Source organism: Streptomyces sp. NPDC047982 (assembly GCF_043204165.1).
Lineage (GTDB): Bacteria > Actinomycetota > Actinomycetes > Streptomycetales > Streptomycetaceae > Streptomyces.
This window is the reverse complement of the sequence record NZ_JBIDBS010000021.1, coordinates 56,428-113,224: the sequence shown is the minus strand read 5'-3', so window position 1 is coordinate 113,224 and position 56,797 is coordinate 56,428. Positions and strand designations below refer to the sequence as shown.

General features: G+C 71.7%; 46 protein-coding genes and 5 pseudogenes (1 of these 51 cut by a window edge). 28 read left to right on the top strand and 23 right to left on the bottom strand.

Annotation, left to right across the window (positions count from 1 at the left end; translation table 11 throughout):
- From ACGF2V_RS24595 to ACGF2V_RS24580, 4 genes and pseudogenes are all read left to right on the top strand, one after another.
- Positions 1–3,495 carry the 3' portion of a hypothetical protein gene (locus ACGF2V_RS24595; protein ID WP_362624659.1) on the top strand. 2,523 nt of this gene lie to the left of the window's left edge, so the window shows 3,495 of its 6,018 coding nt (coding positions 2,524–6,018); its start codon lies off the left edge, out of view; the stop codon is at positions 3,493–3,495.
- Positions 3,496–4,034: 539 nt separating this feature from the next.
- Entirely contained in the window at positions 4,035–4,466 is a 432-nt protein-coding gene (gene panD / locus ACGF2V_RS24590; RefSeq protein ID WP_362624673.1) for an aspartate 1-decarboxylase, read from the top strand.
- Between the two features lie 27 nt (positions 4,467–4,493).
- Positions 4,494–4,858, top strand: a pseudogene (locus ACGF2V_RS24585) (GNAT family N-acetyltransferase).
- A gap of 72 nt (positions 4,859–4,930) precedes the next feature.
- Positions 4,931–5,563: pseudogene (locus tag ACGF2V_RS24580) on the top strand (aspartate/glutamate racemase family protein); the annotation flags it as partial.
- A gap of 520 nt (positions 5,564–6,083) precedes the next feature.
- On the opposite strand, the gene ACGF2V_RS24575 reads toward ACGF2V_RS24580, so the two are convergent.
- Complete coding sequence (locus ACGF2V_RS24575; RefSeq protein WP_392913087.1) at positions 6,084–6,320, bottom strand: encapsulin; 237 nt, start codon at positions 6,318–6,320, stop codon at positions 6,084–6,086.
- Between the two features lie 137 nt (positions 6,321–6,457).
- Positions 6,458–7,900, bottom strand: coding sequence for an NADP-dependent phosphogluconate dehydrogenase (gene gndA, locus ACGF2V_RS24570; RefSeq protein WP_362709054.1), 1,443 nt, complete (start codon positions 7,898–7,900; stop codon positions 6,458–6,460).
- Between the two features lie 1,006 nt (positions 7,901–8,906).
- On the opposite strand from gndA, the gene ACGF2V_RS24565 reads away from it, so the two are divergent.
- Positions 8,907–10,442: a peptidoglycan DD-metalloendopeptidase family protein gene (locus ACGF2V_RS24565; RefSeq protein WP_362624653.1), complete on the top strand. Its 1,536-nt coding sequence runs from the start codon at positions 8,907–8,909 to the stop codon at positions 10,440–10,442.
- On the opposite strand, the gene ACGF2V_RS24560 is transcribed toward ACGF2V_RS24565, so the two are convergent.
- The gene (locus ACGF2V_RS24560) at positions 10,412–11,338 is read right to left on the bottom strand and encodes a DMT family transporter (protein WP_362709057.1); all 927 of its coding nucleotides are present in this window, start codon (positions 11,336–11,338) and stop codon (positions 10,412–10,414) included. The two genes, ACGF2V_RS24565 and ACGF2V_RS24560, sit on opposite strands and share 31 nt — an antisense overlap.
- A gap of 248 nt (positions 11,339–11,586) precedes the next feature.
- Here ACGF2V_RS24560 and ACGF2V_RS24555 point away from each other — a divergent pair, with 248 nt between their 5' ends.
- Positions 11,587–12,270, top strand: coding sequence for a (2Fe-2S)-binding protein (locus ACGF2V_RS24555; RefSeq protein ID WP_392913084.1), 684 nt, complete (start codon positions 11,587–11,589; stop codon positions 12,268–12,270).
- A 157-nt stretch (positions 12,271–12,427) separates the two neighbouring features.
- Here the strand turns inward: ACGF2V_RS24555 and ACGF2V_RS24550 are convergent, their stop codons facing one another.
- Positions 12,428–12,898: an ATP-binding protein gene (locus tag ACGF2V_RS24550; RefSeq protein ID WP_362624647.1), complete on the bottom strand. Its 471-nt coding sequence runs from the start codon at positions 12,896–12,898 to the stop codon at positions 12,428–12,430.
- 510 nt (positions 12,899–13,408) lie between these two features.
- Between ACGF2V_RS24550 and ACGF2V_RS24545 the strand changes: the two genes are divergently transcribed.
- Both ACGF2V_RS24545 and ACGF2V_RS24540 read left to right on the top strand, forming a co-directional pair.
- Positions 13,409–14,893, top strand: coding sequence for an SDR family NAD(P)-dependent oxidoreductase (locus ACGF2V_RS24545; RefSeq protein ID WP_362624645.1), 1,485 nt, complete (start codon positions 13,409–13,411; stop codon positions 14,891–14,893).
- 369 nt (positions 14,894–15,262) lie between these two features.
- Positions 15,263–15,439: a hypothetical protein gene (locus ACGF2V_RS24540; protein WP_362624643.1), complete on the top strand. Its 177-nt coding sequence runs from the start codon at positions 15,263–15,265 to the stop codon at positions 15,437–15,439.
- 92 nt (positions 15,440–15,531) lie between these two features.
- Here ACGF2V_RS24540 and ACGF2V_RS24535 read toward each other — a convergent pair whose 3' ends face one another.
- Positions 15,532–16,986 (bottom strand): lipase maturation factor family protein, encoded by a 1,455-nt coding sequence (locus tag ACGF2V_RS24535; protein WP_362709063.1) that lies wholly within the window; start codon positions 16,984–16,986, stop codon positions 15,532–15,534.
- A 60-nt stretch (positions 16,987–17,046) separates the two neighbouring features.
- The gene (locus tag ACGF2V_RS24530; protein ID WP_362624639.1) at positions 17,047–17,571 is read right to left on the bottom strand and encodes a DUF1990 domain-containing protein; all 525 of its coding nucleotides are present in this window, start codon (positions 17,569–17,571) and stop codon (positions 17,047–17,049) included.
- 150 nt (positions 17,572–17,721) lie between these two features.
- On the opposite strand from ACGF2V_RS24530, the pseudogene ACGF2V_RS24525 reads away from it, so the two are divergent.
- The 7 genes and pseudogenes from ACGF2V_RS24525 to ACGF2V_RS24495 all read left to right on the top strand — a co-directional run.
- Positions 17,722–17,973: pseudogene (locus tag ACGF2V_RS24525) on the top strand (ATP-binding protein); the annotation flags it as partial.
- 213 nt (positions 17,974–18,186) lie between these two features.
- Positions 18,187–19,578, top strand: a complete 1,392-nt coding sequence (locus ACGF2V_RS24520) for a wax ester/triacylglycerol synthase family O-acyltransferase (protein WP_362624637.1) — start codon at positions 18,187–18,189, stop codon at positions 19,576–19,578.
- A gap of 113 nt (positions 19,579–19,691) precedes the next feature.
- The gene (locus ACGF2V_RS24515; RefSeq protein WP_362624636.1) at positions 19,692–20,444 is read left to right on the top strand and encodes a LytTR family DNA-binding domain-containing protein; all 753 of its coding nucleotides are present in this window, start codon (positions 19,692–19,694) and stop codon (positions 20,442–20,444) included.
- 64 nt (positions 20,445–20,508) lie between these two features.
- Complete coding sequence (locus ACGF2V_RS24510) at positions 20,509–20,871, top strand: hypothetical protein (protein ID WP_362624634.1); 363 nt, start codon at positions 20,509–20,511, stop codon at positions 20,869–20,871.
- Positions 20,868–22,349 (top strand): cation acetate symporter, encoded by a 1,482-nt coding sequence (locus tag ACGF2V_RS24505; RefSeq protein ID WP_362624633.1) that lies wholly within the window; start codon positions 20,868–20,870, stop codon positions 22,347–22,349. Before ACGF2V_RS24510 ends, ACGF2V_RS24505 begins: the two co-directional genes overlap by 4 nt.
- Positions 22,346–23,554: a histidine kinase gene (locus ACGF2V_RS24500; RefSeq protein ID WP_362624631.1), complete on the top strand. Its 1,209-nt coding sequence runs from the start codon at positions 22,346–22,348 to the stop codon at positions 23,552–23,554. The genes ACGF2V_RS24505 and ACGF2V_RS24500 overlap by 4 nt, the downstream gene beginning before the upstream one ends.
- 111 nt (positions 23,555–23,665) lie before the next feature.
- On the top strand, positions 23,666–23,833 hold the full coding sequence (locus tag ACGF2V_RS24495) for a zf-HC2 domain-containing protein (RefSeq protein ID WP_362624630.1): 168 nt from the start codon (positions 23,666–23,668) through the stop codon (positions 23,831–23,833).
- Here ACGF2V_RS24495 and ACGF2V_RS24490 read toward each other — a convergent pair.
- Positions 23,782–24,336 (bottom strand): sigma-70 family RNA polymerase sigma factor, encoded by a 555-nt coding sequence (locus tag ACGF2V_RS24490; protein ID WP_362624629.1) that lies wholly within the window; start codon positions 24,334–24,336, stop codon positions 23,782–23,784. The genes ACGF2V_RS24495 and ACGF2V_RS24490 overlap by 52 nt on opposite strands.
- A 275-nt stretch (positions 24,337–24,611) precedes the next feature.
- Complete coding sequence (locus tag ACGF2V_RS24485; RefSeq protein WP_362624628.1) at positions 24,612–26,057, bottom strand: amino acid permease; 1,446 nt, start codon at positions 26,055–26,057, stop codon at positions 24,612–24,614.
- Between the two features lie 471 nt (positions 26,058–26,528).
- On the opposite strand from ACGF2V_RS24485, the gene ACGF2V_RS24480 reads away from it, so the two are divergent.
- Positions 26,529–27,350, top strand: coding sequence for a polysaccharide deacetylase family protein (locus ACGF2V_RS24480; RefSeq protein ID WP_362624626.1), 822 nt, complete (start codon positions 26,529–26,531; stop codon positions 27,348–27,350).
- Positions 27,351–27,466: 116 nt separating this feature from the next.
- On the opposite strand, the gene ACGF2V_RS24475 is transcribed toward ACGF2V_RS24480, so the two are convergent.
- Together ACGF2V_RS24475 and ACGF2V_RS24470 are read right to left on the bottom strand one after the other, a co-directional pair.
- Positions 27,467–28,234 carry a hypothetical protein gene (locus ACGF2V_RS24475; RefSeq protein ID WP_362624625.1) on the bottom strand — a complete coding sequence of 256 codons (768 nt, stop codon included), beginning with the start codon at positions 28,232–28,234 and terminating at the stop codon, positions 27,467–27,469.
- A gap of 17 nt (positions 28,235–28,251) precedes the next feature.
- Complete coding sequence (locus ACGF2V_RS24470) at positions 28,252–28,443, bottom strand: hypothetical protein (protein ID WP_362624624.1); 192 nt, start codon at positions 28,441–28,443, stop codon at positions 28,252–28,254.
- Positions 28,444–29,753: 1,310 nt separating this feature from the next.
- On the opposite strand from ACGF2V_RS24470, the gene ACGF2V_RS24465 reads away from it, so the two are divergent.
- The gene (locus ACGF2V_RS24465; RefSeq protein WP_362624622.1) at positions 29,754–30,572 is read left to right on the top strand and encodes an SAM-dependent methyltransferase; all 819 of its coding nucleotides are present in this window, start codon (positions 29,754–29,756) and stop codon (positions 30,570–30,572) included.
- Entirely contained in the window at positions 30,569–32,743 is a 2,175-nt protein-coding gene (locus ACGF2V_RS24460) for an EAL domain-containing protein (RefSeq protein ID WP_362624621.1), read from the top strand. The genes ACGF2V_RS24465 and ACGF2V_RS24460 overlap by 4 nt, the downstream gene beginning before the upstream one ends.
- Before the next feature lie 71 nt (positions 32,744–32,814).
- On the opposite strand, the gene ACGF2V_RS24455 is transcribed toward ACGF2V_RS24460, so the two are convergent.
- A complete protein-coding gene (locus tag ACGF2V_RS24455) occupies positions 32,815–33,726 on the bottom strand; it encodes a LysR substrate-binding domain-containing protein (protein ID WP_362709068.1) in 912 nt (303 codons plus the stop codon).
- A 109-nt stretch (positions 33,727–33,835) separates the two neighbouring features.
- Between ACGF2V_RS24455 and ACGF2V_RS24450 the strand changes: the two genes are divergently transcribed.
- Genes ACGF2V_RS24450 through ACGF2V_RS24440 form a run of 3 tightly spaced genes read left to right on the top strand, consistent with a single transcriptional unit; the run spans position 33,836 to position 37,237 of the window.
- Complete coding sequence (locus tag ACGF2V_RS24450; RefSeq protein ID WP_362624617.1) at positions 33,836–34,543, top strand: succinate dehydrogenase; 708 nt, start codon at positions 33,836–33,838, stop codon at positions 34,541–34,543.
- A 1-nt stretch (position 34,544) separates the two neighbouring features.
- Entirely contained in the window at positions 34,545–36,494 is a 1,950-nt protein-coding gene (locus ACGF2V_RS24445; protein WP_362624616.1) for a fumarate reductase/succinate dehydrogenase flavoprotein subunit, read from the top strand.
- Positions 36,491–37,237 (top strand): succinate dehydrogenase/fumarate reductase iron-sulfur subunit, encoded by a 747-nt coding sequence (locus tag ACGF2V_RS24440; RefSeq protein ID WP_362624614.1) that lies wholly within the window; start codon positions 36,491–36,493, stop codon positions 37,235–37,237. Before ACGF2V_RS24445 ends, ACGF2V_RS24440 begins: the two co-directional genes overlap by 4 nt.
- Before the next feature lie 104 nt (positions 37,238–37,341).
- On the opposite strand, the pseudogene ACGF2V_RS24435 reads toward ACGF2V_RS24440, so the two are convergent.
- The 3 genes and pseudogenes from ACGF2V_RS24435 to ACGF2V_RS24425 all read right to left on the bottom strand — a co-directional run.
- A pseudogene (locus ACGF2V_RS24435) lies at positions 37,342–37,820 on the bottom strand (ABC transporter); the annotation flags it as partial.
- 208 nt (positions 37,821–38,028) lie between these two features.
- Complete coding sequence (locus ACGF2V_RS24430) at positions 38,029–39,399, bottom strand: polysaccharide pyruvyl transferase family protein (RefSeq protein WP_362624612.1); 1,371 nt, start codon at positions 39,397–39,399, stop codon at positions 38,029–38,031.
- A gap of 356 nt (positions 39,400–39,755) precedes the next feature.
- Positions 39,756–39,971: a dodecin gene (locus ACGF2V_RS24425; RefSeq protein ID WP_362624611.1), complete on the bottom strand. Its 216-nt coding sequence runs from the start codon at positions 39,969–39,971 to the stop codon at positions 39,756–39,758.
- A 289-nt stretch (positions 39,972–40,260) separates the two neighbouring features.
- Here ACGF2V_RS24425 and ACGF2V_RS24420 point away from each other — a divergent pair, with 289 nt between their 5' ends.
- Positions 40,261–40,818 (top strand): lysophospholipid acyltransferase family protein, encoded by a 558-nt coding sequence (locus tag ACGF2V_RS24420; RefSeq protein ID WP_362624609.1) that lies wholly within the window; start codon positions 40,261–40,263, stop codon positions 40,816–40,818.
- Here the strand turns inward: ACGF2V_RS24420 and egtD are convergent.
- The 4 genes from egtD to egtA are packed head-to-tail and all read right to left on the bottom strand — an operon-like array spanning position 40,761 to position 45,161.
- Positions 40,761–41,723: an L-histidine N(alpha)-methyltransferase gene (gene egtD, locus ACGF2V_RS24415; RefSeq protein ID WP_362624607.1), complete on the bottom strand. Its 963-nt coding sequence runs from the start codon at positions 41,721–41,723 to the stop codon at positions 40,761–40,763. The genes ACGF2V_RS24420 and egtD overlap by 58 nt on opposite strands.
- Complete coding sequence (gene egtC / locus ACGF2V_RS24410; RefSeq protein WP_362709071.1) at positions 41,720–42,475, bottom strand: ergothioneine biosynthesis protein EgtC; 756 nt, start codon at positions 42,473–42,475, stop codon at positions 41,720–41,722. Before egtC ends, egtD begins: the two co-directional genes overlap by 4 nt.
- On the bottom strand, positions 42,475–43,845 hold the full coding sequence (gene egtB / locus ACGF2V_RS24405; protein WP_392913073.1) for an ergothioneine biosynthesis protein EgtB: 1,371 nt from the start codon (positions 43,843–43,845) through the stop codon (positions 42,475–42,477). The genes egtC and egtB overlap by 1 nt, the downstream gene beginning before the upstream one ends.
- Positions 43,842–45,161 carry an ergothioneine biosynthesis glutamate--cysteine ligase EgtA gene (gene egtA, locus ACGF2V_RS24400; RefSeq protein WP_362624604.1) on the bottom strand — a complete coding sequence of 440 codons (1,320 nt, stop codon included), beginning with the start codon at positions 45,159–45,161 and terminating at the stop codon, positions 43,842–43,844. Before egtA ends, egtB begins: the two co-directional genes overlap by 4 nt.
- A gap of 150 nt (positions 45,162–45,311) precedes the next feature.
- On the opposite strand from egtA, the gene ACGF2V_RS24395 reads away from it, so the two are divergent.
- Positions 45,312–46,148, top strand: coding sequence for a TIGR02452 family protein (locus tag ACGF2V_RS24395; RefSeq protein ID WP_362709074.1), 837 nt, complete (start codon positions 45,312–45,314; stop codon positions 46,146–46,148).
- Here ACGF2V_RS24395 and ACGF2V_RS24390 read toward each other — a convergent pair.
- Positions 46,139–46,285: pseudogene (locus ACGF2V_RS24390) on the bottom strand (type II toxin-antitoxin system PemK/MazF family toxin); the annotation flags it as partial. The gene ACGF2V_RS24395 and the pseudogene ACGF2V_RS24390 sit on opposite strands and share 10 nt — an antisense overlap.
- 124 nt (positions 46,286–46,409) lie before the next feature.
- Between ACGF2V_RS24390 and ACGF2V_RS24385 the strand changes: the two are divergent.
- Positions 46,410–47,432: a LacI family DNA-binding transcriptional regulator gene (locus tag ACGF2V_RS24385; protein WP_362624600.1), complete on the top strand. Its 1,023-nt coding sequence runs from the start codon at positions 46,410–46,412 to the stop codon at positions 47,430–47,432.
- 110 nt (positions 47,433–47,542) lie between these two features.
- The gene (locus ACGF2V_RS24380; RefSeq protein ID WP_362624599.1) at positions 47,543–47,911 is read left to right on the top strand and encodes a hypothetical protein; all 369 of its coding nucleotides are present in this window, start codon (positions 47,543–47,545) and stop codon (positions 47,909–47,911) included.
- Positions 47,912–48,028: 117 nt separating this feature from the next.
- Here ACGF2V_RS24380 and trxA read toward each other — a convergent pair whose 3' ends face one another.
- Positions 48,029–48,412, bottom strand: coding sequence for a thioredoxin (trxA, locus tag ACGF2V_RS24375; protein WP_362624597.1), 384 nt, complete (start codon positions 48,410–48,412; stop codon positions 48,029–48,031).
- Positions 48,413–48,527: 115 nt separating this feature from the next.
- Here trxA and ACGF2V_RS24370 point away from each other — a divergent pair, with 115 nt between their 5' ends.
- Positions 48,528–50,081, top strand: a complete 1,554-nt coding sequence (locus tag ACGF2V_RS24370; protein ID WP_362709077.1) for an NAD(P)/FAD-dependent oxidoreductase — start codon at positions 48,528–48,530, stop codon at positions 50,079–50,081.
- A 167-nt stretch (positions 50,082–50,248) separates the two neighbouring features.
- Here the strand turns inward: ACGF2V_RS24370 and ACGF2V_RS24365 are convergent, their stop codons facing one another.
- Positions 50,249–50,614 carry a tetratricopeptide repeat protein gene (locus ACGF2V_RS24365; RefSeq protein WP_362624593.1) on the bottom strand — a complete coding sequence of 122 codons (366 nt, stop codon included), beginning with the start codon at positions 50,612–50,614 and terminating at the stop codon, positions 50,249–50,251.
- Between the two features lie 177 nt (positions 50,615–50,791).
- On the opposite strand from ACGF2V_RS24365, the gene ACGF2V_RS24360 reads away from it, so the two are divergent.
- Positions 50,792–51,757: a pirin family protein gene (locus ACGF2V_RS24360; RefSeq protein WP_362709080.1), complete on the top strand. Its 966-nt coding sequence runs from the start codon at positions 50,792–50,794 to the stop codon at positions 51,755–51,757.
- 448 nt (positions 51,758–52,205) lie between these two features.
- Positions 52,206–53,729 (top strand): cytochrome bc complex cytochrome b subunit, encoded by a 1,524-nt coding sequence (locus tag ACGF2V_RS24355; RefSeq protein ID WP_389047655.1) that lies wholly within the window; start codon positions 52,206–52,208, stop codon positions 53,727–53,729.
- Positions 53,730–53,811: 82 nt separating this feature from the next.
- Here the strand turns inward: ACGF2V_RS24355 and ACGF2V_RS24350 are convergent, their stop codons facing one another.
- A complete protein-coding gene (locus ACGF2V_RS24350) occupies positions 53,812–54,201 on the bottom strand; it encodes a cytochrome c oxidase subunit 4 (protein WP_362624589.1) in 390 nt (129 codons plus the stop codon).
- Complete coding sequence (ctaD, locus tag ACGF2V_RS24345) at positions 54,198–55,919, bottom strand: cytochrome c oxidase subunit I (RefSeq protein WP_362624588.1); 1,722 nt, start codon at positions 55,917–55,919, stop codon at positions 54,198–54,200. Before ctaD ends, ACGF2V_RS24350 begins: the two co-directional genes overlap by 4 nt.
- Positions 55,920–56,797 lie beyond the last annotated feature (878 nt).

Below are 56,797 nucleotides of genomic sequence, written 5' to 3'. Positions count from 1 at the left end.
AAAGCCACCGCTTACGTGGCCCGGGACCTGTTCGCAGAGGTCTTCGCCGGACTGGACGCCGACGGCCGACCGGTCGAGACGGGATCCGAGCCGGACGTTCAGCAGGTCATGGACGCCGAGCTGCACAAGGCGCGGCCGGGCGCACCCGGTGAGAAGCCGACCGTGGAACGACTGCTGGAGGCCGTGGACCGTACCTGGGACGATGCCATCGCGTACCAGCTCGCTCGTGACGAGTTCGGTCTGGTCCGAACGATCACCGATCTCGCCGACCTCGGCGTGCTCCCGGTGGCCCACACCCTGACCCTCTCCGAAGAACGCCGAGCAGAGCTCACCGGGACCGAGAGGGAGCGCCGCGCGGCGCTCGCCGAAAAGCAGGGGGAACTGGCCGCCCGGCTCCGCCGATCCCAGGCGGACGAGGCACTCACGGTCGAACAGGACGTGAGCCTGCAGGAGTTGCTGGCAGACGCCGGCAAGTACCTGGAGCATGAAGGGCCGGATGAGCTTGCCGCTGTGCGTCGCAACCTCGATCGGGTCGAGGAGCTCCTTCCTCGCTATCGCAAGGAGGCCGCCGACCGGCTGCGTGCCCGGCTGGACGCGCTGACGGACGTGAGCGCGGATGACCGCGAACGAGTCCAGCGCAATCTGGACACCGACAGCCTGGCCACTGCGGCCGAGCTCGTCTACTTCCTGGAACTGGGCGAGCCGGTACCGGAGATCAGGTCCGAGGACTCGCATTTGGAGGCATTCTTCCCCGCGGTGCCGGACGCCCTGCCCGGCGGTGTCGACGCCGAGCTGATCGCTGCCGTGCGGACCCGTGGCCGGTGCCGCGACCACGCGGTTCTGGACTACGCGGGGCTGTCGGAAGAGGCGGCCGAACGCGCTGCTGCGGCAATGGAGTTGTGGAGCACGCTCGCCACGACCAAGGACCGCATCAAGATCAACCCGCGCGAGAGCCTCACGCCGGCCCTGTCCCTGCTCGGATACGAGGCGCGGCGGGCCCGGCCCCTGGACGATCTGCCGCGCGGCAAGGACTACCGGTTCTTCGAACTGGCTGACGTGCACGTCACCGGCCGTGCCTGGGCGCCGGCCTTCGGATCCCAGATCAAGGACCGGGGTGGCAAACTGCGTGCACTGCTGATCTGGGGCCGCCCCGCGGCGAAGTTGCTCATCAGCCGCGCGCTCCAAGACCCCGACGAGAGCAGTCTGCTCGTCGTCCACTTCGGGACGCTGGACAGCAGGACCCGTATCGAACTGGCCGCCGCCTCCCAGGGCACCAAGCCGATCATGGTCATCGACGACGCTGCACTGGCCTACCTCGTCGCGCACGGAAACCGGCGGGTGGACGCCACGACCGAGACGCTGCTGCCGTTCTCCGCGGTGAACCCGTACATCAAGGAGAAGCGCGGCCAGATCGGCCGGGAGATGTTCTACGGCCGGGACCGCGAGCGCAAGAGCATCCACGACCCGGCGGGGACGCAGATCCTCTACGGCGGCCGGGGCCTCGGCAAGTCGGCCCTGCTCGCCGACGCGGGCGACCGGTTCGAGGAACAGCGCCCCGGGGCGTACCGCAAGCTCTATCTCAACCTGGACAAGATCGGGATCGGCCGGGGTACCGCCCTTGGCGCGGAGGCCATCTGGCCCACGCTGGACCAGGAGCTGATCCGGGAGGGCGTCCTGGAGGAGCCGCGGCGCCGGGGCCCGCAGCAGGAGTCCTGGCAGCGGGTCACTGACGGGATTGACCGGTGGCTTGCTCAGGACCCCGACCGGCGGCTGCTCATCCTCCTCGACGAGTGCGACCGCTTCTTCGAGGCGGACGTGCCCGAGTGCACGGAGACCCGCCGGCTGCGCGGGCTGGGCGAGGACTCGCGCGGCCGGGCCAAGGTCGTCTTCGCCGGCCTGCACTCGGTTCAGCGCTTCACGCGGCTCGCCAGGAATGGCCCGTTCAGCCACCTGGCGCAGACCCCGACGGTCGTGGGGCCGCTCGCCCCGCAGTTCGCGGCCGACCTCATCGTGCATCCCATGCGTGCTCTCGGCTTCGAGTTCGCCGACGTGGACCTGGTCAACCGCGTGCTCGGCTTCTGTTCGTACCAGCCGTTCCTGCTGCAGATCTTCGGCAGCAGGATGGTGCAGGTCATGCAGGACAGGCGGGCGCGCACATCGCTCGGTCCGCCTCCCTACACCATTGACGAAACCGACGTGGACGCGGTGGAGCAGGACGCTTCGCTGCGGTCGGACATCACCGCGGCGTTCAAGGACACCCTCGCTCTGGACGACCGCTACCACGTCATCGCGAACGTCCTCGCACAGCACGCCCGGGACAACGGTCTGGAAACCCGGCTCAGCGACCGGGAGCTGCGGGAGGAATGCGCCGGCTGGTGGCCCCGGGGCTTCGAGCAACTGGACAGTGAGGGATTCCGCGCCTACTTGCAGGAGATGGTGGGCCTCGGCGTCCTGGCGCCGAACCATGATGGGCAGGGCTGGCACTTGCGAGGGCCCAACGCGCTCCGCATGATCGGCACCGCCCAAGAGATCGAGGCGCGGCTGCTACGGGCGGAGAAAGAGTCGCGGCTGGAGGAGACGGTTGTCCTGGAGAGCCGTCCGGACCTCTACGACGGTAGGTCAGCCCCCCTGACCGTGAACCAGATCGACTACTTGCTGGGGGAACACCACAACCAGGTCCGTGTCGTGCTCGGTACGCAGGCGACCGGTGTCGCTGATGTGGAGCGGACCTTGCGAGAAGTGACCGGCAGGGTGGCGGGCTGGGCGGTGCCTCCGATCGGCAGCGCCAAGGCGTTCCGCAGGGAACTCGCCGCGGGCAGCGCGGGTGAGCGGCGACTGCTCATCAGCGATCTGTCACTGGGCAGTGAGAAGTCCTGTCGGGAGTCACTCGACCTGGCCAGAGCGGTCCTGCCCGAGGCCGCCGAAGCCGCCAGGTCCGTGGTCCTGGTGTCGGGTGTTGCACAGCTCGGTTTCTGGTCCGGCCTCCTCACCGGCCCCGACGCCGACCAGGACACCGTCGTGGTGCTGCGCCGGCACGACATGCGCAGCCTGAAAGACTGGACGCAGCGATACAGCCTGTGCGAGACGGAGGAGCGACTGACCCGTCTCGCGGCGGCGACCGGTGGCTGGCCGTACCTGCTGGACCTGGCCCTGCGGTTGCGTAAGCGCGAGCCGGACCAGGACCGGGTGCTGGGCGACCTGACGTCGTGGCTGCGGCAGAGCCGTGGCGCCGAACAGTTCGTCGAGGCCGTGGGTCTGCTGGAAATCGACACCCTGAAGGCCGTCTACGACGGGGTCGTCGAACAGCTCGGCACGGACTGGCACGACGACGCCTACCTTGCTACCGCGGCCGAGATGTCCGGCCTCTCCTCCGACGATGCGCGCTGGGCCGTCACCTGCCTGGAGGCGCTCCAGGTGTTCGACCGGGACGGAACACGCCTGCGTGTCGAGCCGGTCCTCCATGCAGCGCTGGACGTACTCGACACCAAGATCTGACCAGCCGGTGGGGCTGGGGCTGTGCCTGGCCCCACCTAGGCTGGGCGTACGCGTGCTGGTGTGCTGAACTCGATCGGGCTGATGTCCAGGGTTACTTGGATGGTTGCGTGATGCGGACCATTCCCTCGGCATCTGTTCCGACAGCCGCCCAGATCCCAGCAGGCTCGACCGTCGACTGGCTGGCGGCCCAATGAGACTGGATATTGGAAGCAGACGATGCGAATGGCCGACGAGCTGGCACGTGGATGTACCTCGAGTGCTTGCGTGACAGGAGGCTTCTCATGCGCCTGGTGGGCCGTCAGGTAAGTCAGTATCTGATCAGCATGAGTCCCCAAGTCTTCTGCGAAGACTTGTCCGAACGGGCACCGGGAGTGGTGGCATCACAGGACGTCGTTGGCGCGAAAGCCCAGGTAGGGAGCCTACTTGCCAGGGTGAAGCGATGTTCCTCACAACCTCCGACCAACGCATGCCCTGTAGAGTGAAGAACGCCCTTGACCTGCAAAAACGCAGGCAGGGAGCCTATGTCCAGGAGTACCTCGATGATGCGCACCATGCTCAAGTCCAAGATCCACCGGGCCACCGTGACCCACGCCGACCTCCACTACGTCGGTTCCGTCACCATCGACGCCGATCTGATGGAGGCGGCGGACCTGCTGCCCGGTGAGTCGGTGCACATCGTCGACATCGACAACGGCGCCAGGCTGGAGACGTACGTCATCGAGGGCGAGCGCGGCTCCGGCGTCATCGGTGTCAACGGTGCCGCCGCGCACCTCGTCCACCCCGGCGACCTGGTCATTCTCATCAGCTACGCACAGGTCGACGACGCCGAGGCGCGTACGCTCACGCCGCGCGTCGTGCACGTCGACGCGGACAACCGTATCGTCGGGCTCGGCGCCGATGCCTCCGAGCCCGCGCCGGGTGCCGTCACCGAGCGGAGTCCGTACGCCGTCCCCGCAAAGCGCCGGGCGTAGCCGTTCCACCGTCGAGGAGTGCCCACCGTGGCCGAAGAGACCGGCAGGACCGACGTCGACATCGAGATCCGTGACGATCGTGCGAGCGGCAACCTGCTCGCGTACGAGAACGGCGAGGCCGCCGGAGTCGTCGCGTACTTCGTGATGGAGGGCGAGCCGGCCGCGCTCGTCGCCGTCCACACCGTCGTCGAGCCCGGCCACGAGGGCAAGGGCGTCGCAGGCGCCCTCGTCCAGGAGTTCTACGCCATGGCCGCCAGGGAAGGGGTTCCTGTCGTGGCGCTGTGCCCGTACGCGGCGAAGTGGGCGCTGCGCCACCCGATCAGGCGCCCGTGCCCCCGGCCGAACTGGTGGAGCGGGCGAAGGAGCAGCTCACGTCGCACCCCGAGCTGTAGCGGGCCCCGTCGGTCACCGGCCCGCGGCGGTTGCCGACCCGCTCCGAGGGTCGTACCGTTCGGCCGGTGACGCTGACGCTCGCGCTCCTGCACACCTCCCCGGTCCACGTCCCCGTCTTCGACGCGCTCCGCGACACGGATCATCCCGGACTCGCGCTGCGGCATCTCGTGCACGAGGAGTTGTTGCTCCGGGCCGGGGACCGCGGGCCCGGGGCGGTGTCGGGCGCGGTACGGGAACGGCTCGTGGACGCCGTCGGCGCGGGCGCCTCGGCCGTGCTCTGTACCTGTTCGACGATCGGAGGGGTCGCGGAGTCGCTGGCTGCGGAGGTCGGCGTGCCCGTGCTGCGGGTCGACCGGCCGATGGCGGCGGCGGCCGTAGGAGCGGCGGCCGTACGAGAGGGGCGGGTGGTGGTGCTCGCCGCGCTGGCCGCCACCCTGGCACCGACCCTCGGGCTGCTCGCCGAGGAGGCGGGGGAGCGGTCCGTCGACGTGCGTTCCGTCCTGGTGGAGGGGGCCTGGGAGCGCTTCGTGGCCGGTGACCGTGACGGCTTCCTGGACCTTGTCGCGGCAGCGGCCGACGCGGTGAGGGACGCCGACGTGATCGTGCTGGCGCAGGCGTCCATGGCCGCGGCCGCCGACCGCGCGAGCACCCCGGTCCCGGTGCTGTCCAGCCCCCGGTCCGGCCTGGCCGCGGCGGCTGTCGCGCGCCGGTTCGTCGGCGTCCGGGCGGCGGCGGACCCGAGACCGTCCATCGACCCGGACGGATCATTCGGAACCCGTACGCATGGGCTCACCGGGCGCGGGCGGCCGGTCCGGGGGACCGTGGAAGGAGATCCACCACGAAGTGCTCGGAGATCCGCGATGACCAACCCGTACCCCGACCCCGTGCCACCGGCGCCCACCCCCGGGCCGACGCCCGAGCCGCCGCCGATGCCGCAGCCACCACCGGTACCGCCCGGGCCCGTACCGCCCGGCCCCGCACCGGACCCCATTCCGCAGCCCCCCGCTCCGAACCCCGAGCCCGTGCCGGAGCCGGAGCCGTCGCCGCGGCCGCCCGGTTGATCGCCGCCTCACGCGGTACAGCGGGCGCGCACCGGCCCGTCCGGTCGGTACGCGCCCGTCGTGTGCCGGGGCCGCCCCGTCCGCTCGCGCGGGTGCGCGTCGGCCGGCCGATGTCCTCGGTTCGGCCGCCCCCGGGCGAGGCCCGCGGTCACGGGACGGTCCGTCAGGCGATGACCGGGGCCGCGGCCTCCGGGGGCGGCGTCCGGAACACGAACGACTGGTGGAAGGAGAGCCGGACGCCGGTCGCGTCATGGTCCTGGTAGCCGATCGAGAGGTCCTGGGCCAGGCGCAGTTCGAAGTCGCCGCCCCGAGGCGAAGAGGAGCACACCGCTCTTGACGGCGGGCGCGCCCACAGGATCTGGTCCCGGTGCGCGTGGCGGAGACGTCCGCTGCCACTCACGCACACCTGCGGCGCCTTCGCATCGCGGACGTGCCCGGACGGGTGACGCCGATACGCGGGGCCCGGACGCCGATACGCGGCTTCCGCGGTGACGCCGTTGTCCCGCGCCGCCGTACGCATCCGCGGGGGCATCCCGATCAGCCCGCCCCGACCTCCGAGCGGTCCTGGCCCCAGAGCGTGTGGAAGGAGCCCGGGCGGTCCGTGCGCCGGTACGTGTGCGCGCCGAAGAAGTCGCGCTGCCCCTGTGTCAGCGCGGCGGGCAGCCGGTCCGCGCGCAGCCCGTCGTAGTACGCGAGCGCGGCGGCGAACCCGGGCGCCGGCACGCCCTGCCGGGCCGCCTCGGCGACGACCGCGCGCCAGTCGTCCTGCGCCGCGCCGATCTCCTGGGCGAACCGTTCGTCGGAGAGCAGGCTCAGCAGCTCGGGGCGGGCGTCGTACGCGGCCCGGATCCGGTCCAGGAACGCGGCCCGGATGATGCACCCGGCCCGCCAGATCGCCGCCACCGCACCGAGATCGATCTCCCAGCCGTAGCTCTCGCTGCCCACCCTGAGCTGGTGGAAGCCCTGCGTGTACGAGACGATCTTGGACGCGTACAGTGCTTGCTCCACCCGGTCTGCGAACGCGGCGGCCGCGGCCTCGTCGAACGGTTCGGCGGACGGCCCGCCCAGGTTCTTCGCCGCCGCGCGCAGATCCGTGTGCCCCGACAGCGAGCGGGCGAAGACGGCCTCCGCGATACCGGAGACGGGCACCCCGAGGTCGAGCGCGATCTGCACCGTCCAGCGCCCGGTGCCCTTCTGCTCCGCCTGGTCCTGCGCGATGTCGACGAACGGCTTCCCCGTGGCGGCGTCGGTGTGGGCGAGGACCTCCGCCGTGATCTCGATCAGGTAGGAGTCGAGGCGGCCGGTGTTCCAGCGGCGGAAGGTCTCGGCGATGCGCTCGGGTGAGTAACCGGCCACTTTGCGCAGCAGGTCGTACGCCTCCGCGATCAGCTGCATGTCGGCGTACTCGATGCCGTTGTGAACCATCTTCACGAAGTGCCCGGCGCCGTCCGGGCCGATGTGGGTGGTGCACGGGGTGCCGTCCTTCGCCTTGGCGGCGATCCTCTCCAGCATCGGCCCCAGCGACTCGTACGAGTGTGCGGAACCGCCGGGCATGATGCTCGGCCCGTGCAGTGCGCCCTCCTCGCCGCCGGAGATGCCGACGCCCACGAAATGGATGCCCCTCCCGCGCAGTTGTCTCTCCCGGCGGCGGGTGTCCTCGAAGTGCGCGTTGCCGCCGTCGATGATGACGTCGCCCTCTTCGAGGAGCGGTGCGAACTCCTGGATCACGGCGTCCGTCGGAGCGCCCGCCTTCACCATGATGAACAGCCGGCGCGGACGTTCCAGCGCCGCGACGAACTCCTGCGGCGTACGCGCGGGCACGAAGGAGCCCTCGTCGCCGAACTCCTCGACCAGGGCGTCCGTCTTCGACGCCGTCCGGTTGTGCACGGCGACCTGGAAGCCGTTGCGGGCGAAGTTGCGAGCGAGGTTGCGGCCCATGACCGCCAGCCCCGTGACGCCGATCTGCGCGGTACCGCTCATCTGTGTGCTCCGTAATCCGTGGGGGGACCAGGCTTTTGAGACCGACCGGCACGCGGGGTGCGGGGAGAAGGAGTGGGGTCGGGGGCGTGCAGATGCAAGGCGGAGGATGGAGGCAACGCGAAGAGGCCCTCCAGCGCCTTACGGGCCATGGGGGAGTTGTCGACGGACGACAACGCCGCGGATGTGCGTGCTCAGTCCCGCGACGCCGCACCCATGTGCCGGTCGGTCCAAGTATGGGCGCGGAGCGGTGGGAGGGCCTGTTCTGCCTGGGCCGTTCGAGGTTGCCCGTGTCCGGCGCCGGAGGCCCGTCCTGTGGCGGTCCTCGGTAACCGGTTCGGGCGCGACCGTCGCCCTCGACCCGCTCTCGCGTCACCCGGAACGGCTGAGCCGGGTGATCGTCCACGGACCGCCGGTCGTGCGGCTACTGCCCCACGCGGAAGTGGGGCGCGAACTGTCCGCCGCCGTACGCGACTCCTTCCGAGCGGGCGGCAGTGGAGGCGGCCCCGGCCGGCATGACCGCGGGACGCATGGGACAGGCGCCGGAACGTCCTGCCGAGGGACGGCGTGATGAAGGTGCCCTCCCCGAGGGAGGCCGAGACGTTCCGGCCGGCCGGAACGGGGGACAGGGCGAAGCGGTCGTCTCCGCGGCGAGTCGTTCGTGATGAGCCGAAGCAGTGCCGCGGGCGGCCGTTCCTCGGAGCCGTACCGGAAGACGGACGTGTCGTGAACAGGGGCGGTGTCGGTAGGCAACTCCCGTCAGATCCACTGTCGTTGGGCCGGGTCGGGCGACAGGCGCGGTCGTCGGCCGCCGTACGCGCCGTAGCCTCGTACACCTCGTCGGGCGCGAGGGGCGGCGAGCGTTTCGGTACGGGTCCTGATCCGGCCGGTGACACGGCCGACTCGCCGTGACGGGTGGGGCGTTCCGGGGGGCTCTTGTCATCTTGCTTGGTATGCACATAAGTTGGGCGCTTGCGACGTGTCCTACTGTCAGTGGGGGAGCCACAGAATGGCCGCGAACGGACGGCACCGCAGATATCGGCCCAGTCGGCTGAACCGTGCCTCGCTCACCGTCACCGCCGGTGGTGCGGGTCTGGCGCTTCCGCTCATCGCGGCCGCCTCGGCCGGTGCCGCGTCACCGGACGTCTGGGAGAAGGTCGCCGCCTGCGAGGCCACCGGCGACTGGCACATCAACAGCGGCAACGGCTACTTCGGCGGTCTGCAGTTCTCCCGGTCGACCTGGGCGGCCTACGGCGGCACGGTCTACGCCCCGCGTGCCGACCTGGCCACCAGGAACGAACAGATCGCGGTCGCCGAGAAGGTCCTCGAAGGACAGGGGCCCGGCGCCTGGCCCCGCTGCTCGACACAGGCCGGGCTGAGCACGGGCGGGAAGTCCCCTGACATCGCCCCGCAGTCGGAGCGGAGCAGTCACGTACCCGGTGGTGACGCGCGGCCCGCCGGGCAGGCGTCGGCGAAGAAGGCCGCGGCGAAGCGGACCACCGCCCCCGTGACGCCGACCACCGTGCCCGGCGAGCACGAGTCGTACACCGTGGCCCGCGGCGACTCGCTCTCCGCGATCGCGGCCACCGAGCGTCTGGCGGGCGGCTGGCAGCGTCTCTACGCGGCGAACCGTGATGTGGTCGGCGACGATCCGGATCTCATTTTTCCCGGACAGCGTCTGAGCCTCGACACGGCCCGGGCGCCGGGGACGGGCTCCACCGCGAACCCGGCACCGGCGGCGCGAGCGAAGAAGGCGGAGACGAAGCCGAAGAAGGCGGAGCCGAAGCCGCAGGCCGAGTCGCACACGAGGACGGAGCCGCAGCGCCAGGAGGCCAAGCCCCATGACGGGGCGACGAAGCGCGACAGTGGGTCCGCGAAGTCCTGGGACGAAGCAGCGAACCCTCGGGTCAGGGCGGCGAAGTCCCAGGACCGGGCCGCGGCGGCCCGGAGCCGGGTCGCCGAGCCCCGGCGCGAGGCCGTGGAACGGCGCGAGACGGCGAAGTCCCCGCAGTCGGCCGCGAGGCCGAAGCCGAAGACGCAACGGCACGAGGCGGCGAAGTCTCCGCAACCGGCCGCGAAGCCGAAGCCGAAGACGCAGCCGAGGAGCACCGAGGCGCGCCATCCGGCGCGGTCCGAGACACGTCAGGGCCTCGTCGCGCCCGTGGCGGCGGGCGTCGGCACCCCGTACCACCGGGCCGGTGCCTGGGCCAGCGGTTACCACACCGGTGTCGACTTCCCCGTTCCGACCGGCACATCGGTCAAGGCGATCGGATCCGGCACCGTCGTCTCGGCCGGCTGGGCGGGTGCGTACGGGTACCAGGTCGTGATCCGGCACGCCGACGGCAAGTACAGCCAGTACGCGCATCTGTCCGCGGTCCACGTACGGGAGGGGCGGCACGTCTCGGCGGGGCAGCGGATCGCGCGCTCGGGCTCCACCGGAAACTCCACCGGCCCGCACCTGCACTTCGAGATCCGTACCGGTCCCGGCTACGGCTCGGACATAGACCCGCTGGCCTACCTCAGGGCGGGCGGCGCCAGCGTCTGACGGCCCCGGGCCCGTGCCCGGCCGCTCCGGGCCGGGCGCCCGGGACCTCTCAGCCCTGCCGCGGGACACTCCGTGTCCGGCCGCTGCGTCGTGAGCAGAACGATCCCGCCCGCGGCGACCGCGCCGCAGACCAGCGCGAGCACGGTGCCCGCCGTACCGTGCAGGAAGCGTTCGTCCAACATCGTGATGCCGACCACCGCGGCCACCACCGGGTTCACCACGGTCACCGTGGCCAGCGCCGCGGTCAGCCCGGCCCCCCGGTACGCGGCCTGGGACAGCAGCAGCCCCGCCCCGGCCAAGGCGACGATCGCGGCCAGCGACGGCACACCGGCCGTCACCGCGCCCGAACTCCACTGCACCGCCACCTCCTTCGTGAACACCGACGCCATGCCGAACGCGACGCCGGCGGCGACCGCCAGGACGACGCCACGCGTCATCGGCCGGGGCACCGCCCCGGAGACGAGGAGGAACGCCGTCAGCGCCCCGAGCGACACGCCTGCGAGCAGCAGCCGGTCAGGTCCGTCCAGCGTGTGAGCCCCGCCGTCCCCGGTGAGCGCCAGCAGCCCCGCCAGGCCGACAGCCGTCAGGATCGCCCCGCGCCGGGCCGCGGCGCCCGCCCGACGGCGTACGAACACCGCGGCCATCGGCAGGGCGAAGACGATGGTCAGCGCCCCGAGCGGCTGCACGAGGCTGAGCGGGCCGTACGCCAGCGCCACCACGTGGAGCACCGCTCCCACCCCGTTCAGCGTCACGGCGCCCCACCAGACGAGGTTGCGCGCGAGCGCGAGCGGGCGGCCGTCTCCGGCCGCGGCCACGTGTTCCTGGACGATCGCCCCGGCCGCGTAGGCGACCGCCGAGACCAACGACAGGAGCAGGGACAGTGCGAGGGAACTCATGGGCACCACCCTGTCCCCTCGAAGCCGCCGCGTCGTCGTACCTGAGTCGGCGATCTCGTGTACTGCTCAGGTTGTACGGGGCACGACCCCGGTATCGCCTTGCGTCGGTCGTCCTCCCCGCGAGGGACCCCGGGGGGCGGGTCCCCGGGGGTACGGTGAACGCCGCGCGCGATCGAAACACGCCCTCGGCCACCGGCGGCGGCGTGGACGTGCGGCAGAGAAGGGGCGGAGAAGTGGGCGAGGACGGCGTGACGGACGAGCCGGCGGCGGTCTGGCCGGGCGGGTTCTTCACCCTGCGCACCACCGCGCCGCCCGGGGGCGCGCACCGGCCGCTGGCACGGCTGTACGCGGGGGAGACGGCACCGCTGGCCTCCCGTATCGACATGGTCGCGGCGCGGCACCGGACGCGCGAGCGAAGAGTCGCCGCCTCCATCGCGCAGTTGGGGCTCGCCGCCCGGCTCTGGTCGATCGCACTCGGCTCGGCCACGCTGACCGGCCGTTTCCCCGATCTGTCGTCCGCCGCCCTGCACTGGGACCCCCGGGCGAGCTGCCCCGACGACCTGTGGCTGAGCACCGCCGAAACGTTGCCCGGCACCGCCGAGCGGATACGGGAGGTGGTCCAGCACGGTCACCTCGTGCCGCTGGCCGAGGCGATCCACCGGGACGGCCCGCTGTCGGACCGGCTGCTGTGGGGCAACGCGGGCTCGGCCCTGGCGGGCGCCCTGAGCCAACTCGTCGACCTGGCGCGCGCGACCCACCGCCCCGAGGTGGCCGCGCGGGCCCGTGCACTGACCGCCGAGCTCTTCGACGACCCGGACCTGCGGAACACCGGGTCCCCGCACGACACGGCGTTCCGGCGCCGCAGTTGCTGCCTCTACTACCGCTGCCCGGCCGGAGGACTGTGCGGCGACTGCGTCTTCGGAGGCACCTGACACGTCTGACACGGCTGACGAGCCTGATGACACGTCTGACGAACTCGATGTGACCGGTACGCCTGGCGCGGCCCGACACGTGGGTGACGGACCGGGGCGGGGTGGGCCGGGGCCGGGCGTGGTCGTGGGGCGGACGGCGTCCCGCCCGCCCCACAGCTCAGCTGCTCAGCTCGAACTCGGCGCGGATGCGCTTGCCCACCGGCACGCGCTCGGCGGTCAGCCGGTCGCACAGCGCCACGACGATCTCCATGCCGTGGCCCCCGGGGCGCGCCGGGTCGGGTGAGAAGAACAACGGGAGCGCCGTGCTGCTGTCGTACACCGTGACGCTGACGCGCTCCGCGGTTCCCTCCAGCTCCAGCAGGTACGGTCCTTGGGTGTAGCGGTCCGCGTTGGTGACCAGTTCGCTCACGGCCAGGATCAGATCGCCGCGGGTGCGCTCGCCGAACACCGCGAGCCATTCGGCGGCGAGCCGGGCGAGGAAGCGGTCGGCCAGGGCACGGGCCCGCGCGATGCAGCCCGGCTGGCCGTCGAACACCTCGGCGCTGTGCAGAACCTCGGCGGGGCCGTGGCCGGTGGGACGTTCCGGGCGGGGACGGTCGGCCGGCCGTGCGGTGACCTGTTCGTTCATGTGCTCCAGCCAGGCGACGCAGGGGTGTTTGGTGACGGCTTCTCGACGTTCGCCTACCCGCGACGAGCGGTCTCACTCCGGGGAGGCACCGGCCCGTCCGCGCGGGCCCGGCGTACTCCTCGACGGTGTGGAACTCCTCGGCGAAGTGACGGGCGTACGGCTTCCGCGGCCCTGGTCACCGAGCGTGGCCCCGGCCGCACAGGAGGGAGCATATGTGACCCGTTCATGCCGGAATCATGGGGGCGGAACAGGGAGGGCACGGGGACGGAACGGACGTGGCACCGGGAGGGAAGCGGGGGCCACGGGGCGGGAGCTGGGCGGCCGCCGGACCGGGGGCGCCGGGCGGGCCGACCACGCGGGGACGACGGCGCGGTCGACCCACGCGTCGCGGGTCTCGTGCGCGGATCACGCGAACGGAGCAACGCCCGGTGCATGGCAGACTTGACCGGGGCGTTCCGCCCGGCAGGAGCAGGTGCGGCGGTCTCCGCCACGAGTGACAGAGGAATGGCAGTGACGGTGACAGAGGACGGTCCGGAGCTCGCTTCCGGTTCGGAGGAGTTCGGTCCCGGCATCGATCCGGAGCGGCTGGCCATCTGCCTGAGCGTGCTGGAAGAGCTCGACGGCATCGAGATCGACCACCCCGACGCCATCGCCGTGCGCCGCGCCACGGCCGGGATCTACCGGACCGTGAAGCAGCGCCGCCGGCAGGAGCGACGCGCCGCCAAGACCGCCCACGACAAGGCCGTCACCGAGGCCACCGCCACCGGTTCGGCCGACCGCATCGACGACGAGACCAACGGCGTCCTGCCGTCGTCCTCCACCACGTCCGAGATCGCCGGGATCCTGCAGCGCCCCCGCTCGTGCTACATCTGCAAGAGCCGGTACGTGGAGGTCGACGCGTTCTACCACCAGCTGTGCCAGCCCTGCGCCAAGGAGAACCGGGCGCGCCGCGACGCCCGTACCGATCTCACCGGTCGGCGCGCGCTCCTCACCGGTGGCCGCGCGAAGATCGGCATGTACATCGCGCTGCGGCTGCTGCGCGACGGTGCGCACACCACCATCACCACCCGCTTCCCCAACGACGCCATCCGCCGTTTCAAGGCGATGCCGGACAGCGACGAGTGGATCCACCGGCTGAAGATCGTGGGCATAGACCTGCGCGACCCCGCCCAGGTCGTCGCGCTCGCCGACTCCGTGGCCGCCGAGGGCCCGCTGGACATCCTGATCAACAACGCGGCGCAGACCGTGCGCCGTTCCGCCCACGCGTACAGCGAACTGGTCAACGCGGAGTCGGCCGCGCTCCCCGCGGGTGAGCTGCCCGCCGCCGAGGTCATCGGCGCCTTCGGCAGTGGCTCCGTCGACCGGGTGGCGGCCCTCCCGGCCGCCCGCCAGGACGGTCTGACCGCGCAGGACGTCACCGAACTCGCCCTGGTCAGCGGGTCCGCCTCGCTGGAGCGGATCGCCGCCGGCCGCGCCATCGACGCGGGCGGTCTGGTGCCCGACCTGCACGACACCAACAGCTGGATCCAGACGGTCGACGAGGTCGGGCCGATCGAGCTGCTGGAAGTCCAGCTCTGCAACTCCACCGCACCGTTCATCCTCATCAGCCGGCTCCGTCCGGTCATGGCGGCGACCGCGGCCAAGCGCGCGTACGTGGTCAACGTCTCCGCCATGGAGGGGGTCTTCAGCCGCGGCTACAAGGGGGCGGGCCACCCGCACACCAACATGGCCAAGGCCGCGCTGAACATGCTCACCCGCACCAGCGCCCAGGAGATGTTCCAGAAGGACGGCATCCTGATGACCGCCGTCGACACCGGCTGGATCACCGACGAGCGGCCGCACCCCGACAAGATCCGCCTCGCGGAGGAGGGCTTCCACGCCCCGCTCGACCTGGTCGACGGCGCCGCCCGCGTCTACGACCCGATCGTGCGCGGCGAGGCGGGCGAGGATCTGTACGGCTGCTTCCTCAAGGACTACGCGCCGGCCAACTGGTAGCCGACGAGGATCGCGCGCCCGTCGACCGGTGACCGACGGGCGTGGGCGGGCCGCGGACCCGGCCGGGAGACTCCTCCTGGCCGGGTTTTTGCCGTATTGAACGGCCGAAAGTGAGCTATGGCACACGTTCTATCGAGCGGGAACATGCTCATTTGGTTACTCTGATGTGAACGGGCGTCATCGGGGAGTCCACAAAATCCTCCTCGACCGTCCAGGGACAGGCTCGTCAACCGAGTCACCGTCCCGCCCCGCATACGGCGCCACCGCGACCGAAACGTTCTTTTCCCTGCCCCTCACGGGTGGTCGACTCCCGGAACGAGGCCGGGAAGTCGGCGGCGCCCCGGGTTACGCGACACGAAGGAGTGCGCGGTGACGACACCAGAGCTGACGAAGCAAGAGAAGCGACCGGCCGAACGGTACGGAGGGCGGGCGCAGCAGCCCGAGAAGCTCCGGAACATCGAGGTCTGGGCCAGGTCCGCGCCGATCAGGCTGGCCGGCTACGAGGACGACCTCGCCGAGCCGCACATCCTGCCCGGCATCGACTGACCGCGCCGGGGCTCCGGGCCCGCCCCGCATCCGGCCGCGTCCGGAGGGCGGCCCGGAGTCCCGGCGTGTGCCACCCGGGCCGTCGAGGCCCCTCAGAGCCGCCCGTCCGGCCGGGGCTGCCCGGTCCGGTCGCGCCGGGCGGGACGGAGCGACACGGGGGGCATGAAGTCCCGTACGAGTGTCCGGTGCCACCAATGCCCCGTGGCCCGCAGCTCCCGCCAGGTCGTGTACCGGTAGTGGTACAGCCGGGCGCGGACATGGACGGGCGGGGCGTTTGGGAACGGGTTGTGGCGCAGGAGCCGCAAGGTGTCCCGGTCGTTCTCCAGCAGCCGTGCCACGAACGGACCGAACCAGGGACCCGCGTAGGCGGGGGAGAGCGCCGCGAACCACATCAGCCAGTCGAGCCGCAGGTGGTACGGGGCGAACTGGCGGGGCAGCCGGCCCGGGTCGCCCGGCTTGCCGCGGAACCCGTACTCCCGCCAGACCGTACCCTCGTGGAGCACCTCGTCGTCCGTGCCCTCGACCACGACCTCCAGCCGTACCCGGCTGATGCTGCCGAACGCACCGTAGGTGTTGACCAGATGCAGCGGGTCGAACGAGCGGTTCATCACCTGGCGTCGGGAGACCAGATTGCGCGCCGGACGGTAGCTGAGGAACAGCACCAGCGCGGTGACGGCGATGACGACGATCTCGTACCAGAGCGGCGGTGCGGACTGCGCCGGAGGCTCGGTGAAGAGGGACCAGTCGACGGCGGGCAGGGCCAGGGTGATCGTCAGCCAGTTCAGCCAGGCGAAGTTCCCCGAGACCACCAGCCACAGCTGGGTGACGATCATCAGCCCCGCGGCGACGCTCGCCACCGGCTGCGGAGCGAAGAGAAGCACCGGAACGAGGAGTTGGGTCACATGGTTCGCCGCCACCTCTGCCCGGTGGAGGGGCTTCGGCAGCCGGTGGAAGAACCAGCTCAGCGGTCCTGGCATCGGCTGCGTCTCGTGGTGGTAGTACAGGCACGTCAGCCTGCGCCAGCACTCGTCGCCCCGCATCTTGATCAGACCGGCGCCGAACTCCACCCGGAACAGCAACCAGCGCAGCAGCCACAGCACCAGTACCGGCGAAGCCGTGTGCGCGTTGCCGAGGAACACGGCGAGAAAGCCGGTCTCCAGCAGCAGCGACTCCCAGCCGAAGCCGTACCAGGTCTGGCCGACCTGCACGATCGACAGGTACAGCGCCCACGGCAGTGCCCAGAGCACCATCGCCGCCCAGAGCGGAACGTACGAGTCCACGCCCGCGAGCAGGGCGACGGCGAGCGCGCAGCCCGCCCAGGCGACGCACGCGAAGAAGCGGTCGGAGTAGTGGAGCCGGAACAGACCGGGCGCGTCGCGCCAGTCCGTGCGTCGCAGGAAGTCCGGTACGGGCAGCATGCCGCTTTCACCGATCAGTGCCCGGAACTGGAGCGCGGCGGTGAGGAAGGCGACCAGGTAGACACCGGCCAGGGCCCGCTGGAAGATCAGCCGGCTGAGCCAGTACCCGTCCGCGGTGAACCACTGCATCACCTCCAGTATCGGCCCGACGGCGCGCCGCGGCCCCCTCGGAGGGACCTGCCCGGTCCCTCAGCCCCGCGCGCCCCTGCCCTCGGCGACGAGGCGGCCCAGCGCGGTGCCGAGCCGGCGGGCGTACCACCGCTGGACGACCGGCACCAGGGGCCCGGCGAGCCGCGTGTACCACGCGGCCGGGCGGCTGAAGGCCATGACGGTGAACCACACCGCCCCGTCGTCCGCCAGGTCCACCGCGAAGCACTCCTCGCCGCACTCCGGGTGCCCGGCCTCGGTTCCGTAGCCGAAACCGATGCGCTCTTGCCCGTACGCCGTCCAGACGACCCGGCAGGGCGCGGTGAACCGGAACGGGCCGACGCCCAGGGACACCCGGACACCGGCCCCCGGTTCGGCGCGGGCGGCCGAGGCGCGGACCCGGGCCCCGCTGCGGCGGTGCATGCCCCAGCCGGTGACCGCCGCGCCCGCCGCCTCGAAGTCGGCCCGGCCGCGCCCGACGCGGGCCCGGTGGTGGAGGTGGTGATACCCGTCGGGGAGCGGACCGAGGCGGGTGGCGCCGACCTCGGGGTAGGTGAGCGTGCTCATGCGGGCCTGCCTTCGTGGAGTACGGATCCGGAGCGGCTGATGTGAACGCGTTCAAGGCTGCTCGGCGTGACTCTACGATCACCGTTGAACGTGTTCAAGAGGGTCGGGTCGGCGGCGGCGCCTGGTCGGGGGAAATCCGGGGGCGGCGGGATGACCAATGCCCTGATGCACACGGACGGCGGTGCCGTCGTGACGATCCGGGTGCTCACCGGCCCCGAGCGGCGCCTGCGGATCGATGTGGAGGACCGGTCCAGCACGCTGCCCCGCCGACGACGCGGGGGAGAGCGGGGTCTGCGGCAGGGGGTGATGCTCGTGGACCGGCTCACGGACCTCTGGGGCGCGGAGTCGCGCGGCAGCGGGAAGTGCGTGTGGTGCGAATTCGTGATTCCGGGGCCTGGCTGACCGCCGATCAGTCTCTACCCGACAGTAACTGAACGTCATGGGCTATTCCTTGGTCGTGAGCGATCGAGGGTGAACGGCCGCGGTACCGCCGACCCCGCCCGCCCGCTCGCTCTGCCTCGCTTCGCCTGTTCGTCGTTGTTCGTTCGCGCTTCGCCCTGCTTCACCTTCTTCACCTCCTTCACCTCTTTCGACCTTCGATGACCTGGGGACGCGGTGGGTACTGAGCTGCTGGCACCTCTCGATCTGGCCTTCTGGCACCTCGAGTCCGACGCCCATCCCATGCACCTGGGCGCGCTCGCCGTCTTCGCACCGGCTCCCGGCGCGACGCGCGGCGTCGGCGCCGAGGCCGTCCTGGAGCTGCTGGAGACCCGCGCGGCCGCGATCCCCCGGCTGCGGATGCGGGTCAGGGACGTGCTGCTGCCGGTCGGCGGCGCGGCCTGGTCCGTCGACAAGGACTTCGACGTACGCCGCCACATCGAGCGGGTACGGCCGGCCGGGGAGGAGACGTGGGACGGGGACACCGGATTCCTGGCGGGCGCCACCCGGCTCGCCGGCGAGCTGATGGAACGGCCGCTGGAGCGGGGGCGCCCGCCATGGCGGATGTACGTGATCGGCGGAGCGGTCGGCGGCCCGTTCGCCGTGCTCGTCAAGCTCCACCACGCGCTCGCCGACGGGATGCGCGCGATCGCCATCGGCGCCGGGATCTTCGATGAGATCGCCCCCCTCGCCCGGCGTGCCCCGAGCGGCCCGTCCGCCGTCCGGACCCGAGCGGTGCCGCCCCGTTCCTGGATGCCGGGCCCGCGCCAGGTGGCCGGCCTGGCCCTGGGCCGGATCGAGGATCTCGGCCGGGCGTTCGGGGTCGGCGCCTCCGTGGTGCGGGCCAGCCGTCTGGACCCGCGGGGCGCGCCCGCGCTCACCGCGCGATCCAGCGGCACCCGGCGGCTGGCCACCGCCGACCTGGACCTCGCCGCCGTCCAGCGGATCCGCCGGGCCGCGGGAGGCACGCTCAACGACGTCCTGCTCGCGATCGTCGCCGGGGCCCTGCGCCGCTGGATGCTGGAGCGGGGCGAGCTGCTGCCCGCGGTGGACCCGCGCGCCCTGGTGCCCGTCTCCCGGCGCAGGCCCGGCCAGCCCGCCGCGACCGGGAACAGGCTCTCCGCCTACCTGCTCGCGCTCCCGGTCCGCGAACCCGACCCCCGGCTACGGCTGCACCGCGTCCGCACGGCCATGGACCGCAACAAGGCCGCCGGGCCACTGCGCGGGGCCGGTGCCGTCGCCGTGCTCGCCGACCAACTGCCGTCCCTCGCCCACCGCTTGGGGGCCCCGATCGCGGGCAACGCGGCCCGGATGCTCTTCGACCTGCTGGTCACCAGCGTGCCGCTGCCCCGCTCGGCCCTCTCGCTCGGCGGCTGCCCGCTGCGCGCCGTCTACCCGATGGCGCCGCTGGCCCGCGGCCAGGCCCTCGCCGTCGCGCTGTCCACGTACGGCGGCCGGGTGCACGTCGGGCTCGTGGCCGACGGCGAGGCGCTGCCCGATCTGGACCGGCTCGCGCACTGCGCCGACGAGGAGGTGGGGGAACTGCTCGCCCTGCTACCGGTGTCCTGACCCGTCGTCCGGCGCCCGTCCGGACGAGCATGCGGCCTCCGGAGGGCGCGGCCGCCGACGACCGGCCCGCAGAGGCCCGGCCCGTGACCCCGGACCCGTTCTACACTCCGCCCATGCTGCGCGTACTCGCCGTCGACGACGAAGAACCCGCACTGGAGGAACTCCTCTACCTCCTGCGCGCGGATCCCCGCGTCCGCAGCGCCGAGGGGGCCTCGGGCGCCACCGAGGCGCTGCGCCGCATCGGCGCCGCCGTCGACGCCGGCCCCGACGACCCCGCCGCCATCGACGTCGTCTTCCTCGACATCCACATGGCCGGACTCACCGGTCTCGACGTCGCCCAGCTGCTGGCCGGATTCGCCGCGCCCCCGCTCATCGTCTTCGTCACCGCCCACGAAGGCTTCGCCGTCCAGGCGTTCGACCTCAAGGCCGTCGACTACGTCCTCAAACCCGTCCGGCGCGAGCGCCTCGCCGAAGCGGTACGCCGCGTGGCCGAACAGGTCGGCGACCGCTGCGCACCCGTGCTCGACACCGCGGGCGACCAGATCCCCGTGGAACTCGGCGGAGTGATCCGGTTCGTCCCGATCGACGACATCGCCTACGCCGAGGCCCAGGGCGACTACGCCCGGCTGCACACCGCCACCGGCAGCCACCTCGTCCGCGTCCCCCTCACCACCCTGGAGGAACGCTGGCGCTCACGGGGCTTCGTACGCATCCACCGCCGCCACCTCGTGGCACTGGGACGGATCGACGAACTCCGCCTCGACGCGGGCAGCATGAGCGTGCGCATCGGTACCGCGGAGCTCGCCGTGAGCCGCCGCCACAGCCGCGCCCTGCGCGATCTGCTGATGCGCCGGACCGGCCGCTGACCAGGGGCGACTGGGACGGCAACCCCTTCCCAGGGCCGTCCCACGCTGCGTACACTCCGGGCCCATGTCCGCAGAGCCAACACCCCGGCGCGAAGTGGTGACGGGGGAGCCCCGACGGGTGCGCCCGCTGCCGCGCTACCGCACCCAGTCGGAGATCGACGAACAGACCGCACTCGGCGGCGCGTACGTCCGGTCCCTGATACGCAGTCAACTACGTGCCGGACTTACCGTGTTCGTGGTCCTCGCCGTCGTCGTCGGGACCCTGCCGCTGGTCTTCGAGGCACTGCGCGGCGACGCCCCGGTCTGGGCCGTTCTCGGGTTCGCCGCCTACCCGCCGCTCACCCTGGCCGCCTGCTGGTACGTGCGGCGGGCCGAGCGCAACGAACGCGACTTCGCCCGGCTCGTGGAAGGCCGCCCCGCGCAGTGAGCCGCACGTACGCGGTGACCGCCGTCGCCGTCGTCGTCGCCGCGACCGTCCTCGTCGGCGGCTTCGGGCTGCGCATCTCCCGCACCACCTCCGACTTCTACGTCGCCTCGCGCACCGTACGGCCCCGCCTCAACGCCGCCGCGATCAGCGGCGAATACCTCTCCGCCGCCTCCTTCCTGGGCATCGCGGGGCTGGTGCTCGTGCACGGGCCCGACATGCTCTGGTACCCGGTCGGTTACACCGCGGGCTACCTCGTCCTCCTCGTCTTCGTCGCCGCGCCCCTGCGCCGCTCCGGGGCGTACACCCTGCCCGACTTCGCCGAGGGACGGCTGGAGTCACGGCAGGTGCGCCGCTTGGTGAGCGTCCTCGTCGTCGCCGCGGGCTGGCTGTACCTGGTGCCACAGCTCCAAGGCGCCGGACTCACCCTCAAGATCCTCACCGGGGCGCCCGGCCGGCTCGGCGACGTCCTCGTGGCGGCGGTCGTCGTCATCGCCGTCGCCGCGGGCGGCATGCGGTCCATCACCTTCGTCCAGGCATTTCAGTACTGGCTGAAGCTGACCGCGCTGCTCGTCCCCGCGATCTTCCTGGTCCTCGCCTGGCAGGGCGACGGCCGGCCCCGCGTCTCCTTCGACGACCAGTTCTCCGTCTTCCGCGCCGACCACCCCCTCTACGCCACCTACGGGCTGATCCTCGCCACGTTCCTCGGCACCATGGGCCTGCCCCACGTCGTCGTCCGCTTCTACACCAGTCCCAACGGACGGGACGCCCGGCGCACGACCGTCGCCGTCCTCGCGCTCATCGGCGTCTTCTACCTCCTGCCACCGGTCTACGGGGCCCTTGGCAGGCTCTACGCGCCCGACCTCGGCCGCGGCGGGGACGCGGACGCCGCCGTGCTGCTGCTGCCCGAGCGGCTCATCGGCGGGTTCGGCGGGGACCTGCTCGGCGCGCTCATCGCGGGCGGCGCCTTCGCCGCGTTCCTGTCGACCGCCTCCGGCCTCACCATGGCCGTCGCCGGGGTCATCACCCAGGACGTGCTCCCCTCCCGGGGCGTACGGCACTTCCGGCTGGCCACCGTTCTCGCCATGTCCGTGCCGCTGGCCGGTTCGCTGCTGGTCAGCCGGGTGCCGGTGGCCGACTCGGTGGCCATGGCGTTCGCCGTCTCCGCCTCCTCCTTCTGTCCGTTGCTCGTCCTCGGCATCTGGTGGAGGCGGCTCACCCCGCCCGGCGCGATCGCCGGACTGCTGCTCGGCGGCGGTTCCGCCTTCCTGGCCGTCGCCATCACCGTCAGCGGCGTGGTGAGCCCGCCCGGCTGGACGCACGCCCTGCTCGCCTGGCCCGCCGTCTGGTCGGTACCGGTGGGATTCCTCGCCATGATCCTGGTGTCCCTGGCCACGCCCCGCCGGATACCGCCCGGCACGAACGCGGCCATGACCCGCTTCCACCTGCCGGAGTCACTGACCTCGGGGAGACACCGATGACCGGGGCCGGATACACCGCGCTCGTCGCGCTCGCCCTCCTGCTGCCCGTCGCCGGATTCCTGCTCGGCCGCCGCGCCGCCCGCACGGCCCGCCCCAGCGACGTCGGAACCCCCGTCGAACACGCCACCTTCGAGACCCTGCACACCGCCTCCCTCGCCGCGCCCCCGCTGCGCGCCGGGCTCACCGAGGAGAGCGCCAGGAAGGCCGCCCGCAGGCTTCGCTCCCTGCTCGGCACCGACGCGCTCTGCCTCACCGACCGCGACCGCGTCCTCGTCTGGGACGGCGAGGGAGAGCACCACGGCCGGCACGTCATGGAGCAGGTGCGGGGCCTCCTCGACAGCGGACGGGGCACCGCCTTCTCCGGCCGGTGCGACGACGTCGACTGTCCCCTGCGCTGGGCCGTCGCCGTCCCCCTCACCGTCGACCACCGGGTCCTCGGCACCCTGGTCGCCTACGCCCCGCGCGAGTCCGCCGTCCTGGCGAGGGCTGCCGGGGAAGTGGCCCGCTGGGTCTGCGTCCAGCTCGAACTCGCCGAACTGGACCGCTCCCGCACCCGCCTCATCGAGGCCGAGATCAGGGCGCTGCGGGCCCAGATCTCCCCGCACTTCATCTTCAACTCCCTGGCCGCCATCGCCTCGTTCGTCCGTACCGACCCCGAAAAGGCCCGCGAACTCCTCCTGGAATTCGCCGACTTCACCCGCTACTCGTTCCGCAGCAATGGCGACTTCACCACCCTCGCCGACGAACTGCACTCCATCGACCAGTACCTCGCGCTCGTCCGGGCCCGGTTCGGCGAACGGCTCTCGGTCACCCTCCAGGTCGCCCCCGAGGTGCTGCCCGTGGCGCTGCCGTTCCTCTGCCTCCAGCCCCTGGTCGAGAACGCCGTCAAGCACGGCCTCGAAGGAGCCGCCGACCGGGGCGGGCGAAAGACCTCGACCCACATCACCATCCGCGCGCTCGACGCCGGATCCGAGGCCGAGGTCGTCATCGAGGACGACGGCGCCGGAATGGACCCGGAGCGCCTGCGCCGCATCCTGCGCGGCGAGGGTGGCCGGTCCGCCGGCATCGGTCTGCTCAATGTCGACGAACGGCTGCGTCAGGTCTACGGGGACGACTACGGGCTCGTCATCGAGACGGGCGTCGGCGCCGGGATGAAGATCACGGCACGACTGCCGAAATACCGCGCGGGGGTGCACGGTTCCTGACGACCGGACGGGGCGGCGCGGCCCGCGTGGCAGAAGGACAGGATCCGTCCGGAGCGGACCCGCCCACGACCCGAGGACGCGAAGACCGCAGATCCCGGCGAGGGCCCGCACGTGCGGCGACTGCTCGGTGCCTACGTCCTCGACGCACTCACGGCCGACGAGACGGGCACGGTCGCCCGCCACCTTCGGACCTGCGACGGCTGCGCCGCCGACGACGTGGAGGTCGCTCAGGCCGCCTCGCTGCTCGCGCTGCTGACCGAGGACGACCTGCCGGAGTAGCCCGGCAGGCTCCGGGAGAGCCGGCGCAGCGCGTAGTAGGACCGCGACTTGACCGTGCCCGCCGGGATGCCGAGCACCTGCGCCGTCTCGCCGACGCTCAGCCCGCGGAAGTACATCTGGACGAGGACCTCGCGGTGCTCCGGGCTGAGCGCGCGCACCGCCTCGCGCACGTCGAGCGCCGCGACCGCGGCCTCGGCGGTGTCGTCCTCGCCCGCCGTGCCTTCCAGCACCACGTCGCTGACCTCGGCGGGCCGGGCCTGTCTGGACCGCCGCGCGTCGATCGCGAGGCGCCGGGCGACGGTGAAGAGCCAGGGCCGCATCGACGCGTAGGGGGCGTCGAACGCCTCCGGATGCTGCCAGGCCCGCACCAGCGTCTCCTGGAGCAGGTCCTCCGCCCGCTGCCGGTCGCCGAACGTCAGCCCGAGCAGGAAGCGGAACAGGGCGGGGCCGTGCTTCCGCTGGAGATCCGCGAGGGACCGCTCGTCCGTCGTCATGGTGGTCATCGTGAACGCCCTTCCCCGCGCCGGCCCTGCCGTTTCGTTGTCGACGGGCGTATCCGAACGCATCCGGACGCCCGGGAACAGGCGACGGGCGGGGTCGTGCGACGAGCGGTCGCACAGTGCGGCGAATGGTGCGGTGAACGGTCCGGCGGGCGACGGACGGTCGGCGGCCCGCCGCCCGGATCCGAACGAATGTCCGATCGGTGCGGTGGTCCGGGGGCGACCCCGCGCGGACGTCCCCGGCCGGCCGGCCGGGGCGTGGTCGCGCACGGGCGCCCTCAGTCCGGACGGTCCGTGTCCGCCCCCGGCGTCCTCGCCATCTCCGACTTCCGGTACGAATAGCCGAAGTAGATCACCAGGCCCACCAGGAACCACACCAGGAACCGCACCCAGGTCTGCCACTGCAGGAACGTGATCAGCCAGAGGGAGAACACCACGCCGAGGGCCGGGACGAACGGCATGCCGGGGGTGCGGAACGTACGCGGCAGCTCGGGGTGCCGGTAACGCAGCACGATCACCGCGACGCACACCACGACGAACGCCAGCAGGATGCCGATGTTCGTCAGCTCGGCCGCCTCGCCGATCGGCAGGAACCCGGCGATCACGGCCGCCGCCCCGCCGACGATCCAGGTCACCCGGGTCGGCACGTGCCGGGTCGGGTGGGTCTTGGCGAACCACTTCGGCAGCAGCCCGTCACGGCTCATCGAGAACCACACCCGGGTCACCCCGAGCATGAAGGTGAACATCACCGTGAGGATGCCGATGATCGCGCCGACCGCGATCACGTCGGCGAGACCGCTGAGCCCCACCGACTTGAACGCGGAGGAGAAGCCGGACTCCGGGTCGATGTCCTTGTAGCTCTGCATGCCCGTCAGCACCAGGCACGCCGCCACGTACAGCACCATCGAGACGGCCAGCGAGTACAGGATCGCCTTCGGCATGTGCCGCTGGGCGTCCTTGGACTCCTCGGCGGCGGTCGACATGGCGTCGTAACCGAACACCGCGAAGAAGACCGTGGCCGCGCCGGTGAAGACTCCGCTCACCCCGAACGGGAGGAACGGGTGGTAGTTGGCCCTGCTGACGTGGAACACGCCGACGCCGATGACCAGCAGGACGACGAGGACCTTCAGCGCGACCACGACGGTCTCGAAGCGGGCCGCGTTCTTGATGCCGAGGGTCAGGAGGTACGCCACGAGCAGACACAGCAGCGCGGCGAACAGGTCCACCCGGTGTCCGTCCCCGGTGCCGGGCGCGCCCAGCATCCATGCCGGCAGCTTCAGCCCCATCTCACCGAGCAGGAAGCCGAAGTAGCCCGAGATGCCGATCGCTACCACCGAGACGATCGCCGTGTACTCCAGCAGCAGGTCCCAGCCGATGAACCAGCCGACCAGCTCCCCGAGCACCGCGTAGCCGTAGGTGTAGGCGGACCCGGCCTTCGGGATCAGGCCCGCGAACTCCGCGTAGCTGAAAGCGGCGGCGGCGCTCGCCACGCCTGCGATCAGAAAGGAGATCAGCACCGCCGGCCCGGCGGTGCCGTTCGCGACCGTGCCGGCGAGCGTGAAGATGCCCGCGCCGATGATGCCGCCCACACCGATCGCCGTGAGCTGCCACAGACCGAGCGATCTGGTGAGCTGAGCGGTGGCGTCCCCCGTCGGTGCCTTCTCGTCGATCTGCTCGATCGGCTTGCGGCGCAACACGCCCTCGCCCACTCGCAGCCCGGCCATGAGTCACCTCTCCGCTGACGGATGTCGCTGACGGGCGCTCATGATGACCCAGGCGATGTCTGTTCGAAAGACGGCGTGCCGTCCTGTCGGGGCGGCGGCCCCGCGACGATCACGGGACCACCGTGACGGTCCAACGGCCCGCTCGTTGCATGGCGCTGTCGGCCTGTCGGCCTGTCGGCCTGTCACGGCGGCGAGGCCATCCGCTGGCGACGTCGGTGTGGGGAGCGGGCGGAGTGCGGCACGGGCCGTTGCGTCGGCCGGGCGCGGGCACGTCCTGGGGACGGGTGTGATGCGTCCCGGGGCGGGGTGCGGAGGCGGTACGTACGGCCGGAGCCGCGACCGGTGCCGGCGACGGGCGCGGTCCGGTCCGAACTCCGCTCACGTCACGGGCATTCCGCCCATCGAGTGCAAAACGGTGAGTGGGCGGTGTCGTTGATCGGCACAGGACGGCGGACGTGCGAGCAGTTGGTCATGAAGAACGATCAAAGGCTTCCGGGCCGAAGGGCGTTGCTGCGGCTGGCCGCCGGACTGGGCACCGCCGGTGCCGTGCGCCTGATCGCCGCGGATCCGGCCGGAACGCCGGTCCGGCCGCCCGCGCCCGACCGGGCGGGTGCCGCCGGTCCTTCCTCGGCCTTGCGGGAGGTGCCCTCCCCCTACCGGCCGGCACCCATGACCGGGGGCGCCCCGCCCCCCGTCCGCACCCGGCCCTTCGAACATCTGCCTGAACTCGGGCACGCCATGGTGCTCACCTTCGACGACGGCCCCAACCCGCTCTACACCCCGCGCATCCTCGACACCCTGCGCGAACACGATGTCCGCGCGATGTTCTTCGTCTGCGGCGAGACGGCCGACGACAACAGGGACCTGGTGCGGGCGATCGCCGACGACGGCCACACCGTCGGCAACCACTCCTGGACGCACCCCCTGGTCACCGAGCTGTCCCGGGCCGGGGTGCGGGACGAACTCGGCCGTACCAGCGAGGTGATCGAGAAGGCCACCGGCACGCCGCCGGTCTGGTACCGGGCCCCGTACGGGGCATGGAACCGGAGCTCCTTCGAGATCGGCGCCGAACTCGGCATGGAGCCGATGGCCTGGACCGTCGACACCCTCGACTGGACCGGACCCGACGCCGGAACCATCGTCCGCAGGGTCCGCGACGGCGCGGCGCCCGGCGCCGTGGTGCTGTCGCACGACGCGGGCGGTGACCGTTCGCAGAGCGTGTCGGCGCTGCGCCGCTATCTGCCGGAACTGCTGGAGCACGGTTACCGGATCACGGTGCCGCGACGCCGGTGACCGTGCCGCAGGCGCCGCTCAGGGGCGAAACCGCGCGTCGTTCGTCCCGTCGGCCGGGGCGTGGCCGCCCGGGGCGCCGGCCCGTACGGGCCGCGCGGTCGCGGGCGTCGGCGGCCCTATGTGCCCGCCACGCCGGGGAACAGGTCCAGGAACGGTTCCGCGGTGGCCGAGATGCCTCGGCCGAACGGGGTGTCGAAGTCCCAGATCAGGAAGAGCAGGAAGGCGATCAGGGCGCTGAAGAGGCCGGCCAGCAGCAGTTCGCGGGAGGTCCTGCGGATCTGCAGCGTGAAGATCAGCCCGACGGTCACCAGCGCGCCGATGACGAGGCCGAACCAGACCACGCCCGGCATGGTCGAGCCCGCGCTCTGCCCGCGTGCGCCGCGCGCGTCGTCGGCCGCGGCGACCTGATCGACCAGAGGCTGGTAGGACTGCGCCTCGTAGTCGTTCGCCGGCCGGTGGTCGGTGACGTCGGCGCGCACCCGGTCGAGCAGCCGTGTCCCCTCCTCGTCGAGGGAGCCGTGTTCGGCCATCGTCCGCCACTCGCGTGTGACGACGTGGGCGACATAGGCGTCGACGTCGGCGCGGATGCGCTTGCGGACCTCGGCCGGGTACACCGAGGAGCGTGCGCTCACCTCGTGGAGCGCCTGGGCCTCCTGGCGCACGTACTCCTGGGCGGCGCTGCGGCCCTCCCAGACACCGGCGATCGCGAGCCCCAGCACGATCGCGTAGACCACGCCGATCATCATCGTCATGTACTCGATGACGTCGGGTGTCTGGGACGGGTCGTCGTCCTCCCCGATCCGGCGGTTGTTGAGCACGGCGATGGTCAGGACCACGGCGCTGACCGCGACCATGGCGAGCGCGAGAACGAGCCATTCCGACATGGATGTCTCTCCGGAGGTCATCGGGAGCGGGGGCGCAGCACGGCGGCGGCGAACACCGCGGGGGCCGTGATCAGCAGGGTGAGGGTGATCAGGGAGGGGCCGCCGCGGAGGGCCTTGCGGGACGGCCCGCGGTAGTCCGGGTACGCGGCGGGCCGGGGCCCGGGCGGCGCGGGAAGCGCGGAGGGAGCGGGTGACAGGGAGGGGGGCACGGCTTCCGGTTCGGGTCGCGACGGTTGGGGACGGGGTGACGCGGGACGGGGTGATGCGGTCGGTTTCGTAGGTGGCGCGGGGGCCGACGGAGGCGACGGGGGAGGTGATGGCGGACGCGGTGGTGCGGGCCGCGGGGGCGGTTCGGGCGGCGGGCTCGTACGACAGGGGTCGATGCCCGCCACGGCGACGGCCGACGTCCCGCCGTCCTCCCCGGGGGCGGCGTGGGCGCAGCTGTCCGCACCCGCCGGTACCGGGACGGGCAGCAGCCAGAGGAGCACCACGGCTGACGCGAGCCGGGCTATGCGTGATCCGTACACGAGCGGGAGCATGGTCCCGCCACGCGTGCGGCACGCCGGGAAAGAGCCGGTGTTCCCCTGATGGTGGGACAAGACGGCGGAGCGCTTGCGACGCCGGGCAATTCTCTGAACACGACGGTGGTCAGGGGGACTTGCCGTCGGCCCTCACGCCCGGTGCGGGAGCGGGGCGCCGGGCGGGCCCCGGTCGTGTTCACGGTAAAACGGTTGGGATACCATGCGGCTCCGCCTGCCGGGGGCCCGTGCCGCATTGCGATGGTGACCGCGCGAAGGCGGGGCGGGTTTTCGGGGAAGCGCGCCGGTTTCGCCGAGGTGTGTCCCGCAGGGCGGTCCGCGCCGTGCGGGCCGCAGGTTTCGTGGTCGAAGTCGAAGATCCGTTCGCTCTGAACGCGGCCCCCGCCGTCCCGGGCATTTGCCCGTGGGGACCCGGAACTCGAAGTCGCGTCGGCGGGACGAGTGCGGAGTCGCGCGCCCACCGGTTCACGTAAGGCAGCGGTTCGCGGCCGCGTCGCCGCCGTGTGTGCCCGCGGTGGTGGCCGATCCTTGCCCTCCTGGCAAATGTGAGAGGGAAAGGCTCCACCGGTAAGGGATTCGCGGCCTCCATTCGGCTCGCGGGAACCGACCGAACCGTTCGCCGTCATGGTCCGTACCTGTTCCTGGCGTCAGGTCTGTACCATTTTCGGTGAGGTGACGATACGTCGACGCGAACTCCGCCAAACAGCAGGGGCGGTGTATACGGGAGCCGCATGATACGCGCCCCCTTGAGGCCCTCCTCCGGCAGGCCGTTCCCCTCGGGCAACGGTGCTTCGCGACGGCGGAGGGGCCGTGAACGTCACACGCAGCGACGGAGCGGTTGCACATGCCACGGGTGTGTGACCAATAACGGACGGCTAATTTCCGTTTCCGCTCGCTCTCTTGGCGGGCGATCAGTAGCCTCTGGTCCACACTGACCATGAACATGGCCGGATCGCCGTGGCGACTTGTTGGAGACATCGATGGAGCGTCCCGCCTGGGCACCGCAAGGCATAGACATATCGGTGCCGAGCGTGTCCCGCATGTACGACTTCTATCTGGGCGGATCGCACAATTTCGAGGTGGACCGGGAAGCTGCTCGCAAGGCCATGGAGTTCATGCCGGGGCTCCCCAAGGTCATGCAGGCGAATCGCGCCTTTATGCGCAGGGCCGTGCGATACGCGGTGGACGAGGGCGTCACCCAGTTCCTGGACATCGGATCCGGAATACCTACTTTCGGTAATGTGCACGAAGTCGCCCAGGCCGCCGATCCCGAGGCCCGGGTGGCATATGTCGATCACGATCCCGTTGCGGTCGCGCACAGTCAGGCCGTACTCGAAGGAAACGAACGGGCGGTGGCGGCCGCCGCCGACCTCCGCCGGCCGCGGGAGATCGTGAAGAACGCGGAGATCTCCCAACTGCTGGACCTGGAGCGCCCGGTGGCCCTACTGCTCGTCGCCGTGCTCCACTTCGTCCAGGATTCCGACGAGCCGCAGGCCGCGGTCGCCGAACTGCGCGAGGCACTCGCCCCCGGCAGTCTCATCGTCATCACCCACGCCGCGTACGAAGGAATACCGCTCAGCAAGGAGAGGGCGGGGGCCGCCGTCGGCATCTACGAGGACACCCGCAGCCCGCTCGTCATGCGGTCCCGTGACGAGATCGCCCGGTTCTTCGAGGGGTACGAGATGGTCGAGCCCGGACTCGTGGCGATGCCGAACTGGCGGCCCGAGGCCCCCACGGCGCCGGAGCAGGAAGATCCGTTCGCCTTCTCGGGTTTCGGCGGAGTGGGACGCAAGGCGTGAGCATCCCCGCCCAGTCGTCCGGAACGTCCGCCCCGCAGGCCGACGGCGCCGAGGACCGGCTCCGCAGATTCGCCACGATCTGGAGCCGGGCCATCTTCCCCTCGACGGCCACCTCCCTGACGCGCACGGAGTTCGAACAGCATCTGCTGCCGCTGGCCCGCAAGCTCAGCGACATTCTGCACGCGCGCCCGTTCGACGCCGCGCCCGCGAGCGGGGTGGGCGGTGCCCTCGTCGCCGCCCACTGCACGGATCCGGACGCGTTGAGCAGCACGCTCGGCGTCATCGACTCGTACCTGGTCCTCTACTGCGGCGGCAACGGTGCGACCCAGCTTCCCACCGAGGACGGACAGGCCCGCTGCGCCCGCATCCAGCACGCCCTCGCCGGCGGTTTCACCCAGGCGCTGCGCGAGCGGACCCTGGCCGAGCAGGAGGCCATCGCCCGCTCGGCGCTCACCGCCCGCACCCGGGCCGAACTGGCCCTGCACGCCACCCAGGCACGCTTCCGGGCGGTGTTCGACGACGCCGCCATCGGCATCGGCATCGCGGACCTGGACGGCCATGTGCTCGAGGTCAACGACACCCTCACCCGCATGTTCGGCGGGCTCCAGCATCATGTGCTCAGCCGCCGGGTCGACGAGTGGGCGCACCCCGAGGACTCGCCGCACGTGTGTACGTACTACGGCGAGCTGGTGCGCGGCGAACGCGACCACTTCCGGGTCGAGAAGCCGTTCTACCGCAACGACGGCACGGTGCTGTGGACCAATCTGACGGTGTCGCTGCTGCGGGACGCGGAGGGCAGGCCCGAGTACCAGCTGGCGCTGATGGAGGACACCACGGAGCGCCGGCTGCTCCACCTGCGACTGCGCTACGAGGCCACGCACGACGCGCTCACCGGCCTGCCCAACCGGACGCTGTTCTTCGAACGACTGGAGAAGGCGCTCGGCGCGCAGGACGGCAGCCGCTTCGGGCTCTGCTACCTCGACCTCGACGGCTTCAAGGCGGTCAACGACAGCCTGGGGCACGCGGCGGGGGACCGGCTGCTGGTCGAGGTGGCCGACCGGCTGCAGAGCTGTGCGACCGCGCCCGGCGAGATGGTGGCCCGGCTCGGCGGCGACGAGTTCGTGGCGCTGACCACCGGACCCGACACCCAGAAGGAGGTCGACGAACTCGCCTGCCGCATCCTCGGCGCGCTCGCCGCCCCGGTCCGGCTGGAGGGCCGCGAGCTGACCGTGCGCGGGTCCATCGGCATCGTGGAGGGGCCGGCCGGGGAACGCGGCGCCGCGGAGGTGCTGCGCAGCGCCGACATCACGATGTACCGGGCCAAGTCCGCGGGCGGCAACCGCTTCGAGTTCGCCGATGCCGAGGCCGACGCCCGCGCCATCACCCGGCACGGGCTGACCACCGCCCTGCCCGCGGCCCTGGAGCGCGGCGAGTTCTTCATCGAGTACCAGCCGCTCGTGCACCTGGGCGACGGGACGGTGCACGGCGCGGAGGCCCTGGTGCGCTGGTGCCATCCGCAGCACGGGGTCCTCGGCCCGGACCGGTTCATCCCGCTCGCGGAGCACACCGGGCTGATCGTGCCGCTCGGCCGCTGGGTGCTGGAGGAGTCCGTGCGGCAGGCCAACTTCTGGCAGGAGCGGCACAGCGACGGGGGTCCGCTGCGGATCAACGTCAACGTCTCGCCGACCCAGCTGCACCACCCGCGCCTGGTCGCCGAGACCGTCGACGTGCTGGAGCGGTCGGGGCTGGAACCCCGGGCGTTGTGCCTGGAGGTCACCGAATCCGCGCTCATCGGGGCCGACGACGACCTGCTCAAGCCGCTGCGTCAACTGGCCGACATGGGCGTGAACATAGCGCTCGACGATTTCGGCACGGGGTACTCGAACCTGGCGAACCTGCGCAGGCTGCCGGTGAGCGTGCTCAAGCTGGACCGTTCCTTCACGCAGGGGATGCAGCGGCATCCGGCGGACCCGGTCGACCTGAAGATCATCGAGGGGATCGTCTCGCTGGCGCACAGCCTCGACCTCGCGGTCACGGTGGAGGGCGTGGAGACCGGGGCACAGGCCGAGCAGTTGCGCAATCTGGGCTGCGACACGGCCCAGGGCTGGTACTACGCACGGCCCGGTGCCCCGGACCGGATCCACTCGCTGCTGCTGGCCGACGCGGTGTGAGCGGCGCGGCCGACGGCCGGGGTGCGGCAGGCAGGCGCGGCGGCCGGGGCCGGACGTGGTGTCGGCCTCGCTCAGCCGTCGGACGGGTGCGAGGCGCCCGTCCGGCTGGCCAGCAGCACCTTCTGCAGCTCGCGGGCGGCGCGTGGCGGCGCCACGTCGCTGCGGTGCGCGAGCGCGATCGTGCGCCGCAGCCCCGGGCGGGCCAACGGGGTCGTCCGCAGCCCGTGCCCGGCCCGCCCGGCGACCATGCTCGGCACCACGGCGATCCCCAGCCCTGCCCGGACGAAGCCGAGCACCGCGTCCATCTCCCCGCCCTCCACCGTGAACGAGGGCTCGAAGCCCTCCGCCCGGCAGGCCGCGACCGTCAGTTCGCGCAGGTCGTAGCCGTGCCGGAACATGACCAGAGGTGCGCCTTGGAGATCGGCGATCGCCACGCTCCCGCCGCGGCCGGGCCGCGGGGCGTGCGCCGACGACACCACGACCAGGTCCTCCTGGAGCAGCTCGACCGTGGTGAGCGCGGGCGACGAGGCGGGCAGCGGCAGCACCACCAGCGCGAGATCGAGCGCGCCGCGCGCCAGCTCCCGCACCAGGTCCAGCGAGCCGCCCTCCTCCAGGAGCAGCCGGATGCCCGGGTGCCGGTCGTGGAAGGCGCGCAGCACGTCGGGGAGCAGACCCGTGCAGAGGCTCGGCGTCGCGCCCAGCCGCACCCGGCCCCGCCGCAGCTGGGCCAGCTCCTGCACCTCGTGGCGCGCGGTGTCGGCGTCCGCGAGGATGCGGCGGGCCAGCGGAAGCAGCGCCTCGCCCGCGTCGGTGAGCGTGATGTTGCCGCGGGCCCGGCTGAACAGCTCCGCCCCCAGCTCGGCCTCCAGCGCACGGATCTGCTGGGAGAGCGACGGCTGCGAGACGTGCACCTCCTCGGCGGCACGGGTGAAGTGCCGGGCCTCGGCGACCGCCACGAAATACGTGAGTTGCTGGAACTGCATGCACGCACCCTAAGGGCTGTCCCGTAGCAGTAGCGATAGCCAAATCCTATGAAGATGAGCTGTTTCATGTCTTGGACTGATGAGACCGTTCGGCCCTAGCGTCGCTTCCATGGCATCGGCAACAGGGACGGACCGACGGCCGTCCATGACGCGTACGCTCTGGGACTCCTCCGTCGGCAAGAAGACGATCATGGCCGTGAGCGGCCTGGTCATGCTCCTCTACTTGGTCGCCCACATGGTCGGCAACCTGAAGATCTTCTTCGGGGCCGGCGAGTACAACCGCTACGCGCACTGGCTGCGGACCATGGGCGAGCCCGTCCTGCACTACGAGTGGGCGCTGTGGCTGGTGCGTCTCGTGCTCGTCGCCGCCGTCGTGCTGCACGCCGTCTGCGCGTACCAGCTGAGCCGCCGCGACATCCGGGCCCGCCCCGTCGCGTACGTCCACAAGAGGCCGCGCGCGAGCTACGCCACCCGGACCATGCGCTGGGGCGGGATCATCCTCGGCCTCTTCATCGTCTGGCACGTCCTCGACCTGACGACCGGCACGGTGCACTCCGGCGGCTTCCAGCCCGGGCATCCGTACCAGAACGTCATCGACACCTTCTCCACCTGGTACGGCAACGTCATCTACATCGTCGCCGTGCTCGCCCTCGGATTTCACGTCCGGCACGGCTTCTGGAGCGCCGCCCAGACCCTCGGCGCGGGCAACGCCGCCCGCGACCGCCTTCTCAAGACCCTTGCCGACATCCTCGCCCTGGCGCTGACGGTCGGCTTCGTCTCCGTACCCGTCGCCGTCATGACCGGAGCCGTGAGCTGACATGAGCGACTACACGCACTACGAGACCGGCGCGCCCGTCACCGACACCAAGGCCCCCGTCGGCCCGATCGCCGAACGCTGGGACACCCGCCGCTTCCAGGCCAAGCTGGTCAACCCGGCCAACCGCCGCAAGCACACCGTCATCGTCGTCGGCACCGGCCTCGCCGGCGGTTCGGCCGGCGCGACCCTCGCCGAACAGGGCTACCACGTCGTCCAGTTCTGCTTCCAGGACTCGCCCCGTCGCGCCCACTCCGTCGCCGCGCAGGGCGGCATCAACGCCGCGAAGAACTACCGCAACGACGGCGACTCGATCCACCGGCTCTTCTACGACACGGTCAAGGGCGGCGACTTCCGCGCCCGCGAGTCCAACGTCCACCGGCTCGCCCAGATCTCCGTCGAGATCATCGACCAGTGCGTCGCCCAGGGCGTCCCCTTCGCCCGCGAGTACGGCGGCCTGCTCGACAACCGCTCCTTCGGCGGCGTCCAGGTCTCCCGTACCTTCTACGCCCGCGGCCAGACCGGGCAGCAGCTCCTGCTCGGCGCCTACCAGGCGCTGTCGCGGCAGATCGCCGCGGGCAACGTCGAGATGCACGCCCGCACCGAGATGCTCGACCTGATCGTCGTCGACGGCAGGGCCCGCGGCATCGTCGCCCGCGACCTCGTCACCGGGAAGACCGACACCTACTTCGCCGACGCCGTCGTCCTGGCCAGCGGCGGCTACGGCAACGTCTTCTACCTGTCGACGAACGCCATGAACTCCAACGCCACCGCCGTCTGGCGGGCCCACCGCCGAGGCGCCTACTTCGCCAACCCCTGCTTCACCCAGATCCACCCCACCTGCATCCCGCGCACCGGCGACCACCAGTCCAAGCTGACGCTGATGAGCGAGTCGCTGCGCAACGACGGCCGGATCTGGGTGCCGAAGGCCAAGGGTGACAACCGCCCCGCCAACGAGATTCCCGAGAACGAGCGCGACTACTACCTGGAACGCATCTACCCGTCCTTCGGCAACCTCGTGCCCCGTGACATCGCCTCCCGCGCCGCGAAGAACGTCTGCGACGAAGGGCGCGGCGTGGGACCGGGCGGCCAGGGCGTCTACCTGGACTTCGCCGAGGCCATCCAACGCATGGGCCGGGCCGGGGTCGAGGAGAAGTACGGCAACCTCTTCGACATGTACGCGCGGATCACCGCGGAGAACCCGTACGAGACACCGATGCGGATCTACCCGGCCGTGCACTACACGATGGGCGGACTGTGGGTCGACTACGACCTCCAGACCACCATCCCGGGCCTCTTCGCCATCGGGGAGGCCAACTTCTCCGACCACGGCGCCAACCGCCTCGGCGCCTCCGCGCTGATGCAGGGACTCGCCGACGGGTACTTCGTCCTGCCCTCCACCATCAACGACTACCTGGCCCGCAACCCGCACCACGACGACGTCGACGCCTCGCACCCCGCCGTCGAGGAGGTCGTCGCCGAGACCGAGGACCGGCTCAACCTGCTGCTCTCCGTCGACGGCGACCGCACCCCCGACTCCTTCCACCGCGAGATCGGCGAACTGATGTGGGAGTACTGCGGCATGGCCCGCAACGAGCAGGGGCTGCGCACGGCGCTCGCACGGGTTCCTGAGATCCGCGAGGAGTTCTGGCGCCGGATCAAGGTGCCGGGCTCCGGCGAGGAGTTCAACCAGTCCCTGGAGAAGGCCAACCGCATCGTCGACTACCTGGAGCTCGCCGAGCTCATGTGCCTCGACGCCCTGCACCGCACCGAGTCCTGCGGAGGCCACTTCCGCGAGGAGTCCCAGACCCCGGACGGCGAGGCCGCCCGCAGGGACGAGGACTTCTCCTACGCCGCCGCCTGGGAGTTCTCCGGCACCGGCGAGGCACCCGTCCTGCACAAGGAAGACCTCGTCTTCGAGTACGTCCACCCCACCCAGCGGAGCTACGCATGAAGCTCACCCTGCGCGTCTGGCGCCAGAAGAACGCCGACGCCCCCGGCGCCATGTCCACCTACGAGGTGGACGGCATCTCGCAGGACATGTCGTTCCTCGAAATGCTCGACACCCTCAACGAACAGCTCATCCTCGCCGGCGACGATCCGGTCGCCTTCGACCACGACTGCCGCGAGGGGATCTGCGGGGCGTGCAGCCTGGTCATCAACGGCGATGCCCACGGCCCCGAGCGCACCACCACCTGCCAGCTCCACATGCGGTCGTTCCACGACGGCGACACCATCGACATCGAACCCTGGCGCGCCTCCGCCTTCCCGGTCGTCAAGGACCTGGTCGTGGACCGTTCGGCCTTCGACCGGATCATCCAGGCCGGCGGCTACATCTGCGCCCCGACCGGCACCGCCCCGGAGGCACACGCCACTCCCGTGCCCAAGCCGGACGCCGACTTCGCCTTCGAGCACGCCGAGTGCATCGGCTGCGGCGCCTGTGTCGCCGCCTGCCCCAACGGCTCGGCGATGCTCTTCACCTCGGCGAAGGTCAACCACCTCAACGTCCTGCCGCAGGGCGCCCCCGAGCGCGAGACGCGCGTCCTCGACATGGTCGCGCAGATGGACAGCGAGGGCTTCGGCGGCTGCACCCTCACCGGGGAGTGCGCCACCGCCTGCCCGAAGGGCATCCCGCTGCCGTCGATCGCCGCCATGAACAAGGAGTGGCTGCGGGCGACCCGCAAGGCGCGCCGCTGAGAGCACGGCGGGTTCCCGGCCCCGGAGGCAGGCCACTTCCGGGACCGGGAATTCACCGTCGGCAACCCGCGGTGAAAAGGCGGTAGTCGACCCGCGTGGGACGTTCAGCGGGTTCCGAGGGCGGCGGCGAGGTACGGTGCCGTACGGCTGCCCTCCGCGCGGGCGACCTCGGCGGGAGGGCCCGCCGCCACGATCCGCCCGCCCCGGTCGCCGCCACCCGGCCCGAGGTCGATCACGTGATCGGCGCCCGCCACCACCGACATGTCGTGCTCGACGACCACCACCGTGTCACCCGCGTCGACCAGACCGTGCAACTGCCGCATCAGCACGTCGACATCGGCCGGATGCGGCGGCTCGTCCGCCAGGTACACGGTTGGCCCCGGCGGGTGCGCTGGAGCTCGGCGGCGAGCTTGATCCGCTGCGCCTCCCCGCCCGACAGCTCGGTGGCGGGCCGGCCGAGCCGCAGACAGCCGAGCCCGACGTCGAGCAGTGTGCGCAGACCGCGTTCGGCGGCGGGCGTCCCGGCGAAGAAGACGGCCGCCGACTCCACCGTCAGATCCAGCACCTGCGCGATGTCGAGACCCCGCACTCCGCCGTCCGCCGCGCGCAGCACCTCGGCGAGCGAACCGAGCGGCAGCGCGGCGAGTTCGGCGATCGTACGGCCGGCGAAGGTGACGGCCAGGGCCTCGGGACGCAGCCGGCTTGCGTCGCACACCGGGTGCGGCGGGCGCCCGGGACGGCGCCGCGACAGGGCGGGGCGTCCCGGGTCGGGATGTGTGCGGGTACGCCTGTCAGCGCGAGGGGCGCAGGGCGCGCTTGAGGGGCCGCCCGACGGCGCTGCGGGCCCGCTGGTAGGTGGAGCGCTGGGCGGGGATCGCGGCCTTCTTCGCGAGCTGCCGCTTGAGCAGGGTGTTCTGCGCGGCGAGCTCCGTCAGTTGCGTCTGCAGCCAGTTGAGACGGTCGCCCATCGCGGCGGCGCCGTCGCCGTTCCACGGCCGGATGCCCGGGGGGAAGGCCAGCTTGCTCATCCGCGCCTCGAACGCCGCGCCGCCGTCGCCGTGGGAGAAGGTGTTCTCCAGGCCGTTCTTGTCCAGGAAGCCCGTGAACCGTTCGAACCGCTCCCGGTGACCCCGCTTCAGCGGCCCGAAGTCCGCCTCCGAGTAGAGGTCGGCGGGGTCGATGTCGGTGGGCACCTTCGTCAGCATCCGGTGCGGGATGTCGAAGTAGCGGCACAGTTCCAGGGTCCGGGAGTCGCCGCAGAGCACGGTGGCGGGTGTTCCGGCGAGGAGCGCCGCGATGTTGCCGTGGATCCGGGAGCCGAAGGAGAAGTCGAAGCCCCGCAGGTCGTTCATCCAGGTGACGGGATCGATGTAGACCCGGACCTTGTCCTCCCGGTACATGGGGTGGTCGGGATGGGTGGGGATGCCGGTCACGGCGGCATTGGGGTGGGACAGGTCACGCCAGTGCAGCTGGCGCGCGTCGGAGAGGTTCTGGCCGACGAACCGCAGGTGGGGGTAGCGCGCGTGGGCGCGGTCGATGATCCGCCCGAGCTTGTGCTTGCGCACCGCGTCGTGCGATCCGTTGACGGCGATCCGGGACCCGGGGCCGAGCGCCCCGCTCTTCTCGCGGATGTCCAGCCGGGAGCCGTGGAGGAACATGGAGGGGCAGCCGATGACATCCACGTCACGGAAACCCATGTCCCGCAGATACCGTTCGGTGAACTCGCCGCGCACGCCGATGGAGGCGCTGTGGTCGAGCACCGCCGACACGAACGCGTAGACCGTGTCCTTCATCGGACGCAGCCGCTCCGCGGAGTAGTCGACCCCGGTCTGGGCGCCCACGCCCGGGACGACGACCGGGATCCTCAGTTTGGTGATGAGCTGGGTCAGCCGCGCCAACTGCCGTTCGAAGGACGGGCGGAAGGCGTTGGCGAGCGGCACGACGAACACGTCGTACTCGCTGTTGATGCGGTCGGCGTCGGCGACCCGGGTGGCGATGCCGTTCGAGACCACCTCCGCCTGCGGCGTCTCCAGGATCTTGTGCGCGGCATCGCTGAAGATCAGATTGCCCGCGTTGGTGGCGAACACGTCCTCGTGCAGAGCGCGCTCGACGGGGACGACGTCGTAGGGACTCTTCCCGGAACGCAGGAGTATTCGCTTCACATGTTGAACGTTGGATGCCACGAACCTGAATATAGCTTTACGAATGCTTCAGGTTCCATGCGCATCCTGCACAACTTTTTGCCAACCATACGGAACGCAGGTACATGATCACACATCCGCGTGCGGGCGTGCGGTCCGGTACGGACGGATCCGCGTGACCGCTGCCCCGGCTCCCCGGCCTCACGGCTCCCCGGCATCGTGGGGGTGCGGGCCCGGCGGGGTGCGGTGTCGTCCGTCATCGAGGACGCGCAGGAGCGCGAGCGGCGTGCCTGGCCTCCGGTGGCCGAGGCGTTTGCTGATCCGGCCGCTGCTGCCGTCCGGTACTCCGGCGGCCGCGCTCGTCCGGTCGTGGCGGTTCAGCCTGTTTCGTCGAGCCGGAAACCCACCTTCAGCCCCACCTGATAGTGCTCGATCCGGCCATTTCTGATGTCTCCGCGAACCTCGGTGACTTCGAACCAGTCGAGATTGTGCAACGTTTCCGAAGCCCGCGCGACACCTCTGCGTATGGCGTCGTCGACGCCCTCATGGGAAGTCCCCACGATCTCGGTGACTCGATACGTGTGGGTTGACATGTTTTGTCTCCTCTCGTTTCTACCAAGGTGCCCCACCCTGCTCGGGTACGCGAGAGATTGGTGTCCAGGACGGGGAGGACGAGACGTGACCGGGTCAATGGTCCATGCGAAAAACCAGCCACGCCTGCGCGAGCACCGCCCGCAACCCCCACCGGGTTCTCGTCGCGGGAGCCCGGACCGGGGAAGCCCGCGTCGGGGCGCCCGCGGCGCCCGGCCGGCGCACACATGGATTCGGTCACACCCGGGATTCAGCCGCCGCACATCCGTCGCGGCCGTGGTCCCCGGCCGGATGCCGGCCAAGCGCGAGATGGGGGACTGGCCGCTGCTCGGCCCGCTCGCCGCCGCGGGCGGCACCCTCTTCGTCGACCGCCACCGGTTGCGGGCCCTGCCCGGCACGGTGCACGAGATCGCGGCTGCGCTGCGCGGCGGCGCCCGAGTGGTCGCCTACCCGGAGGGCACGACCTGGTGCGGGCGGGGCGGTGGTCGCTTCGGTCCCGCCGTGTTCCAGGCCGCGATCGACGCGCACGCCGAGATCCGGCCCGTACGCGTCAGCTATCGGACCGGTCCGCCGTGCGACGAGGCGCATGGCGGCCGGCCGCCGGGAGGCGACGGCCCGCACCGGCGGAGCGCGTCGCGCCGGCCGGTGCGGCGGCGTTCGTCGGCGACGATCCGCTCACCGCCTCGTTGTTGGAGGGTGGTGACGTCCGCCGGACCGACCGCCGAGATCCACGTCCTGCCGCCGATACCGGCCGGCGCCCCGCCGGACCGCCGGACCCGGGCCCGTCTCGTTCAGACCGCCGTCGCCAGCGACAACGCGAACCGCTCACCGCGATCCGTCCACCACTGATCCATCCTCAACCCGGCCCCGGCGAGTTCGGCCCGCACGCCGTCCTCGCGGAACTTGGCCGACACCTCCGTACGCATCTCCTCGCCCGCCTCGAACGGCACCACCAGATCCAGGACCGGGATCTTCACCGTCAGCGCCGAACGGGCCCGCAGCCGCATCTCGATCCACTCCCGCTCCGGGTCCCACAGCGCCACATGCTCGAAGTCCGCCGGGTCGAAGTCCGCCCCCAGCTCCCGGTTGACGACCCGCAGCACGTTCTTGTCGAACTCGGCCGTCACCCCCGCCGCGTCGTCGTACGCCGCGACCAGCACGCCCTCGTCCTTCACCAGGTCCGTGCCGAGCAGCAGCGAGTCGCCCGGGGACAGCAACGACCGCACCGATCGTAGGAACACCGATCGCTCGTCCGGCAGCAGATTGCCGATCGTGCCGCCCAGGAAGGCGACCAGCCGCGGCCCCGGGGTCCCCGGAAGTACCAGACCACCCGTGAAATCGGCGATCAGCGCATGCACGCAGAGCCCGGGCCGCTGCGCCAGCAGCGTCTCGGCCGCACCGCGCAGCGCGCTCTCGCTGACGTCGACCGGTATGTAACTGTGCAGCCCGGGCAGCGCGTCCAGCAGGTGCCGGGTCTTGTTCGACGAGCCCGACCCCAGCTCGACCAGGGTCCGCGCCCCGGAGGCCCGCGCGATCTCCTCGGCGCGTTCGACGAGGATCTCCCGCTCGGCACGGGTCGGGTAGTACTCGGGGAGCCGGGTGATCTCCTCGAACAGCTCGCTGCCCTGCGCGTCGTAGAACCACTTGGGCGGCAGCGTCTTCGGGTGCCGGGTCAGGCCGTGCAGCACGTCGGCGCGCAGCGCCGCGTCCGTCGCGTCCTCCGGCAGGGTGCGGGTCAGCAGGAAGGGGCTCACTGGGTCGGCTCCTTGAGCGGGGTCAGCAGAACGTCGGTGCTGCTCGCCGTCAGCAGCGTCAGGTCGGGGACCTCGCGCCAGCGCGGGTCGTCGTCGTACGGCTCCGAGGCCACGACCGTGCGCGGACCGGGCCCGGTGAGGTACCACAGGGTGTCGCCCCAGGCCGTCGCCACGATCGAGGTGCCGTCGGTCAGCAGCAGGTTCAGGCGTGAGCCGGGCGCCGCCGACGCCACGTCGAGCACGGTGTCGGCCACCGCCTGCGGCAGCGGGTCCCCGCCGGCCAGGCGGTGCCGCACGAGGGCCCAGACCAGGGCCGAGTCGCAGCGGGCCGGCAGGGACAGCAGCTCGGCCGCGGGCAGTGCGGCGGCGAGCGGCGCCAGGGACCCCGGCCAGCCCTTCACCGCGCCGTTGTGACTGAACAGCACCTCGCCGTCGGCGAACGGTGCGGCGGCGGCCTCGCCGTCGGCACCCGCCTCGGTCGCGTCGCGCACCGCGGCGAGCAGTGCGGTGGTGCGCACCACCCGGGCCAGATCGGCGAACGTCGCATCGCCCCAGACGGGGCCCGCGCGCCGGTACCGGCCCGGCACCGGGTCGCCTTCCGCGTACCAGCCGACGCCGAAGCCGTCGGCGTTGACCGTCCCGTGCCGCTGGCGGCGCGGCGTCCAGGACTGGCGCACCAAGCAGTGCGGCGGCCGGACCAGCACCTCGCCGAGCGCCGTCGACGGTCCCAGATAAGCGATATGACGGCACATCAGGCGCTCCTCGCGGTGCGGAATCCGGAGAAGATCTGACGCCGCACCGGCAGGTCCCAGTTGCGGAACGTCCCCCGGCACGCGACGGGATCCACGGCGAACGAACCGCCGCGCAAGACCTTGTGGGCCGGGCCGAAGAAGACCTCGGAGTACTCGCGGTACGGGAACGCCGAGAATCCCGGATACGGCAGGAAGTCGCTCGCGGTCCATTCCCACACGTCGCCGATCAACTGCCGTATGCCCAAGGGGGACTGCCCGGCCGCGTAGGCGCCCGCCGGGGCCGGGCGCAGATGGCGCTGGCCCAGGTTGGCCCGCTCGGGTGCCGGGTCCTCGTCCCCCCACGGATAGCGCCGCGAGCGACCCGACGCCGGGTCGTGGCGTGCCGCCTTCTCCCACTCCGCCTCCGAGGGCAGCCGCCGCCCCGCCCAGCGCGCGTACGCGTCCGCCTCGTACCAGCTGACGTGGAGCACGGGTTCGTGCTCGGGCACCGGTTCCGTCACCCCGAAGCGGCGGCGCAGCCACTGACCGGCGTCCCGGTACCAGAACAGCGGGGCCGTCAGCTCGTGCTCGCGGACCATCGCCCAGCCCCCCGGGGCCCACCAGCGCCGCTCGACGTAGCCGCCGTCCTCGACGAAGCGCAGGTACGCCCCGCAGGTGACCGGTGTGGTGTCGATGAAGAACGCCGGTACGTCGCGCACATGGGCGGGCCGTTCGTTGTCCAGGGCCCACGGCTCGGTCGACGTGCCCATCGTGAACGGACCGCCCTCGACGAGGACTTCGGCGGACGAGGGGCCCGCGTCGATGGGCGCGGGCGGCGGCGGAGCGGTGAGTACGGCCGGGCCGGTCCGCAACTGATGGGTGATCAGCATCGTCTCGTCGTGCTGCTGCTCGTGCTGGGCGATCATGCCGAACGCGAAGCCGGACCGCAGCAGGGGCCGGTCGTCGCGCAGCACCGCCCCGTCGAGGACGTCCAGCGCGCGGTCCCTCACCTGCGCGGTGTACGAGCGGGCCTCGGCCGGCGGCAGCAACGGCAGCGAGGGCCGGGTCGCCCGGGGGTGCTGGAAGGCGTCGTACAGCCCGTCGATCTCCGGGCGCATCGCCTCCCGGCCCGCCACCGTGCGCAGCAGCCACAGCTCCTCCTGGTTGCCGATGTGCGCGAGGTCCCAGACCAGCGGTGACATCAACGGCGAGTGCTGCGCGGTCAGTTCGTGGTCGTCCACGCTGTCGGTGAGCAGCGCGGTCCGTTCCCGGGCGGCGACCAGCGCGGCCAGGGCGTGCGCGCGGAGCGCCTCGGTGTCCATGGTGTCCGTCCGGTTCCACCCGGCAGGGGTGCCGCGGCGGGACGTGTCGGGTGCGGGGGAGTGGGTCATGGGCGGTGTCCCTCGAAGTGACCGGAGCCTTCCGCCGCTCGCGGCGCGAGCGGCCCGGGGAGGTCGTCGGCCGGGCAGCGACCGCGGGCGACGAAGCGGTCGTCGAACGCCGCGACCGCGTCCCGCACGGCCGTGGTCGCCCCGATCCGGGGCAGTGCCTCCAGCGCGGCCTCGAAGCAGACGGAGGCCGCCGCCCGTAGTTCCGGGTCGGTCAGCCCGTCACGGGCGGCGGCCACCCACAACGGATTGCGCGGAGCGGGCTGCGGCCCCGCCGTCTCGGCGAGCGGTTTGACCGCGCGGTACACGGTCTCGGCGGCCTCCGGGTCGTCGAACACGGCGGTCGTGACGGCGAGCGGTACCAGCCACCCGTCCGTGCCGCACTGCGCGTCGATCATGCGCAGTTCGAGATGCCCGCGCGGGCGCACGGGCGGGAAGAGTGTGCTGATGTGGTAGTCGAGATCGGCGCGCACCGGGGGTCTCGGGGCGCCGGTACGGATCCACTCGCGGAAGGTCAGACCGTCCGGTACGGCCCACGGTGCGGCGTCGTCGCGTACGCACATCACCGGCGTGTCCAGGACATGCGCCGCCCAGGCGTCGCGAGGCGGCAGATGGCCGGCCGGGGCCAGCGACCGCCGCGGATCGAGATCGGCCCACAGCGACTGCCGGGCGGACCGCCACGGCGTGCGGCGGCCCCGGCGCAGGGGCGAGTTGGCGAAGACCGCCACCAGCACCGCGCCCAGCAGATGAGCGAGCTGCCAGCGTCGCCCGTAGCCCAGCGGGCCGGGTTCCTCCTCCCCGGCGTCCAGACAGACCTGGACGGACGCGGTGGTGCACATCATGGCGCGCCCGGCCGGACCCGACCGGTCCAGGGAGATCTCCATGGCGTCGTAGCGCGGCTCGCGCAGCACACGGCGCGGCGGGTGCCAGGGGTCGAGACCGAATCCCACCGGCGCGAGATCCAGCCGGTCGAGGGCGCCGCGCACGGCGGCGAGGTCGGCGGACGTGGCCTCCACGCAGGCCATCAGGGAGTTCGCGGGCCGCGAGCTGAGCTCGAGCTGGCCGCCGGGTTCGAAGCTGAGCGCCGCGCTCAGGGGCAGCTGCCGCAGGGCCGCGCGGGCGGCGCCGAGACGTTCGGGCGGGACCGGGACGCGAGGCCGGTCCCGGTGGTGGATGAGCCATTCGAGTTCGACCCCGACGGTGCGGGGCGGCCCGGTCTTGAAGCATATGCAGCGCAGTAAGTCCTCCGCCCCGCCCTCGTCGAGAGGCGGGGCATGGACGGGCGGACCGTGGTCGCCCGATACGCCGTCGGATGACATGCCGGGACCTCCTTCTGCTCGGTTTGTCCTTACCACCCAAACTTCTGCGGAGGGATCGCACAAGAGTGCCCTTCCGCATCGGAAATTCGGTTGCGCGGGTGCTGCTGGAGCATCGACGATGCCCGGTATGCACCACACGGGGGAGTATCGATGAGCGCACGCCTGCGCGCCATCGCGCGCGAGACCGAGAACATCGTGGCGGCCGGCCGCTACCGCACACCGGACGGGCGCGAGGTGAGCATCGAGCGCGCCGTCACGGCCGCGCTCTCGGGCACCAGGCTGTACGGTCCGGAGCCGGTGCCCGTCGCGGCACTCGACACCGACCGCACCCCCGCCATCGAGGTGACGGACGAGAGCAGCCTGCGCGCGGCACACCGGATGACCGGTGAGGGCCCCGGCAGGATCGCCGTCCTCAACTACGCCTCCGCCCGCAACCCTGGTGGCGGCTATCTCAACGGCGCACAGGCCCAGGAAGAGGCCCTGTGCCGAGCGTCGGCCCTCCACGCCACACTCCTGCGCGCGCCCGAGTACTACGCCCGTCACCGCGCGGAGCGCAGCGCCCTCTACACCGACCGGGTGATCCACTCACCGGGCGTGCCCGTGTTCCGCGACGACAAGGGGCGGTTGCTCGACACCCCGTACACCGTCGGTTTCCTCACCTCGCCGGCGCCCAACGCCGGGGTCGTCCGCGACCGCTCCCCCGAGGAAGCCCACCGCATCCCCGCCGTGCTCGCGTCCCGCGCCGAACGGGTGCTGGAGGTCGCGGCCGTGCGCGGTTACCGCAGACTGGTCCTCGGTGCCTGGGGTTGCGGAGTGTTCCGCAACGATCCCGAGCAGGTCGCCCGGGCGTTCCGGTCGCTGCTCCTCGACGACGGGCGGTTCGCCGGACACTTCGAGCAGATCGTCTTCGGCATCCTCGACCGCAGGCCGGATTCCGCCACCCGGTCCGCCTTCGACCGGGTGTTCGGCGGTCGGTCCCAGCCGTAGCGCTCCCGCAGCCGTCCGACGACCCGGCCGAACCGCTCGCGGTCCAGCGCACACGCTTCGCGCCGCATCCCGTTCTCGTGGATCCGCAGTGCCCGGTCCGCATCGGCCCAGGACGGCCGGCCCGGGCCGGCCCGGAGCCACCGTCCGGCGGGCGGGGCCGCGGAACGGACCGGCCCGGCACCGTGTCGTGCCTGACGGAGTGTCAGGATCGACGCGTCCGGGCCGCCCGTACCGCGCGGGTCTGCGAGACTGCCCGACGCCATGAGCCAGTTACCGAACCAACCCACCGAGGGCCCCGTCCCGACCAGTGCCGATGTGGCACGACTCGCCGGCGTCTCCCGAGCCACCGTGTCGTACGTACTGAACGACAGCACCACCGTGCGCATCAGCGAATCCACCCGGCACCGGGTCAGGGCGGCCGCCACCGAACTCGGCTACGTCCCGCACGCCGCTGCCCGCAGCCTGCGCGCGGGACACAGCCGCACCGTGCTGCTGCCCACCGTCGACCTTCCGGCCGGCCCGCTCCACCACCGCTTCCTGCGCGAACTGGAATCCGGCCTGCGCGGCCTCGACTACACCGTGGTCCGGTACGGCAGCACGGGCCTGGGCACCGACGAGGCGGCCCGCGCCTGGGCCGAACTGCGTCCCGTCGCCGTCGTCGCGCCGGGCACCATTCCCCTGACCCCGCAGGGTATATCCACACTGCGGCGATCGGGGGCCAGGGCCGTCATCACCCTCGGCCCGCGGCCGGTGGCCGGAGCACATGCGCTGGTCATGGACCAACGGGAGATCGGCGGCCGGGCCGTCGGTCACCTGCTGGCCCGCGGCCGTCGCCGCATCGGCGTCGTCATGCCGCAGGAGCAGGGCCTGGTGCCGTACGCGGAACCCCGGCTGACCGGGGCCCGGCACTCCGTGCGGAACCACGCCGCCCTCGTCGAACCCCTGCCGTTGCGGTACGAGGAGGACGCGGCCGCCCGGCTCGCCGCCCGCTGGCGCACCCTCGGACTCGACGCCGTGTTCGCGTACGACGACGCCTACGCCATGCTCCTGATGCGGGCGCTGCAGGACGCCGGGGTCGACGTGCCCGGCGAGACGGCCGTGATCGGTGCCGAGGACCTGATGCTCGGCCGACTGCTGCGCCCCCGGCTCAGCACCGTACGGACGGAACCGGCCACCGCCCAGCCGCTCGCGGACCTCGTCGACCGGCTGGTGCGCCGCCCCGGCGGCGCCCCCGAGCACCACGACCTGCTCAGGGCGGAGGTGGTCCACCGCGAATCGAGCTGAGCCCGCCCCGCCTCCCCGGGCCCCACGCCGCTCGCTCCCCCGGGGAACACGGCCTTCCCCGGGGGAGCGGCGACGTGCGCACCGCGCGCCGCTTGCCTAGCGTCGTGACCATGAGCCATCCGCAGAGTTACGAGATCCTGCTCGTTCCCGGATTCGCCGAGCAAGCCACCGACACGTCCGCGACGGACGCCGGGAAGGAGACGTCCGCGACCGGAGCCGACGAGACCGGTGGCGACGGGAACGACGACACCGGGCAGGACGACGTCGTCGTCCTGCGTTCGGCCGTCGTGGCGGCGACCGGTGAGACGGGTGCGTCGGGCTATCCGCGGTACGCGGGCGAGGGCGTCGTCGCGGACATCGACCCGGCGACGCGCACGGTCGAGGCCCTGCTGGTCGACGGGGCCGAACTGGACTACGGGCTCTCCGTCCGCATCAACGAGCGGACCACCGGGGCCCCGGGGCGCGGAGCCGACGACTGAGCGGCCGCGCCGCCCGCGCCGGACCGGGCACCGATCACCCGCACAGGGCACCGATGCCCCGCAGCGGGTGCGAGAACGGCCCGACCGGTGGGCCGGGCCGTTCTCGCGCTCACGGTCCTACTGTCCCTGCGGACCCCGCCCGTTCTTCTGGTTCTCGATCGACTTGCGGACCTCGTCCATGTCCAGCTTCCGGGCCTGGCCGATGACGTCCTCCAGCGCCGCCTCCGGCAACGCCCCGGGCTGCGCGAACACCGCGACGTTCTCCCGGACGATCATCAGCGTGGGAATGGAACGGATGTCGAAGGCCGCGGCCAGCTCCTGCTGCGCCTCCGTGTCGACCTTGGCGAAGACCAGGTCCTCATGACGCTCGGACGCCGCGTCGTACACGGGCGCGAACTGGCGGCACGGGCCGCACCAGGAAGCCCAGAAGTCGATCAGGACGAAGTCGTTGTCGCTGACGACCTGGTCGAAGTTCTCCTTGGTGAGCTCGACGGTGCTCATGTTCTGCCCTCTTCTTCCTGTACGGCTCGGATCTGCCCGGCACAACGGCGCCGGCGCGCGTGCTATTCCGCCTGCCCGTGTGGCCGCCGCCCACACCCGCGACCAGACTGTCCCCATGACAGATCCCTCCCTGAACGCCGAGTACGACGTCGTGGTGATCGGAGCCGGGCCGGTGGGCGAGAACGTCGCCGACCGGGCGCGCGCGGCCGGCCTGAGCACGGCGGTCGTCGAGTCGGAACTCATCGGTGGCGAGTGCTCGTACTGGGCCTGCATGCCCAGCAAGGCCCTGCTGCGCCCGGTCGTCGCCCGGGCCGACGCCCGCCGCGTGCCCGGCCTCGCCGGGGACGTGCGAGGACCGCTCGACGCGGCCGCGGTCCTCGCCCGCCGGGACATCTACGCCTCGCACTGGCAGGACGACGGACAGGTCGCCTGGTTGGAGGGCATCGGCGCGGACATCTTCCGCGGCCGGGGCAGGCTCACCGGCGAACGGACCGTCTCCGTCACCGCCCCCGACGGCGCCGAGCGCCTGCTCACGGCCCGGCACGCCGTGGCGCTGTGCACCGGAAGCCGCGCGGTGGTGCCCGACCTGCCCGGCGCCGCCGGGGCCCGCCCCTGGACCAGCCGGGAGGCGACCAGCGCCAAGGAGGTGCCCGGCCGCCTCGTCATCGTCGGCGGAGGCGTGGTCGGCACGGAGATGGCCACCGTCTGGCAGGCGCTCGGCGCCCAGGTGACGATGCTGGTCCGGGGCCGGGGGCTGCTGCCGAGGATGGAACCCTTCGCCGGTGAACTGGTCGCGCGGGCCCTGACGGAGGCCGGTGCCGACATCCGTACCGAAACCTCCGTCACCGCCGTGCGCCGCCCCGCCCCCGGCGGCCCGGTCACCGTGGAGGCGGACACCGGACAGCGCCTCGTGGCCGATGAGATCCTCTTCGCCACCGGCCGTGCCCCGCGCACCGACGACCTCGGGCTCGACACGGTCGGCCTGACCCCCGGCTCCTGGCTCACCGTCGACGACAGCTGCCGGGTCGAGGGCTTCACCTGGCTGTACGCCGTCGGCGACGTCAACCACCGGGCGCTCCTCACCCACCAGGGCAAGTACCAGGCGCGCGTCGCGGGCACCGCGATCGCCGCCCGCGCCCACGGCACTCCGACGGACACCGGCCGCTGGGGCGCCCACGCGGCCACCGCCGACCACGCGGCCGTCCCCCAGGTGGTCTTCACCGATCCGGAGGCCGCCTCGGTCGGCCTCACCCTCGCCGAGGCCGAACGGGCCGGTCACCGCGTACGCGCCGTCGATCACGACCTCGCCGCGGTGGCGGGCTCGGGCCTGTACGCGGACGGCTACCGGGGCCGGGCCCGCATGGTCGTCGACCTCGACCGCGAGATCCTGCTCGGGGTCACCCTCGTCGGCCCGGGCATCGGGGAACTGCTCCACTCCGCGACGATCGCCGTCGCGGGCGAGATCCCCATCGGCCGGCTGTGGCATGCCGTCCCCTCCTACCCGACGATCAGCGAGGTCTGGCTGCGGCTGCTGGAGGCGTACCGGGATGCTTGGACCGACCGGCACGTCGGGGGCGGCGTGCACGGACGCCTCGGCGCGCCGGGAACCTCCTCGGCCGGCCCCTCCTCCACCACCCCGGTGTCCCCGTCACCGGCACCCGGTCACTGATCCGCCGCACGCCCGACGGCCCGGTGGGACGAACAGCGGGACGGCGCCCGGGCGTTGTCGGCTTCGGCCGGCATGTGCGGGATCTGCCGCCGCGCCGACGCGTCCGGCATGGCATGGACCCCGGCCGCCGGGCGTCGCGACCTGCGGCCGTTTCGTCCTCGGCCCGGTCATTGGCCGATGCGGTCCCGCTCGGTGTCGAAGTCCCCGGAGAACGCCGCCGCCATCCGCAGATGTCCCGACGCCTCCGCGTCCCGCCCCCGGCGCTCCAGCGTGCGACCGAGCATCAGCCGGGCGTAGGGTTCCACCGGGTCGCGCTCCAGTACCGCACGCAGTTGTTCCTCCGCCCTGCCGAGGCGCGCCGAGTGGTAGTAGGCGCGGGCCAGCAGCAGCCGCGGCGACACCTGCTCCGGCGCCTCCTCGACCAGCCCTTCGAGGATCCGTGCGGCGGTCATGTACTCCTTCGCCTCGAAGAACATCTGTGCACGGTCCCAACGGTCCGCGGCCGTCCCGTACTCGAAATAGCTGTTGCTCATGCGGTCTCCTCGTTCACGGACCGTGCGTGGAGCGCCCCGGTCCCGGCCGGTCCTGACCGGGCGGGATGCCCGGTCTTCCCGGTGCTTGCCCCAACCCGACTTGATGGTTGAATATTCCACCAAGTCGTCGGCGTGGGTACCGGCACCCCCGGACCCCACGGGAATAGGTTGAGCGCCATGAGCAATCTCGATCGCCAGGCCGTCCCCTCCGTCTGCGGAGGGCGAGGGTTCGTCGTAGCCGAGCCCGTACGTGAACTCCTCGCACCCCGCCATGTCCGGCTGGGGGAGTCCACCGAGGTGCGCAGGCTGCTGCCCAACCTGGGCCGCCGGATGGTCGGCGCGTGGGCCTTCGTCGATCACTACGGCCCCGACGACATCGCCGACGAGCCCGGGATGCAGGTGCCGCCCCACCCGCACATGGGCCTGCAGACGGTGAGCTGGCTGCACGACGGCGAGGTCCTGCACCGGGACAGCCTCGGCAGCCTCCGGACGATCCGGCCCCGCGAGCTCGGCCTGATGACCTCCGGGCGGGCCATCAGCCACTCGGAGGAGAGCCCGAAGAGTCACGCGAGGTTTCTGCACGGTGCCCAGCTCTGGGTGGCCCTGCCGGACGCCCACCGCCACGTCGAGCCGCACTTCCAGCACCACACCGACCTGCCGGTCGTCACCGCCCCCGGTCTCACCGCCACACTGATCCTGGGCGAACTCGACGGCGCCGCCTCGCCCGGCACCACGTACACCCCGATCGTCGGCGCCGACCTCGCCCTCACGGCCGGTGCCGATGTCCGCCTCCCGCTCGAACCGGACTTCGAGTACGCGGTGCTGGCCATGTCCGGGCAGGCGGAGGTCGACGGTGTGCCCGTACTGCCCGGCTCCATGCTCTACCTCGGCTGCGGTCGCCGCGAACTGCCCCTGCGCGCGGGCTCCGACGCGGGCCTCATGCTCCTGGGCGGCGAGCCCTTCGAGGAGGAGCTCATCATGTGGTGGAACTTCATCGGCCGCTCCCAGGAGGAGATCGAGGTGGCCAGGAAGGACTGGATGGAGGGCTCACGCTTCGGTGAGGTGCACGGCTACGACGGCGGCCGCCTGTCGGCCCCCGCACTCCCGCCGGTGCCCCTGAAACCGCGGGGGAGGGTGCGCTGACCCGGCGCTGAGCGCGCGCCGGCGCCAGGGGTCTGCCGCGTGGGCAAGGTCCGCGCGCTGCCCCATGCCTCTGCCGCTCGACACTGCCGCCGTCGCGGGAGCGCTGCCCCGTTCCGCGTCGCGGTACGTGCCCGTGCTCACCGAGGTGCGCGAGCGGGGCCGGGCGCCCCGCCGGGCGCGCGTCCCTCGCCCGGCGGAACCGTGTGAATGCCGTGCCCCTGATCTGCGTAATGCGGGAGTACGCGCCGGGCAGTCCGCATAGTGCACAGGAGCGCACTGTGCGCCGCGGCGCGCTTCCGGTGTGCCGCCCGCAAGCCGACGAGGGAGTCGACCGGTGTTTCTGTTCCCCGGACGCAGGCGCGCGCTCAAGGCGAAGGCGCGTCGGATCGCCGAGGCGGGCTATGTCGCGGCCGACCGCCGCGCGCCTGTCTCGGAGGCCGCCCAGGGGATGATGCGCAAGGCGTTCCCGGACCACTGGTCCTTCCTCCTGGGCGAACTCGCCCTGTACAGCCTGATCGTCCTGGTGATGACCGGCACGTTTCTGACGCTCTTCTTCGACCCCAGCATGAAGTCGGGGCCCTACCTGGGCTCCTACAGCCCGCTGCACGGCTTGACGGTCTCCCAGGCGTACGCCACGACGCTGCACCTCAGCTTCGATGTACGAGGCGGGCTGCTGGTCCGGCAGATGCACCACTGGGCCGCCCTCATCTTCCTGGCGGCGCTCGGAGTGCATCTGCTCCGGGTTTTCTTCACCGGAGCGTTCCGCCGGCCCCGGGAGGGCAACTGGATGGTGGGCGTGACGCTGTTCCTCCTCGCGCTTCTGGAGGGCTTCTGCGGCTACTCCCTGCCGGACGACCTGCTGTCCGGAACCGGAATGCGCACCGCGTACACCATCGTGACCTCCCTGCCCGTCGTCGGCACGTACCTGGGCCATTTCCTGTGGGGCGGAGCGTTCCCCGGCCAGGTGATCCTCCCGCGCCTCTACATCGTCCACGTCCTCTTCGTCCCCGGTCTCCTGATCGGCCTGGTGATCCTCCACCTGGGGATGGTCGTCTACCTGAAACACACTCAGTGGCCGGTCCCCGGCAGGACCAACCGCAACGCGGTGGGACAGCCGATGTTCCCGCACTTCACCGCCAAGTCGGCGGGACTGAGCCTGATGGTCGCCGGCGTCACCGCGTGGCTCGGCGCCACCGCCCAGATCAATCCCGTGTGGAACTACGGCCCCTACCGGGCGGACCAGGTCACCATCGACTCGCAGCCGGACTGGTACGTCGGATTCCTGGAAGGCGCCTTGCGGCTCATGCCCCCGTGGGAGAACGCCGTGGCGGGACACACGCTCATGTGGAACGTGCTCGTTCCGGCGGTACTGCTGCCGGGTCTGCTCTTCCTGGTCCTCTACCTGTACCCCTTCTTCGAGAAGTGGATCACCGGCGACATCGGTGAACACCACCTGTGCGACAGACCCCGGGACCGCGCCACGCGCACGGGCCTGGGCGTGGCGGCCATCGTCTTCTACGCGGTGCTGCTGGCCGCGGGCGCCAACGACGTCACGGCCTTCGTCTTCGACGTCTCCGTCGAAACACTGACATGGATTTTCAGGATCACGTTGGTCCTCGGGCCGCTGATCGCCTACCTCGTCACCAAACGTGTGTGCCTCGCGTTGCAGGCACACGAGCGTCAACTGGTGGAAAAGGGGCAGGAGACGGGGAAGGTCGAGCAGAGCGTCTACGGGGGGATCAGCGGCGGCCACCGGCCGCTCGACAGCAAGCGGCGCTACCGGGCACTGGTCAGGGACGTCCCCCGGCCACTGGCCGCGCCGGGCGGAAGGGCGTCCCGCCGGGAGCGCGTCCGTTTCCGGCTGAGCAATTGGTACTACCGCGACCGGGTCGACATGCCGACGACGGCGGAACAGCGCGCGCAGATCGCGGAAAGGCTCAGAGACCCGGTCGGCGAGTCGGAGGAGCGCTGAGGAGCCTGGTCGTCCCGGTCGTGCGGGAGCGGAGCGTCCGCGCACCGGGTCCGGCACCGGGACGCTCCGCTCCTTTGCCGACTCAGCCCTCCCGCCCGGCGTACTGGAACGTCATGCCGAAGACCCCGCACAGGGTGATGCCGAGGCCGATGAGGAACAGGAAGAGCGCGTAGACCACGCCCAGGCCCATCAGCGCCATGCCCATGGCGACGGTCACCGGATAGGCGCTGTGCGGCGGGAAGAAGTCCACGAAGCCGGAACGCTCCTGGATGTCCGAGTCCGGACGGTCCTCCGGTCTCGTGCCCCTCCTGCGGTGGTTCGCCCAGCAGAAGAAGCTGATGAGCGCCGACATGAGGAAGGAAACGGTGAGAGCCGCGGAGCCGGCCGGTTCGCGCGCGAACCAGAGGTAGGCGGCGTCGGTGAGCAGGAAGAACAGTGCCACGCCGGCGAAGAGCCGTGCCTCCGGTCTCATGCGCCCCGCCCCCCGGTCGTGCCCGGGGTGGGCGTGCTTCCGCCCGGCCCCGCCGCTCTCGGCGCGAGTGTCTCCGGATGATTCAGATCGAACGCGGGCGAGTCGGAGCGGATCCGTGGCAATGATGCGAAGTTGTGCCGCGGCGGGGGACAGGAGGTGGCCCATTCCAGCGAACGGCCGAATCCCCAGGGGTCGTTCACCGTCACCCGTGGAGCGTGCCGGGCGGTCTTCCAGACGTTGTGGAGGAAGGGCAGCGTGGAGATCCCGATCAGAAAGGAGCCTACCGAGGAGACGCTGTTGAGCACGGTGAAGCCGTCGGTGGCGAGATAGTCCGCGTACCGGCGGGGCATCCCCATCTCACCGAGCCAGTGCTGGACGAGGAAGGTGGTCTGGAACCCGATGAAAAGGGTCCAGAAGTGGATCTTGCCGAGCCGTTCGTCGAGCATTCTTCCGGTGATCTTGGGCCACCAGAAGTAGAAGCCGCCGAACATGGCGAAGACGATGGTGCCGAACAGGACGTAGTGGAGATGGGCGACGACGAAATAGCTGTCGGTGACGTGGAAGTCCAGCGGAGGCGAAGCGACGAGGACACCGCTCAGCCCGCCCAGGACGAACGTGGCGAGAAAGCCGAGGGCCCAGAGCATCGGTGTCTCGAACGACAGGCTCCCGTGCCACATCGTGCCGATCCAGTTGAAGAACTTCACGCCGGTCGGCACTGCGATCAGGAACGACATGAGCGAGAAGAAGGGCAGCAGCACGGCCCCCGTGGCGAACATGTGGTGCGCCCAGACGGAGGCCGAGAGCATGGTGATGGCGATGGTGGCCCCTACCATCCCGACGTAGCCGAAGACGGGTTTGCGGCTGAACACCGGGATGATCTCGGTCACCACGCCGAAGAAGGGCAACGCGACGATGTAGACCTCCGGGTGCCCGAAGAACCAGAACAGGTGCTGCCACAGCAGTGCCCCGCCGTTGGCGGGATCGAAGACGTGCGCCCCGAATTTGCGGTCCGCCATCAGTGCCAGCAGGGCCGCCGTCAGTACCGGGAACGCCAGCAGGACCAGGATCGAGGTGAAGAGGATGTTCCAGGTGAAGATCGGCATGCGGAACAACGTCATTCCCGGGGCGCGCAGGCACACGATCGTGGCGACGAAGTTGACGGACCCCAGAGTGGTGCTGATGCCGCTCAACACCAGCCCCATGGCCCAGAGATCGGCCCCGGCCCCGGGTGTGCGCACGGCGCTGTTCAGCGGGGCGTAGGCGAACCAGCCGAAGGAGGCGGCACCGCCGGGAACGACGAGACCGCCGACCACCATCAGCCCTCCGAAGAGGAACAGCCAGTAGGTCAGCGCGTTGAGCCGCGGGAACGCCACGTCGGGCGAGCCGATCTGCAACGGCATGACGGCGTTCGCGAACCCGGCGAACGTGGGCGTCGCGAACAGCAGCATCATGACCGTGCCGTGCACGGTGAACAGTTGGTTGTACTGCGTCGGACTCAGGATCTGCAGTCCCGGCCGTGCCAGCTCGGCACGCATCATCATCGCCAGAGCCCCGGCGAGCAGGAAGAAGGCGAACGAGGTGACGAGGTACATGTTGCCGATCGTCTTGTGATCGGTGGTCGTCACGACCTCCCGGATCCGGCAGCCCATGCGCACACGGGGATTGTCGGTCACGGCCTTCTCCGGCGGTGTCCGCTGCGGGTGTTCCAGCTGTGACATGGTGCCTCCGTGGTTCTGGGCGGCGGCGGTGACGGCCGCCGTCGCCGCGCATGCCGGGGAGCGTCTTTCCGACGGCCGGAAACCTTTCTGTGAGCCGGCCGGCCGCCGTGAACACCGGTGGGGGGCCGCGTTCGGTGGCACGGGACGCCGGTGACGTGGCCGGCGCCGGTCACGATGGAGTGTCGCGGGCGAGAGGCGTGGGCCGCCCTCCCGGATGGAGGGCGGTGGCAACGAAGAGCGACGGCTCCGCCTCAGGCCCGGCGGGCTACGCAGAGCCGTGACGGTGCCCGGCACCCCGAGTTCCGGACACCGTCACGGGGAGCCGTGGCGGGCAGCGGCTCTCCATCGGTATCAACGAAAACCCCTCCCCGAGGATTCGCCGCCGAACGGGTGAGCGGTTCCGGCCGCCGGAGAACGCCGGGCCCCTGCCGGAGTGGCGCGTCGTGGTGCCGACCGGCCGGAGCGCCCGCATGCCGCCCGCGAGCCCGTGCGGGGTCGGTGACCTCGCACGCGCGGCGGTGCCCGGTCGGCTTCGGGCGGCCGTGAGTGTCCGGGTGCGCGACCTTGATCACGGTGTCGGACCAGTGCATCCGTCACAGAGGTCCCGCAGGTCGCACGGGAGGGAGCCCCGCAGGTCGCACAGGAGGAGCAGAGCGGGCCCGGGTCGACCGCCGCCTGGCCCCGGCTTTCTTCCCGCCGCTCGCGGAGGATGGTGAAAGAGGTTTCTGCAAGAGTGCGTCGGGGCCGGTCGAGCGGTGGCTCACCGGAGGCGGACGTTCATCGCGGCGGCGTGTGCGGCTGCGTGGTCGTCGTTCGGGCAGCCCGCCGACCTGCCTTCCGTACCGGCGCACGCGAAAAGAGGCAGCCGCCGACGTCCG

What these genes read in the sequence shown, in the direction of transcription:
- panD (WP_362624673.1), top strand. Translation starts at nt 4,035, where the DNA reads ATGATGCGCACCATGCTCAAGTCCAAGATCCACCGGGCCACCGTGACC.
- gndA (WP_362709054.1), bottom strand. Translation starts at nt 7,900, where the DNA reads ATGAGCGGTACCGCGCAGATCGGCGTCACGGGGCTGGCGGTCATGGGC.
- ACGF2V_RS24565 (WP_362624653.1), top strand. Translation starts at nt 8,907, where the DNA reads ATGGCCGCGAACGGACGGCACCGCAGATATCGGCCCAGTCGGCTGAAC.
- ACGF2V_RS24560 (WP_362709057.1), bottom strand. Translation starts at nt 11,338, where the DNA reads ATGAGTTCCCTCGCACTGTCCCTGCTCCTGTCGTTGGTCTCGGCGGTC.
- ACGF2V_RS24550 (WP_362624647.1), bottom strand. Translation starts at nt 12,898, where the DNA reads ATGAACGAACAGGTCACCGCACGGCCGGCCGACCGTCCCCGCCCGGAA.
- ACGF2V_RS24535 (WP_362709063.1), bottom strand. Translation starts at nt 16,986, where the DNA reads ATGCAGTGGTTCACCGCGGACGGGTACTGGCTCAGCCGGCTGATCTTC.
- ACGF2V_RS24530 (WP_362624639.1), bottom strand. Translation starts at nt 17,571, where the DNA reads ATGAGCACGCTCACCTACCCCGAGGTCGGCGCCACCCGCCTCGGTCCG.
- ACGF2V_RS24515 (WP_362624636.1), top strand. Translation starts at nt 19,692, where the DNA reads ATGCTGCGCGTACTCGCCGTCGACGACGAAGAACCCGCACTGGAGGAA.
- ACGF2V_RS24510 (WP_362624634.1), top strand. Translation starts at nt 20,509, where the DNA reads ATGTCCGCAGAGCCAACACCCCGGCGCGAAGTGGTGACGGGGGAGCCC.
- ACGF2V_RS24500 (WP_362624631.1), top strand. Translation starts at nt 22,346, where the DNA reads ATGACCGGGGCCGGATACACCGCGCTCGTCGCGCTCGCCCTCCTGCTG.
- ACGF2V_RS24490 (WP_362624629.1), bottom strand. Translation starts at nt 24,336, where the DNA reads ATGACCACCATGACGACGGACGAGCGGTCCCTCGCGGATCTCCAGCGG.
- ACGF2V_RS24485 (WP_362624628.1), bottom strand. Translation starts at nt 26,057, where the DNA reads ATGGCCGGGCTGCGAGTGGGCGAGGGCGTGTTGCGCCGCAAGCCGATC.
- ACGF2V_RS24480 (WP_362624626.1), top strand. Translation starts at nt 26,529, where the DNA reads ATGAAGAACGATCAAAGGCTTCCGGGCCGAAGGGCGTTGCTGCGGCTG.
- ACGF2V_RS24475 (WP_362624625.1), bottom strand. Translation starts at nt 28,234, where the DNA reads ATGTCGGAATGGCTCGTTCTCGCGCTCGCCATGGTCGCGGTCAGCGCC.
- ACGF2V_RS24465 (WP_362624622.1), top strand. Translation starts at nt 29,754, where the DNA reads ATGGAGCGTCCCGCCTGGGCACCGCAAGGCATAGACATATCGGTGCCG.
- ACGF2V_RS24455 (WP_362709068.1), bottom strand. Translation starts at nt 33,726, where the DNA reads ATGCAGTTCCAGCAACTCACGTATTTCGTGGCGGTCGCCGAGGCCCGG.
- ACGF2V_RS24450 (WP_362624617.1), top strand. Translation starts at nt 33,836, where the DNA reads ATGGCATCGGCAACAGGGACGGACCGACGGCCGTCCATGACGCGTACG.
- ACGF2V_RS24445 (WP_362624616.1), top strand. Translation starts at nt 34,545, where the DNA reads ATGAGCGACTACACGCACTACGAGACCGGCGCGCCCGTCACCGACACC.
- ACGF2V_RS24440 (WP_362624614.1), top strand. Translation starts at nt 36,491, where the DNA reads ATGAAGCTCACCCTGCGCGTCTGGCGCCAGAAGAACGCCGACGCCCCC.
- ACGF2V_RS24425 (WP_362624611.1), bottom strand. Translation starts at nt 39,971, where the DNA reads ATGTCAACCCACACGTATCGAGTCACCGAGATCGTGGGGACTTCCCAT.
- ACGF2V_RS24420 (WP_362624609.1), top strand. Translation starts at nt 40,261, where the DNA reads ATGCCGGCCAAGCGCGAGATGGGGGACTGGCCGCTGCTCGGCCCGCTC.
- egtC (WP_362709071.1), bottom strand. Translation starts at nt 42,475, where the DNA reads ATGTGCCGTCATATCGCTTATCTGGGACCGTCGACGGCGCTCGGCGAG.
- egtB (WP_392913073.1), bottom strand. Translation starts at nt 43,845, where the DNA reads ATGACCCACTCCCCCGCACCCGACACGTCCCGCCGCGGCACCCCTGCC.
- egtA (WP_362624604.1), bottom strand. Translation starts at nt 45,161, where the DNA reads ATGTCATCCGACGGCGTATCGGGCGACCACGGTCCGCCCGTCCATGCC.
- ACGF2V_RS24395 (WP_362709074.1), top strand. Translation starts at nt 45,312, where the DNA reads ATGAGCGCACGCCTGCGCGCCATCGCGCGCGAGACCGAGAACATCGTG.
- ACGF2V_RS24385 (WP_362624600.1), top strand. Translation starts at nt 46,410, where the DNA reads ATGAGCCAGTTACCGAACCAACCCACCGAGGGCCCCGTCCCGACCAGT.
- ACGF2V_RS24380 (WP_362624599.1), top strand. Translation starts at nt 47,543, where the DNA reads ATGAGCCATCCGCAGAGTTACGAGATCCTGCTCGTTCCCGGATTCGCC.
- trxA (WP_362624597.1), bottom strand. Translation starts at nt 48,412, where the DNA reads ATGAGCACCGTCGAGCTCACCAAGGAGAACTTCGACCAGGTCGTCAGC.
- ACGF2V_RS24370 (WP_362709077.1), top strand. Translation starts at nt 48,528, where the DNA reads ATGACAGATCCCTCCCTGAACGCCGAGTACGACGTCGTGGTGATCGGA.
- ACGF2V_RS24365 (WP_362624593.1), bottom strand. Translation starts at nt 50,614, where the DNA reads ATGAGCAACAGCTATTTCGAGTACGGGACGGCCGCGGACCGTTGGGAC.
- ACGF2V_RS24360 (WP_362709080.1), top strand. Translation starts at nt 50,792, where the DNA reads ATGAGCAATCTCGATCGCCAGGCCGTCCCCTCCGTCTGCGGAGGGCGA.
- ACGF2V_RS24355 (WP_389047655.1), top strand. Translation starts at nt 52,206, where the DNA reads ATGATGCGCAAGGCGTTCCCGGACCACTGGTCCTTCCTCCTGGGCGAA.
- ACGF2V_RS24350 (WP_362624589.1), bottom strand. Translation starts at nt 54,201, where the DNA reads ATGAGACCGGAGGCACGGCTCTTCGCCGGCGTGGCACTGTTCTTCCTG.
- ctaD (WP_362624588.1), bottom strand. Translation starts at nt 55,919, where the DNA reads ATGTCACAGCTGGAACACCCGCAGCGGACACCGCCGGAGAAGGCCGTG.